Origin of the sequence: Streptomyces noursei ATCC 11455 (assembly GCF_001704275.1) — a bacterium.
Taxonomy (GTDB): Bacteria; Actinomycetota; Actinomycetes; order Streptomycetales; family Streptomycetaceae; genus Streptomyces; species Streptomyces noursei.
In genome coordinates this window covers 9,340,560-9,396,248 of sequence record NZ_CP011533.1, presented here as the reverse complement: position 1 = coordinate 9,396,248, position 55,689 = coordinate 9,340,560, and the positions used below count along the sequence as shown (strand labels likewise).

Annotated in this window: 53 protein-coding genes and 3 pseudogenes (1 of these 56 cut by a window edge); 29 read left to right on the top strand and 27 right to left on the bottom strand. The window is 69.6% G+C overall.

Going from position 1 to position 55,689, the window contains the following annotated elements; translation table 11 throughout:
* The first annotated feature begins 352 nt into the window (after window positions 1–352).
* The 4 genes and pseudogenes from ltrA (at window position 353) to SNOUR_RS40055 (ending at window position 5,951) form a co-directional block, all read left to right on the top strand.
* Window positions 353–1,618 (top strand): group II intron reverse transcriptase/maturase, encoded by a 1,266-nt coding sequence (ltrA, locus tag SNOUR_RS40070; protein WP_067357194.1) that lies wholly within the window; start codon window positions 353–355, stop codon window positions 1,616–1,618.
* Window positions 1,619–1,707: 89 nt separating this feature from the next.
* Window positions 1,708–2,616: pseudogene (locus tag SNOUR_RS40065) on the top strand (IS3 family transposase); the annotation flags it as partial.
* Between the two features lie 464 nt (window positions 2,617–3,080).
* Window positions 3,081–3,803 carry a dienelactone hydrolase family protein gene (locus SNOUR_RS40060; RefSeq protein ID WP_067359176.1) on the top strand — a complete coding sequence of 241 codons (723 nt, stop codon included), beginning with the start codon at window positions 3,081–3,083 and terminating at the stop codon, window positions 3,801–3,803.
* A 459-nt stretch (window positions 3,804–4,262) separates the two neighbouring features.
* Window positions 4,263–5,951 carry an ISAzo13 family transposase gene (locus SNOUR_RS40055; protein WP_067342866.1) on the top strand — a complete coding sequence of 563 codons (1,689 nt, stop codon included), beginning with the start codon at window positions 4,263–4,265 and terminating at the stop codon, window positions 5,949–5,951.
* On the opposite strand, the gene SNOUR_RS43910 is transcribed toward SNOUR_RS40055, so the two are convergent.
* The gene (locus SNOUR_RS43910) at window positions 5,932–6,096 is read right to left on the bottom strand and encodes a hypothetical protein (protein WP_312636249.1); all 165 of its coding nucleotides are present in this window, start codon (window positions 6,094–6,096) and stop codon (window positions 5,932–5,934) included. The genes SNOUR_RS40055 and SNOUR_RS43910 overlap by 20 nt on opposite strands.
* 394 nt (window positions 6,097–6,490) lie before the next feature.
* Here SNOUR_RS43910 and SNOUR_RS40050 point away from each other — a divergent pair, with 394 nt between their 5' ends.
* Both SNOUR_RS40050 and SNOUR_RS40045 read left to right on the top strand, forming a co-directional pair.
* Window positions 6,491–7,309 carry a CPBP family intramembrane glutamic endopeptidase gene (locus SNOUR_RS40050; protein WP_067357188.1) on the top strand — a complete coding sequence of 273 codons (819 nt, stop codon included), beginning with the start codon at window positions 6,491–6,493 and terminating at the stop codon, window positions 7,307–7,309.
* Window positions 7,310–8,438: 1,129 nt separating this feature from the next.
* Window positions 8,439–9,533: a PP2C family protein-serine/threonine phosphatase gene (locus tag SNOUR_RS40045; RefSeq protein ID WP_067357185.1), complete on the top strand. Its 1,095-nt coding sequence runs from the start codon at window positions 8,439–8,441 to the stop codon at window positions 9,531–9,533.
* A 196-nt stretch (window positions 9,534–9,729) separates the two neighbouring features.
* On the opposite strand, the gene SNOUR_RS40040 is transcribed toward SNOUR_RS40045, so the two are convergent.
* The 3 genes from SNOUR_RS40040 to SNOUR_RS40030 all read right to left on the bottom strand — a co-directional run bounded on the left by SNOUR_RS40040 (window position 9,730) and on the right by SNOUR_RS40030 (window position 12,530).
* Window positions 9,730–10,551, bottom strand: a complete 822-nt coding sequence (locus SNOUR_RS40040) for an SGNH/GDSL hydrolase family protein (RefSeq protein ID WP_067357183.1) — start codon at window positions 10,549–10,551, stop codon at window positions 9,730–9,732.
* Complete coding sequence (locus tag SNOUR_RS40035; protein ID WP_067357180.1) at window positions 10,538–11,107, bottom strand: PadR family transcriptional regulator; 570 nt, start codon at window positions 11,105–11,107, stop codon at window positions 10,538–10,540. The genes SNOUR_RS40040 and SNOUR_RS40035 overlap by 14 nt, the downstream gene beginning before the upstream one ends.
* A 352-nt stretch (window positions 11,108–11,459) precedes the next feature.
* A complete protein-coding gene (locus SNOUR_RS40030; protein ID WP_159426034.1) occupies window positions 11,460–12,530 on the bottom strand; it encodes a hydroxymethylglutaryl-coenzyme A reductase family protein in 1,071 nt (356 codons plus the stop codon).
* Window positions 12,531–13,046: 516 nt separating this feature from the next.
* Between SNOUR_RS40030 and SNOUR_RS40025 the strand changes: the two genes are divergently transcribed.
* Together SNOUR_RS40025 and SNOUR_RS40020 are read left to right on the top strand one after the other, a co-directional pair.
* The gene (locus SNOUR_RS40025; protein WP_067357178.1) at window positions 13,047–13,343 is read left to right on the top strand and encodes a DUF6317 family protein; all 297 of its coding nucleotides are present in this window, start codon (window positions 13,047–13,049) and stop codon (window positions 13,341–13,343) included.
* A gap of 159 nt (window positions 13,344–13,502) precedes the next feature.
* Window positions 13,503–14,078, top strand: a complete 576-nt coding sequence (locus SNOUR_RS40020; protein ID WP_067357176.1) for a hypothetical protein — start codon at window positions 13,503–13,505, stop codon at window positions 14,076–14,078.
* 61 nt (window positions 14,079–14,139) lie between these two features.
* Here SNOUR_RS40020 and SNOUR_RS46735 read toward each other — a convergent pair whose 3' ends face one another.
* Window positions 14,140–14,799, bottom strand: coding sequence for a beta-ketoacyl-[acyl-carrier-protein] synthase family protein (locus SNOUR_RS46735; RefSeq protein ID WP_067357173.1), 660 nt, complete (start codon window positions 14,797–14,799; stop codon window positions 14,140–14,142).
* Here SNOUR_RS46735 and SNOUR_RS48805 point away from each other — a divergent pair.
* The gene (locus SNOUR_RS48805) at window positions 14,764–16,140 is read left to right on the top strand and encodes an MFS transporter (protein ID WP_312635574.1); all 1,377 of its coding nucleotides are present in this window, start codon (window positions 14,764–14,766) and stop codon (window positions 16,138–16,140) included. The genes SNOUR_RS46735 and SNOUR_RS48805 overlap by 36 nt on opposite strands.
* Here the strand turns inward: SNOUR_RS48805 and SNOUR_RS40010 are convergent.
* Window positions 16,114–16,659 (bottom strand): DUF6882 domain-containing protein, encoded by a 546-nt coding sequence (locus tag SNOUR_RS40010; RefSeq protein ID WP_079143214.1) that lies wholly within the window; start codon window positions 16,657–16,659, stop codon window positions 16,114–16,116. The genes SNOUR_RS48805 and SNOUR_RS40010 overlap by 27 nt on opposite strands.
* Before the next feature lie 600 nt (window positions 16,660–17,259).
* On the bottom strand, window positions 17,260–17,640 hold the full coding sequence (locus SNOUR_RS48800) for a hypothetical protein (protein ID WP_159426033.1): 381 nt from the start codon (window positions 17,638–17,640) through the stop codon (window positions 17,260–17,262).
* On the opposite strand from SNOUR_RS48800, the gene SNOUR_RS48795 reads away from it, so the two are divergent.
* A complete protein-coding gene (locus SNOUR_RS48795) occupies window positions 17,633–18,238 on the top strand; it encodes a polysaccharide deacetylase family protein (RefSeq protein ID WP_079143212.1) in 606 nt (201 codons plus the stop codon). The two genes, SNOUR_RS48800 and SNOUR_RS48795, sit on opposite strands and share 8 nt — an antisense overlap.
* Window positions 18,239–18,330: 92 nt before the next feature.
* Here the strand turns inward: SNOUR_RS48795 and SNOUR_RS40000 are convergent, their stop codons facing one another.
* The 5 genes from SNOUR_RS40000 to SNOUR_RS39980 all read right to left on the bottom strand — a co-directional run bounded on the left by SNOUR_RS40000 (window position 18,331) and on the right by SNOUR_RS39980 (window position 22,560).
* Window positions 18,331–18,909, bottom strand: a complete 579-nt coding sequence (locus SNOUR_RS40000) for a flavoprotein (protein WP_067357168.1) — start codon at window positions 18,907–18,909, stop codon at window positions 18,331–18,333.
* Between the two features lie 175 nt (window positions 18,910–19,084).
* Window positions 19,085–20,284 carry an ABC transporter permease gene (locus tag SNOUR_RS39995; protein WP_067357165.1) on the bottom strand — a complete coding sequence of 400 codons (1,200 nt, stop codon included), beginning with the start codon at window positions 20,282–20,284 and terminating at the stop codon, window positions 19,085–19,087.
* A complete protein-coding gene (locus tag SNOUR_RS39990) occupies window positions 20,266–20,988 on the bottom strand; it encodes an ABC transporter ATP-binding protein (RefSeq protein ID WP_067357161.1) in 723 nt (240 codons plus the stop codon). The genes SNOUR_RS39995 and SNOUR_RS39990 overlap by 19 nt, the downstream gene beginning before the upstream one ends.
* Window positions 20,985–22,046, bottom strand: a complete 1,062-nt coding sequence (locus SNOUR_RS39985; RefSeq protein WP_079143211.1) for an efflux RND transporter periplasmic adaptor subunit — start codon at window positions 22,044–22,046, stop codon at window positions 20,985–20,987. Before SNOUR_RS39985 ends, SNOUR_RS39990 begins: the two co-directional genes overlap by 4 nt.
* 25 nt (window positions 22,047–22,071) lie before the next feature.
* A complete protein-coding gene (locus tag SNOUR_RS39980) occupies window positions 22,072–22,560 on the bottom strand; it encodes a hypothetical protein (RefSeq protein ID WP_159426031.1) in 489 nt (162 codons plus the stop codon).
* Window positions 22,561–22,685: 125 nt separating this feature from the next.
* Between SNOUR_RS39980 and SNOUR_RS39975 the strand changes: the two genes are divergently transcribed.
* The 5 genes from SNOUR_RS39975 to SNOUR_RS39955 all read left to right on the top strand — a co-directional run bounded on the left by SNOUR_RS39975 (window position 22,686) and on the right by SNOUR_RS39955 (window position 28,193).
* A complete protein-coding gene (locus tag SNOUR_RS39975) occupies window positions 22,686–23,351 on the top strand; it encodes a response regulator transcription factor (RefSeq protein WP_067357156.1) in 666 nt (221 codons plus the stop codon).
* Window positions 23,348–24,577: a sensor histidine kinase gene (locus tag SNOUR_RS39970; protein WP_079143209.1), complete on the top strand. Its 1,230-nt coding sequence runs from the start codon at window positions 23,348–23,350 to the stop codon at window positions 24,575–24,577. The genes SNOUR_RS39975 and SNOUR_RS39970 overlap by 4 nt, the downstream gene beginning before the upstream one ends.
* Complete coding sequence (locus SNOUR_RS39965) at window positions 24,574–25,248, top strand: maleylpyruvate isomerase mycothiol-dependent enzyme family protein (RefSeq protein ID WP_312635568.1); 675 nt, start codon at window positions 24,574–24,576, stop codon at window positions 25,246–25,248. The genes SNOUR_RS39970 and SNOUR_RS39965 overlap by 4 nt, the downstream gene beginning before the upstream one ends.
* A 319-nt stretch (window positions 25,249–25,567) precedes the next feature.
* Window positions 25,568–26,329: a pirin family protein gene (locus SNOUR_RS39960; protein WP_067357152.1), complete on the top strand. Its 762-nt coding sequence runs from the start codon at window positions 25,568–25,570 to the stop codon at window positions 26,327–26,329.
* Window positions 26,330–26,807: 478 nt separating this feature from the next.
* Entirely contained in the window at window positions 26,808–28,193 is a 1,386-nt protein-coding gene (locus tag SNOUR_RS39955; RefSeq protein ID WP_312635562.1) for a M14 family zinc carboxypeptidase, read from the top strand.
* Window positions 28,194–28,451: 258 nt separating this feature from the next.
* On the opposite strand, the gene SNOUR_RS39950 is transcribed toward SNOUR_RS39955, so the two are convergent.
* Window positions 28,452–29,216, bottom strand: a complete 765-nt coding sequence (locus SNOUR_RS39950) for a TetR/AcrR family transcriptional regulator (protein ID WP_067357148.1) — start codon at window positions 29,214–29,216, stop codon at window positions 28,452–28,454.
* 58 nt (window positions 29,217–29,274) lie between these two features.
* Here SNOUR_RS39950 and SNOUR_RS39945 point away from each other — a divergent pair, with 58 nt between their 5' ends.
* From SNOUR_RS39945 to SNOUR_RS39935, 3 genes are all read left to right on the top strand, one after another.
* Window positions 29,275–30,138 (top strand): SDR family NAD(P)-dependent oxidoreductase, encoded by an 864-nt coding sequence (locus tag SNOUR_RS39945; protein ID WP_067357145.1) that lies wholly within the window; start codon window positions 29,275–29,277, stop codon window positions 30,136–30,138.
* A 505-nt stretch (window positions 30,139–30,643) separates the two neighbouring features.
* Window positions 30,644–31,261: an META domain-containing protein gene (locus SNOUR_RS46725; RefSeq protein ID WP_159426030.1), complete on the top strand. Its 618-nt coding sequence runs from the start codon at window positions 30,644–30,646 to the stop codon at window positions 31,259–31,261.
* A 121-nt stretch (window positions 31,262–31,382) separates the two neighbouring features.
* Complete coding sequence (locus SNOUR_RS39935; protein ID WP_067357140.1) at window positions 31,383–32,342, top strand: alcohol dehydrogenase catalytic domain-containing protein; 960 nt, start codon at window positions 31,383–31,385, stop codon at window positions 32,340–32,342.
* A gap of 59 nt (window positions 32,343–32,401) precedes the next feature.
* Here the strand turns inward: SNOUR_RS39935 and SNOUR_RS39930 are convergent, their stop codons facing one another.
* The 4 genes from SNOUR_RS39930 to SNOUR_RS39915 form a co-directional block, all read right to left on the bottom strand.
* Entirely contained in the window at window positions 32,402–32,974 is a 573-nt protein-coding gene (locus SNOUR_RS39930; RefSeq protein ID WP_067357137.1) for a dihydrofolate reductase family protein, read from the bottom strand.
* 183 nt (window positions 32,975–33,157) lie between these two features.
* Window positions 33,158–33,898, bottom strand: a complete 741-nt coding sequence (locus SNOUR_RS39925) for an SRPBCC family protein (protein ID WP_067357135.1) — start codon at window positions 33,896–33,898, stop codon at window positions 33,158–33,160.
* Window positions 33,895–34,566, bottom strand: a complete 672-nt coding sequence (locus SNOUR_RS39920; protein WP_067357133.1) for an ArsR/SmtB family transcription factor — start codon at window positions 34,564–34,566, stop codon at window positions 33,895–33,897. Before SNOUR_RS39920 ends, SNOUR_RS39925 begins: the two co-directional genes overlap by 4 nt.
* 126 nt (window positions 34,567–34,692) lie before the next feature.
* Window positions 34,693–35,451: a class I SAM-dependent methyltransferase gene (locus SNOUR_RS39915; RefSeq protein ID WP_067357130.1), complete on the bottom strand. Its 759-nt coding sequence runs from the start codon at window positions 35,449–35,451 to the stop codon at window positions 34,693–34,695.
* Between the two features lie 85 nt (window positions 35,452–35,536).
* Between SNOUR_RS39915 and SNOUR_RS39910 the strand changes: the two genes are divergently transcribed.
* Window positions 35,537–36,118 (top strand): TetR/AcrR family transcriptional regulator, encoded by a 582-nt coding sequence (locus tag SNOUR_RS39910; protein WP_067357128.1) that lies wholly within the window; start codon window positions 35,537–35,539, stop codon window positions 36,116–36,118.
* 217 nt (window positions 36,119–36,335) lie between these two features.
* Here the strand turns inward: SNOUR_RS39910 and SNOUR_RS39905 are convergent, their stop codons facing one another.
* Window positions 36,336–36,914 carry a pyridoxal-phosphate dependent enzyme gene (locus SNOUR_RS39905; RefSeq protein WP_312635550.1) on the bottom strand — a complete coding sequence of 193 codons (579 nt, stop codon included), beginning with the start codon at window positions 36,912–36,914 and terminating at the stop codon, window positions 36,336–36,338.
* Between the two features lie 134 nt (window positions 36,915–37,048).
* Window positions 37,049–37,930, bottom strand: coding sequence for a S1 family peptidase (locus tag SNOUR_RS39900; RefSeq protein ID WP_067357125.1), 882 nt, complete (start codon window positions 37,928–37,930; stop codon window positions 37,049–37,051).
* A 710-nt stretch (window positions 37,931–38,640) separates the two neighbouring features.
* On the opposite strand from SNOUR_RS39900, the gene SNOUR_RS39890 reads away from it, so the two are divergent.
* Entirely contained in the window at window positions 38,641–38,862 is a 222-nt protein-coding gene (locus tag SNOUR_RS39890; protein WP_067357119.1) for a nitroreductase family protein, read from the top strand.
* A gap of 87 nt (window positions 38,863–38,949) precedes the next feature.
* A complete protein-coding gene (locus tag SNOUR_RS39885) occupies window positions 38,950–39,555 on the top strand; it encodes a hypothetical protein (RefSeq protein WP_312635548.1) in 606 nt (201 codons plus the stop codon).
* Between the two features lie 213 nt (window positions 39,556–39,768).
* Here SNOUR_RS39885 and SNOUR_RS39880 read toward each other — a convergent pair.
* Together SNOUR_RS39880 and SNOUR_RS49350 are read right to left on the bottom strand one after the other, a co-directional pair.
* A pseudogene (locus SNOUR_RS39880) lies at window positions 39,769–39,900 on the bottom strand (DNA-binding response regulator); the annotation flags it as partial.
* Window positions 39,901–40,006: 106 nt separating this feature from the next.
* Window positions 40,007–40,243 (bottom strand): annotated as a pseudogene (locus tag SNOUR_RS49350) (sensor histidine kinase); the annotation flags it as partial.
* Between SNOUR_RS49350 and SNOUR_RS46720 the strand changes: the two are divergent.
* Both SNOUR_RS46720 and aac(6') read left to right on the top strand, forming a co-directional pair.
* A complete protein-coding gene (locus SNOUR_RS46720; RefSeq protein ID WP_159426029.1) occupies window positions 40,242–40,502 on the top strand; it encodes a hypothetical protein in 261 nt (86 codons plus the stop codon). The pseudogene SNOUR_RS49350 and the gene SNOUR_RS46720 sit on opposite strands and share 2 nt — an antisense overlap.
* A gap of 179 nt (window positions 40,503–40,681) precedes the next feature.
* Entirely contained in the window at window positions 40,682–41,155 is a 474-nt protein-coding gene (gene aac(6'), locus SNOUR_RS39875; RefSeq protein WP_067357111.1) for an aminoglycoside 6'-N-acetyltransferase, read from the top strand.
* A 105-nt stretch (window positions 41,156–41,260) separates the two neighbouring features.
* Here the strand turns inward: aac(6') and SNOUR_RS39870 are convergent, their stop codons facing one another.
* The 6 genes from SNOUR_RS39870 to SNOUR_RS39845 all read right to left on the bottom strand — a co-directional run bounded on the left by SNOUR_RS39870 (window position 41,261) and on the right by SNOUR_RS39845 (window position 48,243).
* Window positions 41,261–42,166, bottom strand: coding sequence for an NADP-dependent oxidoreductase (locus tag SNOUR_RS39870; RefSeq protein ID WP_067357108.1), 906 nt, complete (start codon window positions 42,164–42,166; stop codon window positions 41,261–41,263).
* Window positions 42,167–42,338: 172 nt separating this feature from the next.
* Window positions 42,339–42,914, bottom strand: coding sequence for a DinB family protein (locus tag SNOUR_RS39865; protein ID WP_079143206.1), 576 nt, complete (start codon window positions 42,912–42,914; stop codon window positions 42,339–42,341).
* Between the two features lie 292 nt (window positions 42,915–43,206).
* A complete protein-coding gene (locus SNOUR_RS39860; protein ID WP_067357105.1) occupies window positions 43,207–44,226 on the bottom strand; it encodes a bacteriocin fulvocin C-related protein in 1,020 nt (339 codons plus the stop codon).
* 437 nt (window positions 44,227–44,663) lie between these two features.
* Window positions 44,664–45,527, bottom strand: a complete 864-nt coding sequence (locus tag SNOUR_RS39855; RefSeq protein WP_067357102.1) for a geranyl diphosphate 2-C-methyltransferase — start codon at window positions 45,525–45,527, stop codon at window positions 44,664–44,666.
* A 64-nt stretch (window positions 45,528–45,591) separates the two neighbouring features.
* Window positions 45,592–46,794, bottom strand: a complete 1,203-nt coding sequence (locus tag SNOUR_RS39850; RefSeq protein WP_067357099.1) for a family 2 encapsulin nanocompartment cargo protein terpene cyclase — start codon at window positions 46,792–46,794, stop codon at window positions 45,592–45,594.
* Window positions 46,795–46,824: 30 nt separating this feature from the next.
* A complete protein-coding gene (locus tag SNOUR_RS39845; protein WP_067357098.1) occupies window positions 46,825–48,243 on the bottom strand; it encodes a family 2B encapsulin nanocompartment shell protein in 1,419 nt (472 codons plus the stop codon).
* A 581-nt stretch (window positions 48,244–48,824) separates the two neighbouring features.
* Between SNOUR_RS39845 and SNOUR_RS39840 the strand changes: the two genes are divergently transcribed.
* From SNOUR_RS39840 to SNOUR_RS39815, 6 genes are all read left to right on the top strand, one after another.
* Entirely contained in the window at window positions 48,825–50,486 is a 1,662-nt protein-coding gene (locus tag SNOUR_RS39840) for a GMC oxidoreductase (RefSeq protein WP_079143204.1), read from the top strand.
* Between the two features lie 178 nt (window positions 50,487–50,664).
* Complete coding sequence (locus tag SNOUR_RS39835) at window positions 50,665–52,053, top strand: glycosyltransferase (RefSeq protein WP_067357095.1); 1,389 nt, start codon at window positions 50,665–50,667, stop codon at window positions 52,051–52,053.
* 56 nt (window positions 52,054–52,109) lie between these two features.
* Entirely contained in the window at window positions 52,110–53,165 is a 1,056-nt protein-coding gene (locus tag SNOUR_RS39830) for a DegT/DnrJ/EryC1/StrS family aminotransferase (protein WP_067357092.1), read from the top strand.
* Between the two features lie 28 nt (window positions 53,166–53,193).
* The gene (locus tag SNOUR_RS39825) at window positions 53,194–54,435 is read left to right on the top strand and encodes a cytochrome P450 (protein WP_079143203.1); all 1,242 of its coding nucleotides are present in this window, start codon (window positions 53,194–53,196) and stop codon (window positions 54,433–54,435) included.
* 86 nt (window positions 54,436–54,521) lie between these two features.
* Window positions 54,522–54,713: a ferredoxin gene (locus SNOUR_RS39820; RefSeq protein ID WP_067357089.1), complete on the top strand. Its 192-nt coding sequence runs from the start codon at window positions 54,522–54,524 to the stop codon at window positions 54,711–54,713.
* Window positions 54,714–54,779: 66 nt separating this feature from the next.
* Window positions 54,780–55,689: the 5' portion of a type I polyketide synthase gene (locus SNOUR_RS39815; protein WP_067357086.1), read on the top strand. Its footprint extends 4,340 nt past the window's final position; only the first 910 of its 5,250 coding nucleotides appear in the window; the start codon lies at window positions 54,780–54,782; its stop codon lies off the right edge, out of view.

Genomic DNA, 55,689 nt, shown 5'->3' with positions numbered 1-55,689 from the left:
AAACGAAAACAGACGACATCAAAACCGGGGTGTTCCCTGAACTTCGGGATGAGCCTGGTGGGAGCCCGCCTATTGGCCAGGTGGTGTCCGGCATGCAGGCGACGTGAGCCTGGTCTGCGGCTTCCGCATGGAACAGGAGAAGGCAAGCCCCGATACTGCCCGCCGTGCAGCGGCGGCGAGAGGGAGCGCCTCAAGCAGCGGACACTGCGAGGGGCTGAGTACCGATGCGGGGCGTGCTGGCGGACCGGCTCGTAGTAGTGGTGAAGCCCCTGTAATGGGGGTGGAGCGAAGGGGCCGGGTCGTTCGTGACTGTGTTGATCGCATCAACCGGGCGGTGTCCGGGAGGAGTTCGGTGGACCAGTTGAAGTCGCAGACCAAGCCGTTTGAGATCTCAAAGTGGGAAGTCAAGGAGGCATGGGAGGAAGTCAGAGCGAATAGGGGAGCACCGGGAGTGGACGGGCAGAGCATCGACGACTTCGAGAAGGACCTGAGGAACAACCTCTACAAAGTCTGGAACAGAATGTCGTCAGGCTCATACTTCCCACCTCCGGTGCGCGCGGTGGCGATTCCCAAGCCACAGGGAGGCGGCGAGAGAATGCTCGGAATTCCCGCCGTCGCCGATCGCGTGGCTCAGACCGTCGTGGCCCGGCATCTTATGCGGAGGGTGGAGCCGATTTTCCATCCCGACAGCTACGGATACCGGCCCGGACGGTCCGCCTTGGACGCGGTGGAAAAATGCCGGGAACGCTGTTGGAAACGGGACTGGGTGGTCGAGTTCGACATCGCCAAGTTCTTCGACAGCGTGCCCTGGGACCTACTGGTCAAGGCGGTGGAAGCGCACACTGACGCCGTCTGGGTGAACTTGTATGTGCGGAGGTGGCTCGCCGCCCCGCTCCAGATGCCCGACGGCTCTCTGCTGCAACGGGATCGCGGAACCCCACAAGGGGCTCCCGTGTCTCCCGTCCTGGCGAACCTGTTCCTGCACTACGCGCTCGACGCCTGGATGGCCCGGGAGTATCCGTCCGTCTGGTTCGAACGCTACGCGGACGATGCGGTACTGCACTGCGTCACCGAGCGCCAGGCCCGCCAGGTGCTGGCCGCGCTCACGGACAGGATGGCCGAGGTCGAGCTGCGCCTGCACCCGGCCAAGACCCGGATCGTGTACTGCCGGGACGGGAATCGCCAACACTCCTACGAGCACACGGCGTTCACGTTCCTGGGATACACCTTCCGCGCCAGGAGGAACCGGAGTCGGCACGGGAACCAGTTCCTGGCGTTTGACCCGGCGGTTAGCAAGGACGCTCTCAAGAAGATGGGCCGGGAAGTGCGGAGCTGGCATCTGCACACCCGCACCGATCTGACCTTTCAAGAGCTCGCCCGAAGGATCAACCCTGTCGTGGCGGGCTGGATCAACTACTACGGGCATTTCAGGCCCTGGGAGTTGACCTCCTTCGTGACACGCATCAACTCCTACCTGGTGCGTTGGATCCGCAAGAAGTACAAACGGCTCGCGGCAAAACGGAAGGCGCTAGCGAAAATGCAGGAGATCGCCCGGCGATACCCCGGCATGTTCGCGCACTGGCGCATCACTCCGACTGTGAGTGCCGTGCTGGTCTGACGATCAGGACGACAAGAGCGGAGTGACGAGAGATCGTCACGCTCCGTTCTGTGAGGGCCGGAGGGTGAAATCCCCTCCGGCTACTCGGCGACGCGCTGGTGAACCGCTTCCAGTTCGTTGCCGACCACCACCGCCGCTACGGCGTGAAGCGGCTGTGCACCATCCTCGGCATCGCCCGTTCCAGTTTCTACTACTGGCGTCGAACGGCCGCGGATCGGGCCGCCCGGGCGGCGGCCGACGCTCGCCTCGCCGTCCGGATACGGGCCGTGCACCGTGAGTCGGACGGCACCTATGGCGTCCCCAGGATCACCGCCGAGCTCCGCGAGGCGGGTGAGCGCGTCAACCACAAGCGGATCGCGCGGGTGATGCGCAGCATCGGCCTGGCAGGCGTGCGGCTGCGTCGCAGGCATCGCACCACTGTCGCGGACCCGGCCGCGGCGAAGGCCCCGGACCTCATCGGCCGCGACTTCACGGCAAGCGAGCCGAACACGAAGTACGTCGGCGACATTACCTATCTCCCGCTGGACGGCGGGAAGTTCCTGTATCTGGCCACTGTCATCGACCTCGCCTCACGCCGCCTGGCCGGCTGGGCGATCGCGGACCACATGCGCACCGACCTCGTCACCGACGCCCTGGCCGCCGCCGAACATACCCGCGGCAGCCTCGCCGGAGCGGTCATGCACACCGACCACGGCGCCCAGTACACCAGCCGAGCCTTCGCCGACGCCTGCCGCCAAGCCGGCGTCCGTCAGTCCATGAGCGCCATCGGCTCCAGCGCGGACAACGCGCTCGCCGAGTCCTTCAACGCAACGTTCAAACGCGAGACACTCCAGGGCCGCAGGACCTGGTCCAGTGAACGCGAAGCTCGCCTCGACGCGTTCCGCTGGCTCAACCGCTACAACACCCGACGCCGTCACTCCCGCCTCGGACAACGCAGCCCGATCGCCTACGAGACAGCCTCCGAAACAACATCAACTACGCCGACACCAGCCGCATAACCCGTGTCCAGGATTCAGGGTCAAGGCCCTTCATGGTCTCCCCCATGTGGTTGGTCACAGGAGGAGAGGGCGGGATGGTGCTGTCGGTTGTCTGGGTCCCCGAGCCGAGAGCACCTGCACGCGAGAGGGGAGGCGCCGGCGGCGCGTCGTGTTGGATGTCCGTGAGAAGCGACAGTGCCCCCGCGCGCCCGCTGCCGCAGGGCCTCGCCTCGGGAAGCCGTGGCGAGGCCCCAAGATGCTCTGCGTAGTGTTCCGACTGCGTGGCATCGGGCCACGGGGCCCGCGCAAAAACCGTTTGGCGGACCACGGCGACCGCTGCTACGTTTCCGGAGGCCGTGCGAGATGACGAGGAGGTGGTACCCGTGAACGTATTGACGTGGGTGCTCTCCTCCGGGGTCACGGTCGGGCGATAGGTCGTCCGGGAGCGCCGTTCAACAGCACTCCCGAAAGGCATGACCATGGCCATTCACTTCACTTCTGAACAGCGCCTCAACGGCGGCGGCGTCGAGCGCGAATTCACCCTCGGCGAGATCCCCGGCACCCTGTGGACGCCTGCGTCCGCCGCACCGGCCCCGCTGATCCTGATGGCCCACAACAACGGCCTGCCCAGGAAGCAATCCCGGCTGGTGGCCCGGGCCCGGCAAACCGCGGCGTACGGCTACACGGTGGCCACCATCGACGCCGCCGGTTGCGGTGACCGGCCCCGTTCCGCCGCCGACGAGCAGGCTCGCGCCGACCTCCGCCGGGCGATGCAGGCCGGCGAGCCGGTCGACGAGATCTTCGAGTCTCTGGTCGGCTCGCTGGTCGCAAGGGCGGTCCCGGAATGGCAGACCACCCTGAACGCCCTCCTTGCCCTGCCCGAGATCGACGGCCCGGTCGGGTACTCGGGGTGGACCGCCCTCGGCATCCGACTGGCGGTGGTCGAGCCGCGCATCGCGGCCGCCGGTCTCTTCGCCGGGGGTTACGTGCCCCACGCCCAGCGCGAGGAGGCCCGGCAGCTCACCCTTCCGCTGCTGTTCCTGCTGCAGTGGGACGACGAGGGGAACCCTCGACAGCGGGCCCTGGACCTGTTCGACGCCTTCGGAACCAAGGAGAAGACGCTGCACGCCAATATGGGCGGGCACACCGGTACCCCGTGGTTCGAGGTGGAAGACGGGGACCGGTTCTTCGGCCGGCACCTGAAGTAAGGCCGGACCGTCAGGCCGGCAGCAGACAGTAGGCGCTGTCGGCCAGGACGATGCTCGCCGAGGACAGGTCCCGGATCTCACTCCTCGGCTCTCTACATCGCGGGCCCTTGCCAACCCGGCAGGGGTCCGCGGTGGCGGTTGCCCGAAGCCGTGAGCTGTTCGTTTTCTGCAGAGCTTTCGAGTGTTGCCCAAACTTGTGTGCAGGTACTGTCGGTTCTCGGTGAACAAAGCCAGTTGACCTCGTCGCGGGCCGTGGGCGCCGTGCTGTTCCGGTCGCAAGCGGGCCTGACGCCCGGCACCCAAAGCTCGCGGGTGCGTTGATCGTCGAGGTGGTCTCGGCGTCATGGTGCTCGTCCGGGGCGTTCTCGTGCTTCGTCCGGTTTGCTCGCCCTGTAGTTCCCGTTAGGGCTTGCCGGGAAACAAGCCGTCGCTTCCGGCTTCGAGGCTCGTTGTTGTGGTATGGGGAGACCGGAGGGGATCGAAGCCGCACTGACCGCGAAGTTCGAGACGCTGTTCCCGCATCTCGACGAGCGTCAACGGCGGCTGGCTATAGGAGCAGAAGCACGGTCACTGGGACACGGCGGGATCAAGCTCGTCGCCCGCGCGGCCGGGGTCCGGGAGGGCACCGTTTCGCGCGGCGTGAGAGAACTTGAGTCCGGCCAGGCACCGTTGGGACGTGTCCGTCGGGAGGGCGGCGGGCGCAAGCGCGCGGTCGATCTCGATCAGGGGCTGCGGCCCGCGCTGCTGGCCCTGGTCGAGCCGGACATGCGTGGGGATCCGATGTCGCCGCTGCGCTGGACGGTGAAGTCGACCCGGCACCTGGCGGCCGAGCTGACGCGGCAGGGCCATCGGGTCTCGGCGGACACGGTTGCCGTGCTGCTGCGGGAGGAGGGCTTCAGCCTCCAGGGCAACGCCAAGACCATCGAGGGCGCCCAGCACCCGGACCGGGACGCACAGTTCCGCTACATCAACGAGCAGGCCAAACAGTTCCAGGCAGCCGGAGATCCGGTGGTCAGCGTGGACACGAAGAAGAAAGAGTTGGTGGGCAACTACAAGAACGCCGGCCGCCAGTGGTGTCGTGAAGGCGATCCGGTCCGGGTCCGTACCCATGACTTTCCCGACGCCGACCTGGGCAAGGCGATCCCATACGGGATCTACGACCTGGCCGCGGATGCTGGCTGGGTCAGCGTCGGCACCGACCACGACACCGCCGCCTTCGCCGTCCAGACGTTGCGCCGCTGGTGGCACGCGGTGGGCCGCGCCGCGTACCCGCGCTCAGGCCGCCTGCTGATCACTGCGGACGCGGGCGGCTCCAACGGCTATCGCACCCGTGCCTGGAAGGCCGAACTCGCCGCGCTGGCCCTGGAGACGGGCCTGGAGATCGCCGTGTGTCACTATCCTCCAGGCACATCAAAATGGAACAAAGTGGAACACCGGCTGTTCTCCCACATCACCATGAACTGGCGAGGCAAGCCCCTGACCAGCCACGAAGTCATCGTGAACAGCATCGCGGCGACCACCACCCGCACCGGCCTGACCATCCGCTCCGAACTCGACACCGCCACCTATGAAACCGGTGTCCGCATCGGCGACCGGCAGATGGCAGCCTTGCCGCTGGACCGTCATGCCTGGCACGGCGACTGGAACTACAGTCTCCGACCCGAGCCGTATGCCCAGGTCAGTGATGTCCCGGACCCGTTCGATCAGCCCAGTCCCGACCTTGCCTGGCTGTGCCACCCGGCCCTGACCGGACTGCCGCCCGCCGAGTGGGATGCGCTGATCTCCACACTCACCGCCCTCCATGAGGAGCAGCGGGAAACGCACCTGGACAAGCGGCGTGGCCACCGACCCCGCATCAAGGGTGGCCCCCTGACAGGCCGTCGTCCCATCCTCACCCTCGCCGACCGCCTACTGGCCGCCCTCCTCCACTACCGGCACGGGCTCCCGCAGGTCACCGTCGCCCGCCTCTTCACCGTCACACCCGAAACCATCAACCGGCGCATCCGCGACATCCGCCAGCTCCTCGACACCGCCGGATACACCGTTCATCCCGCCGACACCCGTCTCGCCGCCCTCGAAGACCTCCAGGCTTTCGCAGCGGCGGCAGGCATCACCTGCCCATCAGAGATCAAGACGGCGAGTTATTGATCGGCAAGCCCTTAGGGCCCGACGATGGCGCGCAGGGCGGCGAGGTGCGTCTGGTATGCCTGTCGCCCCTCGGGGTCAGGCATAGCCACACGCGTTGGCGGGTGTTGCGCACGGCCTTGCGCTGCTCGACGTAGCCAGCCTCCATCAGCACGGTGACATGCTTGCTCAACACCGACGTGGACACATCGAGTGGCAAACCAGCGTGGCCAGGGGGTGGCGGACAAGGCGGCGGTGGATGCCTGGACGCGTTCGAGTTCGGCCAGGGTGGCGCGGGCCTGCTCGGCGTGCCGCGCGTCGCCGCGGGGTGCGCGGCACGCCATGGGTTCGACCGGCCGCGGGGGTACCGCCGTGGGCGGTGCCGGCACCTGCGGGCCACCCCTGAGGCCGGGCCGGACCGGCCCTGACGGCGGGGCGGACCCTGACGCAACTCGCCGACCCATGCCATATCAGCGCCGCTTCCGCGCCACGCCAGTGCCACTTAGGTGCCACGTCAGTGCCATGTCAGCTCCATGTCAGCGGATCGGGCGATCGTCCCCTGCATGGAACCCACACGGAAGCCCATGTCCTCCACCACAGCAGGTGCCCGACCGAGTCGAATCGTCGAGCGGTTGCTGGCCGACCGTCACTCCCTGCCGCTGTCCATCGCGCTGCACCTTGCCCCCGGAGTGCTGATCGTCGCCGTCTACCTGTTCATCGCCGAACCACTGGTCAAGTCCATCGGCTATCCGCCGTTCCTGGGCTGGGCGGTCGCCATGCTCCTGGCTCTCGTGCCGTTCGAGCTCGGCCTACTGCTGTGGCTGGGGCGCCGGCGCAACGGCAGGTTCTCGCTGCGTGGCGTGGTGCACTACCTGGACAAGCCACTGCCGCGCCGGAAACTCGTCGCCCTCGTCATCCCCCTGATCCTTTGGTTCCTGGTGGTGTCGTCCGCGCTCACCCCCATGGACAACTTCTTCTACGAGTCGCTGTTTCGGTGGGTTCCCTTCGAGGGTGCGGGCGGTGGCATCACCGACGTCCTCTCCGGATACCCGCACTCGGTCATGGTCACCGCGCTGGCGGTGTGCATTCCGCTGACCGGGCTGTCCCTCCCGGTCATCGAGGAGCTCTACTTCCGCGGCTTTCTGATGGCCCGCCAGTCCCAACGGGGCCGATGGGCGCCGGTGGTCAGCACAGTCCTGTTCTCGCTATACCACCTGTGGACGCCGTGGGTGTTCCTGTCCAGGGTGGTCTTCTTTCTCCCGGGGCCCTGGTTCGCCTGGCGGAAGAAGGATCTGCGGGTGTCGATCGGCATGCACGCCGGCACGACGTTCCTCCTGCAGACCTTCGGCACCCTCGCCCTCCTGCTGAACCTCGTGCCGTGAGCCCCTGACCGGGCAGAGGGATGCCGTCCGCGGTCGACGACTTCGACGTCGAGCACGCCTTCCGCATGCAAAAGCAGAGGCCGGGCCGGACGAAGCCGCCACTGCGCAGCTCGGCCGCGGCGGGCGGCGGGCGGCGGGTTGTCCGCGGCCAGCCGTGTGCGGGAACCAGCGGACCGGACACTCAGTCAGGTGTCTTCGCGGTGGTCAGTTGGCGATGCCGACCGGGTGGACCTTGATCTTCTCGTCGTAGGGGCCGCACCACGGGCCTCGGCGGCCGCACCCGCGCCCGACTGGCCCCCGGGCTTGGAGGCGGCACCGTCCGAACCGGAGCAGGCCGTCAAGGAGAACGCGGCGGCCGCGGTCAGGGCCGCCGCGGCAACACGCAGGGTACGGCGACGAACAGTGCGGACAGTGGTGTTGGAGCTCATTCGGATTCCCCCCGGGGAAGTCATTGTCGGTCTCACCTGCGTACGACACCCACTCTGGCCAGGGCCACTATCACCAGGCTGACGCTCCACCAACACCCAGGCAACTGGCCGATCGGGGGAGCGCGGCGGTACCTGGTCCCGCCGGCGTTCGCCTTGGCCGGGGTGAGCCGCGCGGGCCCGTGCGACGGCCGGCTGGGCCGGGCGGCTGCCCGGCCAGGGACAGCGGGTGGCGATCCGCCTCCGGCGCGGCGGCTCAGTCGGTGGTCGTTCGGAGCCGCCGCGCCGCCACGCCGATGAGCCGTCAGCGCTTTGGCGCGGCAGTCGGCAACTGGCGACGGTCGGCAACTGGGCGAAGTCCTTCGTGTCGGCCGCCCCCTAACGGTCACTCGGAGGAGGGGCGGGGAAGGCGTGGGTAGCAGCCCATGCCCGGCAGCGGATCCCTGCGGTTCGACAGCTCCTACGACTCCTACGACCTGGCGTCCGCCAACTGGTGCTCAACGCCCTCGGCCCCACCCTCGCCACGCCGCGCCGCGCCGGTGCGCTGTGCACTCGGGCCGATTCCGTTCCGGCGCCCTGGCCGGTGAAGTCGCTGCCGGGGCCGGGGGCGTCGTGTCGCATTTCACCCGGGCCGGCCGATGACAGGCGGCCGACTCCGATCCGCCAGAGCGCTTTGTTCTCTTTGTGTAGATATTCTGTGGCGTGTGATCGAGTCTGGACGGCCGCGGCTCCTTCGACACGGCCGGTGGAAGCTTGTGCGGCTCTCGCCGGTCGTCCTGACCGTCGTCATCGCCAGCCTGGCATACACCACTCCCCCGGAAATGGCCTTCAGTCGCCTCCTGCCCGCGGCGCCGGCGCTCGCCGCCGCCATGTGGCCGGTGCTGCCCACCGTCCTGCTGGGGACGGTCTGCCTCTTTTTGATGATCGGCCTGAGCATCGTGTTCCCCGGCCTGGGGACGTGGTGGACGGCTGCGGGGATCATCGCGGTCACCGTGGCGGCCGCGTACGGAAGTCATGTCCGGCTCCAGCGGGAGCGGACCCTCTTTCAGGTGCGACTGGTCGCCGACGCGGCGCAGCAGGTGGTGCTGAGTCCGATGCCGCGCCGCTTCGGGAGCGTCGAGATCGATTCGCTGTATCTGGCGGCCGCGGCGGAGGCTCGTATCGGTGGGGACTTCTACGAGGTGGTCGACACGCGGTACGGGGTCAGGTTGCTCATCGGTGATGTACGGGGCAAGGGCCTGCCCGCGGTGGGGGCGGCCGCGGCGATCGTCAACTCCTTCCGGGAGGCGGCTTACGGCGAAGCCGACATGGTCAGCGTCGCGCGCCGGCTGGATGCCAGCAGCACCCGTTACAACGCCGCCTTTCCTCCCGAGGGGCCGATGGAACGCTTTGCCACCGCCCTTCTCGCCGAGATGCCGCACGGGGGCGGGCGTATCGAGATCCTCAACTGCGGACACCCCCCACCGTTGCTCCTGAACCGCGGGGAACTGCGTGCCCTCGAACCCACCACCCCCTCGCCGCTGCTCAACCTCGCGGGGCTGATCGGCGATCACTACACCATCGACACCTTCGACTTCTCCCCCGGTGACCTGCTGCTGCTCTACACCGACGGGGTCACCGAGGCCCGCGCCCGCGACGGCGAGTTCTTCCCGCTGGCGGCCTGGATGCGCCAACAGTCCCCGACGCCGCCCCGCGAGCTGCTCACGGCTCTCCACCGCGACCTCCTCCATTACTGCAGAGGACGCCTCGACGACGACATCGCCGCCCTCGCCGTGCGTCTGTGTGAGCCCAAGGAGTAGGTCCGGCCCAGGTCGTGGCCGCCTGACGCCTTCAAGCGGTGTGCCGGTCAGGGCACCAGTCAGTGCCCCGGCGAGGGGCGGGGGCGTGCCGGAGTTCTCGGAGCGGCTCGGGGCGAGTTGAATGCGGCTCCGCCGGGGGCGGGCGGTGCTCCAGGCTCCCTGCCGGCTGTATGCCTGGCCGGTCCAGGCAGTCCGCTCAGCTTGGTCCTTCGCCGTGGCGGGGGCTGGTGGGTGTCTGTACGGGAAGGAGGTGCGGGCGTTTGGCGGTGTGGCCCTCGCCGGTGGATCGGCCGCGCAGGCGTCTGCCCAGCCAGGGGCCGAGGAAGGTGGTGGCCCAGCGCAGTTCCTGCGCGGCCGCGCGCCATCCGACGGCTGCGGCCGTCTTCGCAGGTGGCAGGGGGTGAGTCCAGGAGTCGTCGCTGTTGGGCAGGGCCAGGGCATGGGCGACGGCGGCGGCTATCCGCCGGTGACCTTCGGGACTGGCGTGGAGCCGGTCCGGGCTCCACAGGCGGGGGTCGGTGACCACGGGGTGGTGTCCGGTCTCGGCGACGGTGACCCCGTGGCGACGGGCCGCCTGGCGGATGCGTTCGTTGAGGGCGGTGACGCGGGAGCTGAGCGGTCGGGCGAGCGGGGTGATGCGTGCGACGTCGGGGAAGGTGAGGGTGGCCACGCGGGCGCCGTGGGCGGTGAGTGCGGCGAACATCACCTCCAGGTGTTCGGCGACCTCGTCGGCGTCGAACCGCGGCCGCAGCAGGTCGTTGACCCCGGCCACCACGGTGGCCAGATCGGGGCGCAGGGCGAGGGCCGGGGTGAGCTGTTCGGCGCGCACCTGTCCGGCGAGTCGGCCGCGTACGGCCAGGTTGGCGTATTGCAGGGCGCAGTTGTGCCGTGCGAGCCGTTCGGCGAGTCGGTCGGCCCAGCCGCGCAGGCCGACCGTGTCGTCGCCGTCGCCCAGGCCCTCGGTCTGGCTGTCGCCCAGGGCGACGTAGCGGGCGTACGGCGGGTCAGTGCCTGACATGGGTCGCCTGCCTGTCCCGCAGGATCGCGATGGTGTGTTCGCACCAGTCGTGGTTGCCCTGCTCGAAAGCCAGGCCGCGCAGACACGTCAGGTAGGGGCCGATGCGTGTGCCGTGGCGCAGGAACTCCGCTTCGGTGCGCTCGCCGCGCATGGTGTGCAGCAGTCGGCCGAACAAGTCGGTCTTGGCCCGGGCGAAGGCGGCACGCTCGGTCAGCTGCGCGATCAGTGTCTCGGTGTCGACGTGGTCGGCTGCCTGCACCTTGACGGACAGGTCGTCGCGGATGAAGGAGGGTTTGGTGGCGGCGGCCGTGAAGCGCTCCAGTTCCGCCAGGCCGGCGTCGGTGACCCGGAACAGGCGTTTGTTGGGGCGCGTGTCCTGGACCACCTCGCGGCCCGTGATCAGGGCGTCCCTCTCCAGTCTGGTCAACTCGGCGTACAGCTGCTGTGGTTGGGCGTACCAGAAGTTCGCCACGCCCAGGTCGAACGACTTGGCCAGCTGGTACCCGCTCAGCTCCTCGTCGAGCAACGCCGCCAGGACGGCGTGGCGCAAGGCCATTGCCTCGCCTCCCTCTTGTTGCCCCTGCTTCCGCTTGCCCGTGGGGGACGCCGCTCATGATACTCATGAATATGAGTAATCAAGTGCTTGATTATGCTTCGCGGGGCGCTGTGGCGCGGGCATGCGTACGACCACGGCGGCTTTCGAGCGCGGTCGGGGCGGCGTGCACAGTGCACTGGGTGCGGTCGTGGCGGACCTTCGCCTCGACCACACCCGCGTGACCGCCCGGGAGAGGGCGTCGCTCGGCGGAGGGGACGTCGACTCCGACACGCGTGCGGCGGGCGCGAAGGAGGCTCGACGAAAGCGACACCGGCGGATCCGGCCTCACGTCACCGCAAGACGTGAAGCGAGATCACCGTGACGCCGCTCCGCTGCTGCTGACGGTGTTCTCGCGTTCCAGGTGGAGGTGCGCGCGCATGAGCTCGCCCGGGTTCGTCAGCGCCGCCAGGGTCGAGAGTTCGCCGCACAGCACCGTGGCGGCCGCGATGACGGCGAGTCGGCGTGCGTTCTCTCCTGGTTCGCGCTCGGCCCGGCAGCCGAGCCGTGTCAGGTTGGCCTCGACGAAGTCCAGCCCCTTGCCGTTGCCGACGGTGCCCACGATCAGGTTCGGCAATGTGCACGAGAAATACAGGTCGCCCTCCCGGTCTTCGGCCACGGTCACGCCTTGTGAGCCTTCGATGATGTTGGCGGCGTCCTGGCCGGTCGCCAGGTAGAAAGCGAGCAGCATGTTCGCGTAGTGGGAGTTCGCCGAGCGGATTCCGCCGGCGAGCAGCGTTCCGATCAGATTCTTGCGCACGTTCAGCTCGGCTATCTTTGCGGCCGTGGTGTGCAGCATGTCGGTGACCACGGAGCGCGGCACGAGCAGTTCGGTTACGACGTTCTTTCCACGGCCCAGGATTCCGTTGACTGCGGTCGCTTTCTTGTCGGTGCAGTAGTTACCGGAAATCGATCCATAGGAGACTCCTGGAATGTTGTCCAGGAGGTGACTCAAGAGCGCATCGGCCGCGAGCGTCGCCATGTTGTGGCCGGACGCGTCGCCGGTGGTGAACTCGAACCGGACGAACAACAAGTTGGCCGTGATCTCGTGCCGGATGCCGACCAGTTCGGCAAACCTGCTGCAGGTGCGCACGACCTTGGCCAGGTCCTCGAAGTGCGTGTCGAGCCAGCGCGTGGCCGCGTATGCGGTCGACGCGTCTTCGGCTTCGAGGAGCACCGAGCGGGTCATCCGTTCGTCGACGAGGGTGGCGACGATGCCGCGCTCGGTCTGTCGGGAGATTTTTGCGCCGCGGCCCACGGAGGGCCACAGCGGTGACTCGTAGGTGGCGAGCGGGACTTCGGTCTCGGTGGTTGCGATATTTCCCGAAATTCTCAGTGGCCCTACCCACCTCATGGGGACCCCGGCGATTTCGTGGATGTCGTTCATCCTGCACTTCCCGTCGTCTGGTGGGGTGCGAAGGAACCGGAACGTGTGCCCCATCGCGCACGTCTCGATCTCCGCGGTCGGTGTGAGGCAGCGTAGAAGGCCGTGGATCATCAGGGCGCACCGGACCGGGTCGGCAGGGCGACGTTGTCGAGCAGTTCGCGGGCGCCCTCGGTGCGGCGCGTTCGGTGCGGGTGGGTGCGGGTGGGTGCGGGTGGGTGTCGGCGTCAGGCGCCTGTTGTCCGCGGCCTGTTGGACCTCTGCATCCGGTGCCCGGTCGGACGGGCTCGTGCGTCCTGGGGCCGCCTGTGGGGTGCGCTGCGGCCTCCCGATCCGCAGGGTTCGGGGAGTGGGGCGTCTGCCCCGCGGCTCGCGTGGGTGTGCCGGTGAGGCTGGGGGTGGCGTGGGGCGTGTCCCGTGCTTGGTCCCGTCAATACCCAGGCGATGGTAAAGAACGGGGCAAGCGAAGATAATGTGCGAGGGCGGTCGTGCCGCAGCACAGACATCACCAGGGGGCGCATGGGCGGTTGTTTCAAGGTCGAGACGGACGGTCTTGGACGTCTGTTGAAGGATCTGCACGACAGCCAGGACAACATGCGCAAGGCACTGGGTGCGCTGAAGGACACCGGCCCGAAGTCGATGGGAGCGGAGGCGCTGGACAACGCCTGCGACGAGTTCCACGACAGCTGGGACAACGCGATCAAGAAGATCGCCGACGGCACCCAGGCCATCGAGGAGAAGCTCAAGCAGGTCAAGCAGAACTACGAGTCGCTGGAGCACGCGCTGCGGGACGCCTTCGCGAAGAACGCCGAGTAGGCGCTGAGCAGCGCGCACCCCGCCAAACCGCCCTTCTCTTCGACCTCCGATGCCGCCCCGGCTTTCCCGCACACACATGGGGATGTAGACGACCTTCTCGCCTGTTGAACTCCGCCATCGGCAAGGGCACCTGGAAACGACGCAACGAGGCAGGACGCCATGACACTGGTCTTCACCCGTCACCCCGACGCCAAGCGCTATGAACTGCGTCCCCGGGGTTCAGCCGCCGTCCACGTGCTTCGCGGCGCCCCCGACGGCCGCCCCCTCCCCCAGGGATACAAGCCGCGCTTCACCCTCGCCGCCGACCGTGCCGGCGCCTCGCCGCTGGCGGTGATCGCCCGCACGGGCGGCGGTCGCCTCGTCGTGCTCACACCGGACCACGAGCAGCTGGCCGAACTGCGGCTGCCACCGCGGAAGAAGCGGTGGCGTCCCGCATACGAGATCCTCCTGCCCGACGGCACCGTGCTGCGTGGGCGGGAAGGGACGGTGCCCTCGCTGCTCCTGTGTCTGGTGCTGTTGCCGTTGACCCTGCTGTACCTGGTTGCCCTGGCACTGTCCGACTCCCCCGCAGGCGCGGCCACCGCCCCGCTGCGGACGGCCTGGAAGCGGCCGGGCATGCCCTTGGGCCGGGCGGCTCTGACCGAGTCGGCCCGTGGTCGGTTCCGCGTCGGCGGTGATGGGCTCGACCATCGCGTGGCCTACGCGCAGGCGGTGGCGAAGTACGGGGAGCGCTGACCGGCTGCCGGCGGGGGCGGGCCGTCGTCAGTGGCCTGGATCCCGTGGAGGGGGCTTGGCTTCAGGGATGCGAAGCGGCGCCTGTGCGCAGGACGACCGAGGCGTTGTTTCCCCCGAAGCCGAAGCTGTCGACCGCCACCACCGTGACGGGTGGGGCGTGTTCCGATACCAGGGGCAGCCGTACCCGGTGGGTGACTTCGGGGGTGACCAGGCCCGCGGTGGGCGGGATGATGCCGGTGCGCAGGGCCTGGGACGCCGCCGCCGGGCCGACGGCGCCGGAGATGTGCAGCCGGTGTCCGATGGCGCCCTTGTGGGAGCTGACCGGCACGTCGCGCAACGACGCCTGTGCCGCGACCGCCTCGATGGCGCTCAGTTCCGCGGTGTCGCCCTGGGGGGTGCCGGTGGCGTGGGCGTGCACATGATCGAGGTGGTCCGCCCGGGCGTCCGACATGGCCTCGCGGAGGCAGTCGGCGACCGACGTCTCGTCCCAGGCGACGGACTTGGCCGCCGCGACGCGGGTGCCGCATCCGGCGACGACGAGGTCTGCCGCGAGCCCTCGGGCGCGGGCGCGCCGTGCGGACTCCGGTACCACGGCGCCGCCGCCCTCCCCGAGCGAGATGCCCGCGCACTCCTTGTCGAAGGGGCGGGCGGCGGCGCGTACCACGTCCATGCTGGCGTACTCGTAGTGGTTCGAGGCGGTGGCGCCCGCGACGACGGCCACGGGTTCTGCGCCCTCGCACGGTGCTCTCGGGCGCACGTGATCGCGAACGGCGCCGAGGCGCAGGCGTGTGTGAGGTGGACGGACCTGCCGGGTCGCAGTACGCCGACGGGGCCGGGGCCGAGGAACTCGCGCTCTTCGGCGTCGAGCGGGGTGGTGGGCTCGTCGGCCGGCAGGGGGGCCTGGCCGACCAGTACGAACAGGGCGTCGTGCGGGACCGCGGGAAGGCGTGCCGCGCGCAGGGCTTCGCCGACGGCGGCCGAGGCGTATGCCTGTTTGCGGGCGGCCGTCCCGGGGCGAACTGCGGCACCTCGCCGACCGGTTCGCCTCGGTGTTCTGGCTGGGCTGCGCAGCCTGCACAGGGGCCGCACTCGCACTCCTCACGAACTCCGGCGCCCCACACACCGCAACCAGCATCACGGCCGAGATCGGGGACACGGCCGGAACCGGAACCGGGGCCAGAGCCGGGGCCGGAGCACCGGGTGCGGCACAGAGCACCAACAACGACGGGGTCGGGAGCGGGGACGGTGGTGTGCGCCGGCCCGGCACGGCACGGATGCGGTTGCTGCCCCTGATGGTGGTCTCGGCAGTGACGTCCACCGGCGAAGCCGGCCTGCGGATGCTCCTCCTGCTCCGCCTGCAAGGCGACTTGGGACTCTCCCCAGCGAGATGGCCATGGTCTTCGCACCGGGTTTCGTCGTCTTCATCCTCCTGCCGCAACACGCTCATCGCGTCACCGACCGGCTGGGCCGCACCCCGGCCATGGTCGTCTCCTTCGCCGCCAGCGCGCTGTTCGCCATCGGACTGGGCCTTACAGCCACCCCCGTAATCATCGCTGTCCTATGGGCAGTGGCCGCCGCCTGCTTCGCCGCACAACTGCCCGCGGAACAAGCCACCGTCGCCGCCGACGACCGCGAACGCATCGGCCGCGGAATGGGACTCTACGAAAGCGCACGGCTCTGCGGCGTCGTCGCCGGACCCGGCCGGATGGGCGTGGCCTACCAAGAACTGGGATGGCTCGCCGCCTGCTCCCTGGCAGCCGGCGCCGCCACACTGGGAGCAATCACGGTGCCCTATGCAATCCGCACCCTGGCACTGCCCGAACAGACAAAGAGCGCCACGGGAACCACTGCCGCCGACACCGGAGCCCAACTCCCCAGCACGCCTGGCTGGTATGCAATATCCCGGACCCGACCCAGCCCGAGCCCAACCGGTCCCAGCGAGGGCCGACCGGGCCAGGCCAGGCATGGCACACCTCCCACAACAACCCCCAACCCCCAAGCACACCACCGGGTTCGTTGCTCCAGGCGGCAGTTGCTACTCGATATCGATCGTGAAGGTTGACGTGCTGCCGTCCTGGGCGACCAGCATGACCGGCCCGAACGTGATCATCACGACCGACGTGGCGCCGACGCCGCGATAGAAGCCCACCGCGTTGGTGATCCGGACAGACAGAGCCGCGAGCGTGCCTGCCATCTGCTCGTCGGCCTCGACCTGTTGAGCCGCAAGGGCATCGTGGCCGTGGGCGGCGGCCCAGTCACGAACGGTGCAGGCGTCTTGGCTCAGCTCGGGCAGGATGCTGTCGTTGGCCCATGCCCACTGCCAAGAGGACGCGGTAGGGCTCCAACTGCCGAGAATCTGCGCTTGTGCGGTAGCGGTCTTGTCGGGGAAGGTCCAGGTGATGGTCCCGGTTCGTTGATCGAGCCCCCACCGGTCCGCCGAACCGAGCCCCCAGGACATGTGCGCGCGGGCCAACTGGTCGATCATGTCCTCGCCCTGCAAGAGCAACGTGCTCAATCCCTCCGCATCGCGACCTTGCGTCGGGGCACTGTCCAGCTTGGCGTTTCGCTTGAAAAATCCCATTTCACGGATTCTGTCACGGCATGACTCGGCCGACCGCGCCGGCCCCGGATCGACCCCGGATCGGGCGCGAACTGATGCCGAAGCCGCCCGGCACGCCGAAGTTGAAGGCGTCCGGCACACCGAGACCGAAGGCGCCCGGCGCATTGACTGCCGGTCGGCGGACAGGCAGGGGCCGCGCCTCCGACCTGCGGCACCCGGTCGATCCGGTGGCGTCGGGCTTGCCCGGTGGCGTCGCCGAGTCGGGAGAGTCGGCGCGGCCAGGGGGCGCCGGAGCCAGCGCCAGCGCCCCCTCCCCCGCCCCGCACATGGCGGCCATCCCGAGGTTTCGGGAGGGGAGAGCATGCGGCGCATCACCGCAAACCCGAAGGGGACGCAGATCACACAGGGAGCCCCTGGGTTACAGCTCGGAATTCCTCTAACGTTATCGACATAACGCACAAAACGGACCAATCGCATCCGATTCATCACGCAAAGTGAGGGATCCAGGGAACCAGGAGTAGGTGCGTCGGCCGCCGGATCCACCGCCGCGGTCCGAGCCCACGAGGGCCACCACACGGCCCGCTCCCCCACTGCCTGCCGTGTGCGACACACCACTACCCGTCACCGCTGAACAGGCATACCCGCCGGGATGCCGTTGGAGGGACCTGCTGTGGCATTGACCAGCGCAAAGAAGGCGGCAGCCGCCGTTGCGGTAGCGCTCACCGGAGCCACCCTGGCCGCATACGGAACGCATACGGCACAGGCAACACATGCGGCACCGACGTCGTCGACAGCCGGGCCGACGTCCGCCTCAGCGTCCCGGACGCTCGTCGCCGCCGGCTCGGCCACCCCGCCCTCGTCGCACAGCGCTTCGCCCTCGGCACCGAACGCCACCACGCCGTCATCTTCATCTCCGGCCACCCCCTCCTCCCCGGCCACCACCTCGCCCAGTGGCCCGGCCAGCGCTCTCCCCGGTGCATCGAGCGGGTTCACCGTGAGCAACGCGCTCCAGTTCAAAACCCAGGACGGCGGCAAGTCGGTCGCGCTGACCTTCGACGACGGCCCGGACCCCCGCTGGACACCGCAGGTACTGGCGCTGCTGGCCCAGCACCACGCCAAGGCCACGTTCTGCCAGATAGGCCCGCACGCACAGCGCTACCCCTACCTCACCAAGTCGGTGGTCGCCGCCGGTCACCGACTGTGCGACCACTCCGTCCACCACAACGAGCAGCAGAGCAGCATGCCGTTGGACTACAACATCCACGAGATCGCCGACGCCCAACGGGAGATAGCCGACGCGGCCGGCCCCAACGCCAAACTCTGGTACTACCGAGCCCCTGGCGGCGACTTCAAACCCGTCATCCGCAACATCGCCGCGCAGCACGGACTCCGACCCATCGGCTGGAGCGACGACTCCAACGACTGGAAGCGACCGGGCGTCGCGAAAATCCTGGACAACATCAACCGGAACCTGCACCCGGGCTCGATCGTCCTGATGCACGACGGCGGCGGCAACCGCTCACAAACCGTCGCGGCACTCGCCCAACTGCTCGACCAACTGGACGCCCAGGGCTACACCTACACCTTCCCGGCCCGCTGAACACCAGCACCAGCAGAACTCGCACCACAGGCCCGCCCGCACCACGAGCGCCCCACGGCGTCGGGAATCGATCGACCGAAGGACGGCGGGAGTCACGCCCGTACCGGCATCTCCGAGGCGAGCAGTTCCAGTGCCTCCTCCCACCGGAAGCGATCCGCGCCCGCGCCGGCCTTCGGCGGGTGCGGTTCGTATGAGCCGATCAGGACGTCCATCTCACGCAAGCGCTGCAGGCTCTGGTGGTAGGCGGGGTGGGCGGCCTGGGCGGAGTTCAGGTAGGGCAGGACGGCGGTGGGGATGCCGAGGCCGTATGCCTCGCACAGGATGCCGACGGCCAAGGTGTCGGAGATACCGGCGGCCCATTTGTTGATCGTGTTGAAGGTGGCCGGGGCGACCGCGATGGCGTCGGCGGGCGGCAGCGGGCGCGGCTCGCCGGGTGTGCGCCAGGCCGAGCGGATCGGATAGCGGGTCTGGGCCTCGATGGCGGGCGCGTCGATGAAGCGAAGCCCCTGCGGGGTGGCGATGACGCCGACGTCCCAGTTCGCCTCGTGGGCGGCCGTGATCAGCTCGCCGACGTCGCCGGCGATGCCGGCCGCGCACACGACGACGTACAGGAAGGGTTTCTCAGGCTGCTGGAGTTGCCGTAGTTGCCGGTCGGGCTGCTGATCGCTCATGTGGGGACTCCCAACTGTCCGCTGATGTGGTGCAGTTCCGGCAGGGTACGGCGGCGGTCACGGGCGACCCTATCCGCGACCGGCTCGCGGACTACGGGCAGCGGCAGGAAGCCGTGCCCGGGGCTGTGCGGCGGCCTGCGCGCGGACAGTCCCGGGCTCGCAGCGGTCGGTGTACCTATCCTGCCTGGAGCGCGAGGGTCGGTGGGAGCCGGGCGGCGCGGACTGCCGGGTACAGTCCGGCCACCGAGCCGATGAGCAGGGTGGCGGCGAATCCACCGCCCACCGCCCATGGGGGGATCGCCCAGGGCATGCCGCCCGATGCGGCGAACACGTACGTGGCCGCGGCGCCCAGCACCACGCCGGCCAGGCCGCCGAGTCCGGACAGCAGCAGTGACTCGGTGACGAACTGGATGCGGATCTGGCCGCGGGTGGCGCCCAGGGAGCGGCGCAGGCCGATCTCGTGGCGGCGTTCCAACACCGAGATGATCATGGTGTTGGCCACGCCGACGCCGCCGACCAGCAGTGCCACACCGCCCAGTCCGAGCAGCAGGCTGTCGAATGCGCCCTCGGTGGCGGCCTTGGCCTGAAGGGTTGCGGACGGGTTGGAGATCTCGACGTTCTGCGGGTTCTGCGGGTCGGTGGCGCGTGCGAGCAGCTTGTGGACCGACTCGACGGAGGCGTCGGTGGAGCGTTCGTAGATCTGGGTGGGGTGGCCGTCGAAGTCCAGGTGGGTGCCGGCAGCCTGCCAGCCCACCAGTGCCGCCCGTTCGATCTCGGGTGCCAGGGGAAGCGGGTCGAGGATGCCGATGACCGTGAAGTACTGCTTGCCGATGAGGACTTGCTGGCCGGGCATGGTGATGCCCAGGCGTTCGGCGGCGACGCTGCCGAGCACCACCGAGGGGTAGCGTCCGTTCGCGTCGTTGAGCCAGGTGCCGGCACGGATCGTGCCGCGCAGAGCCTTCAGCAGGCTCTCGCCGGCGGCCTTCACGGACAGGCCGCCGGTGTCGCTCTCGGGGATCTTCTCGCTGCGCCGGACCGTCGATTTCACGTCACCGACCGCACCGACGTGTTCGACGCCGGGGATCCGGCCGATCATGCCGGGCGCGTCCTTGGGCAGTTTGGCCCTTTCACCGCTGAACATGTCCTGGCCGGGGGCCACCTTCAGCATGTTGGTTCCCAACGTGTCGAGTTGCCGGAGCAGTTGGGCCTTGCTGGAGGCGGAGATGCCGACCACCGCGATCATCGTGGCGATGCCGATGGCGATACCCAGTGCGGACAGCACGACCCGCATCGGCCGGGAGCGCAGCCCCGCCGAGCCGACGTGCACCACGTCGCGGGGGCCGAGGCGGGCGGGGGTCAGTCGGTCGCGTGGCACGGTACCTCGCCTCCTGCCGTCAGCGGCGCCCTCGTGCACGTGTCCTCGACGACCTGGCCGTCGCGGATGCGCACCTGGCGGGGAAGGGCGCCGGCGATCCCACCGTCGTGGGTGATCACCGCGATGGTGGCGCCGTCGCCGTTGAGGTCGTGCAGCAACCGCATGACGGCCTCGCCGGAGGCGGAGTCCAGGGCGCCGGTGGGCTCGTCGGCCAGCAGCAGATCCGGCTCCCCCACCACCGCCCTGGCGATGGCGACCCGCTGTCGCTGTCCGCCGGACAGTTCGTGCGGGCGGTGGTGCATCCGGTCCCCGAGCCCGACGCGTTCCAGGGCCGTGGCCGCGCGCTTGCGGCGCTCGGCCCGTGCCAGGCCGGAGTAGAGCAGGCCCTCGGCGACGTTGTCCCGTGCGCTCACCCCGGCCACGAGGTGGAAGGACTGGAAGACGAAGCCGATGTGCCGGGCCCGCAGTGCGGACAGCCGACGGTCGGACAGGGCCGCGACGTCGTGGCCGGCGATGGCGACGGTGCCGGCGGTCGGACGGTCCAGAGTGCCGACGATGTGCAGGAGGGTGGACTTGCCCGACCCGGACGGCCCGACGATCGCGAGCAGTTCCCCGCGTTCGATGTGCAGATCCACGCCGCGCAGCGCCGCGACCCCGCCCGGGTACTCCTTGGTGACCTGGTTCAGTTCGACGACGGTGGTCATGTGTGGGGCACTCCGACCTTCATGCCTTCCTTCAGGCCCGATCCGCTGATCTCGACCCTTCCCTGTCCGAACAGGCCGAGCTTGACGGGAATCTCGCGGGCCTTTCCGCCTTCCACGACCTGGACGCCGAAGCCGCCGGCGGGCAGCGCGAGCAGCGCGTTGACCGGGACGGTCAGCACCTTCTGGCGCGTCTCGCCCTTGAGCTCGACGGTGACCGGGGCCTGGTCGATGCCCTTGACCTGCGAAGGGTCGGCGAAGGTCACCCGCGCGGTGACCTTGGCGGACTGGTCCTGCCCGCCGCCTCCTTGGTCCTTCTGGTCCGAACTGGCGCTGCGGTCGACGGAGGCGACCTTCCCCTTGGCCTTGTCGCCCCCGGGGAGGGTGATCTCCACAGGGGTGCCGGGCTCGGCGAGCGCGGCATCGGCGACGTCGAGCTTGATCTGTACCTCGCGCTCGGCCCCGGTGACGGTCAGCACCGGGCGGCCGGGACCGGTCTGGTCGCCGGCGGCCGCCTCCTTCTTCTTGACCCGTAGCGAGCTCGGTGTGAAGGCGATCTGCTCCGGACCCGTCTGACCGGTCTGCTTCAGGCCGTGGGACTTCTGCCAGCGCTTGAGTGCCTCCGCGGTACCGGAGGTGAACTCGTCGTCCATGGTCAGGGCGGCTCCGAAGCCGAGGTCACGGAGGTTCTGCTTCAGCTGCCGGACGTCCGGCCCCTTGTCGCCGGCCTTCAGCTTCCGGTACATGGGCCGCTCGCCGTACAGCAGCCAGATCTTGTTGCCGTCGACCTCGTAGAGCGCCTCGTTCCGCCTGATCACAGCGCCGGTTTCGGGGAGCCATGTCACCGTGCCCTGCGCTCCCCCGTTGAGCTTGCGCTCCTTGGAGTAGCCGAGGGTTCCGTCCACCTGGGTGCGGCTGCTCAGGTCCTGCCGCTTGATCGTGTCGGTCTTCTGCGGCAGGCCGTCCGTGCGCCGCTCCCGGCCCTTGCCGTCGTCACCGCTCACCGAGGCTACGGCCACCCCGCCCACCAGCGCACTCGCCACGACCAGCGAGGCGATCACGTACCTTCTGGCCGGACGCCTACGCTCACTGCCCGTTGTCATTGCACGCCTTCTGGGCCTTTTCGAGCTTGTCCTTGCTCACGTCGGTGTCCCCGCGCATCGCGCTCAGCCTGCCGTCCTTGAGCTGTGGGTCCGGCATGTCGACACCGTGCTCACGCATGCACTTCGCGAACTTGACGGCCCGGTCGAGAGCCTTCTCCTGCTCTTCCTGAGTCATTTCCTTTCCGGCACCGGGCAGGTCCTTGCACGCGTCCATTGCCTTCTTGATGCTCTTGTCGTCCCCCTGGATGCCCATGGCCTGGCCTTCTTTGGGCTCGTCCACCTTCGCACCGTGTTCGCGCAGGCACTGACGGTATTTGTAGGCGTCGTCCGCCTTCGCGCCCTTTCCGGATACGTCCGAGTACTGCACACCGTTGTCCTTGCCGGAGCCCGCGCCGCCTCCGGTGCAGCTGACCGCGAGCAATGTCACTCCGGTGACGAGCGCCGCCGCCATACCGTGCCTGACGTTCACCATGGAATTCCTCCGTGTCCGAGAACGAGTGATCGACGGCACGGAGGTTGGCACACGCCCGCATTTCGTTTCTCTCAGCGAAGAGGTTTATGCCGACGAAATGCCGGTTTCAGGTATACGTGGATGTCATGCGTGTACTTGTCGTGGAGGACGAGGAATTCCTCGCGGAGATGATCGCCGAAGGGCTGCGGCGCGATGCCCTGGCCGTCGACGTCGCGCACGACGGTCGCACGGCGCTGGACCGCCTGCTCCTGGGCGACTACGACGTGCTCGTCCTCGACCGCGACCTGCCCGGCCTGCACGGCGACGAGGTGTGCCGCCAGGTCGTCGAGGCGCGCCTGCTGACACGCGTCCTGATGCTCACGGCCGCCGGCTCCGTCCGCGAGCGGGTCGAAGGGCTCGGCCTGGGCGCGGACGACTACCTCGCCAAGCCCTTCGCCTACGAGGAACTGCTCGCCCGCGTCCTGGCCCTGGGCCGCCGTGCCCGGCCCGCCCTGCCGCCGATCATCGAACGGTCGGGCATCACCTTGGACACGGCCCGCCGCCAGGCGTTCCGCGACGGCCGCTACCTCGCGCTGTCCCGCAAGGAGTTCGGGGTGCTGGAGGTGCTGATGCGCTCCGAGGGGGCCGTCGTCAGCGGCGACGACCTGATCGATCGGGTCTGGGAGGAGAACACCAGCTACCGCACCAACGCCGTCCGGGTCACCTTGAGCAAGCTCCGCGCCAAACTCGGCGAGCCCTCGGTCATCGACACCGTGCCCGGCCACGGCTACCGCATCGGCGGAGCCGCATGACCGGGCTTTCCGTGCCGCGTACCCGACGTATGCGGCTGCCCGGCGGCGAGCGGGCGCGGCTGACCGCGCTCTACGGCGGACTGCTGGTACTGGCCGGAGCCATGCTCATCGGCCTGATCAACTTCCTCGTGGCCCAAGGGCTGTACACCACGATCAGTACGGCGGTGGCGCGGCGTCCCGACGAGATTCCCGGGGGTGCCGCCCCTTCCCCCTACGCGTCCGCCGGCCTCGCCTCTCCAGGACCCGTTCCCGCCCAGGGCGACGCGGAGGCCGCCGAGGCCGTCAGGACGTTCACCCGGGCCGCCGAACAGGCCACCCAGAACGAGCTGTTGACCATTTCCCTGATCACCCTGGCCGTCTTCGCCGTGATCTCGGTGGCGCTGGCCTGGTGGATGGCCGGGCGGGTGCTGCGCCCCGTCGGAGTGATCACCCGCACCGCACAGCGGCTGTCCGGGGAGAACCTCCACGAGCGCATCGCGCTGGACGCCCCCGACGGTGAGTTGAAACGACTCGCCGACACCTTCGACGCCATGCTCGACCGTCTGGAACACCTCGTCGGCGCGCAGAAGCGGTTCGCCGCCAACGCCGCGCACGAGCTGCGCACCTCGCTGGCGGTGCAGCGGGCGGCGGCGGAGATCGGACTGGCCACCTCCGACCCGGAGGCCGTCGCACGCATCCGCCGCAAGCTCATCGAGGTCGCCGACAGCAGCGAACGGCTCGTCGAGGGCCTGCTGCTGCTCTCCGTCTCCGACCAGGGTCTGGATCACCACGAACCGGTCGCCCTCGACGAACTCGTCCGTTCCGTGACCGCCGAGCACACCGCGTCGCAGCAGGTCCGCGACCGCGGCATCACCGTCCGGACCGAGACCGCACCCGTGACCGTGCAGGGCGACCCGGTACTGCTGACGCATCTCGTGCACAACCTCGTCGGCAACGCCCTCCGCCACAACCACGACGGCGGCCACGTCACGGTCACCGCGCGCGACCGTACCTTGGAGGTCACCAACACCGGCCCCCAAGTGCCGCCGGAGACCGTCCCGTACCTCTTCGAGCCCTTCCGCCGCCTGGAGGAACGCCGGCACGCCCGCGGCGAGGGCGCCGGCCTGGGACTGTCCATCGTCGCCTCGATCGCCCGCGCCCACCGGGCCCTCATCGACGCCGGGGCCAATACGGACGGCGGACTGACCGTCCGGGTCGTCTTCCCCGCCCCCGACGGGGGTTCGTGAACGCCGCGGCACCGTTACCGGCCGGGCAGTGCCCGACGGGGATTCTCGGCGCCCTCGCACCCGGCGAGACGCTGGAGGCGTTCATCCACCGCATCAACCAGGAATGGGTGGATGCCCATGCGCGGGTGAGCCCGGCCGTGCTCGTCGACACCGTCGGCGTGATGGGCGGGCAGGTGGCCCGGTTCTTCGAGCGCACCGACCTCGATGCGCCGTCGCTGGGCGTGTCCTGGGCCGGCGTCGACCAGGCACCGATGTGGCTGGACAGCGCCCGGGACTTCACCGAGTTCTGGACCCACCGTCAGCAGATCCGCCATGCCGTCGGCCAGGACACCGACCCCGATCCGCGGCTCTTGTCCGTGGCCCTGGACACCTTCATGCGGGCCCTGCCCCACACCCTGCACGAGGTCGAAGCGCCGGTCGGCACGCAGATCCAGATGCGGGTCGACGGACCGGCCGGTGGCACCTGGACCGTCACGGCCACCGGGCCCCGCTGGTCACTGGCCGAGCCGCACGCCGCCCATCCCGCCGCCCTTGTCCGTCTGGACGCGGAGACCGCCTGGCGTCTGTGCACCCGCGGCATCCGGCCGGCCACGGCCCTCGCCCGGGCCCGCGTCGACGGCGAGCGTGACCTGGCTGAAGCCGCCTGCCGGATCGTGTCGATCGTCTACTGACCGCAGCCCCACCTCCTGGCTCCGCGTCCTGGTCGAACGTCCCGGCCCCACGTCCCGGTCCGGCCGTGGCATGCGCCGGTGCCGTCCGCCCGGCCGCGGTGCGCCCGGGCCGGCCACCTCGGGCGTCCCGACCAGCCCCGCAGAGCGGCTCCGCGCCTGGTCGTTGCCCCCTCTCGCCACCGTGGAATACCTTCACCCCCGCATTTTGTTTATGATTCAACCAAGCGTGAGAGGATCTCCCCTCGGGCCACCGACACCCGACCTCAGCCCCAGAACCGCAGGCCCGAGATCGCCTGCACCAGCCAGAAAGGACCGCACGATGGCTTCGACCCTCGACGTCCGTCGCGCCGGCGAGCGCTTCCACACCCGGGCCGGGTGGCTGGAGTCCCACCACTCCTTCTCGTTCTCCCACCACTGGAGCCCCGACAACACCCACTTCGGGCTGCTGCTGGTCTCCAATGACGACATCGTCGCGCCGGGTACCGGCTTCGACACCCATCCGCACCGGGACATGGAAATCGTCACCTGGGTGCTCGACGGCAATCTCGTCCACCAGGATTCCGAGGGCCACAACGGCGTGATCTACCCGGGCCTGGCTCAGCGGATGAGCGCCGGAACCGGCATCCTGCACAGCGAGAAGAACGACTCGTGGACCCTGACCGGCCAGCCCGAGCACCAGGACCCGGTCCACTTCATCCAGATGTGGGTGATCCCCGACGAGGCCGGTATCCGCCCGGGCTACGAGCAGCTCGACATCAACGACGAACTCGCCCGCGGGGGCTGGACCACCCTGGCCTCCGGCATGCCCCGGCACGCCGACCGGCGGGCGATCGGCATCCGCCAGAAGCACGCCGCCCTGCACGTCAGCCGGATGCGCCCCGGTGAGACGCTCCAGATCGTCACCGCCCCGTTCGCGCACCTCTTCGTCGCCCGGGGCAGCGTCGAGCTGGAAGGTGCCGGGCCGTTGGCCACGGGAGACGCGGGACGCGTCACGCGCGCCGAAGGCCAGCGGATCACCGCCGGCCCGGAGGGCGCGGAGGTCCTGATGTGGGAGATGAGCACCGCCGTCTCGATGCGATGAGTGAGCGGTCGCGGTGAGAGCCGCGAGGTGGGTGGGCGGTCGAGGTGAGTGACGACGCGCAGGACGGCCGGGCCGGGCCCGGCCGTCCACCATGCCACCACACGGCCCCAGGAACTCCCCGCCGCGGGTTCTGCCACGGGTTCCGCCGCGGGTTCTGAGGGGCGTTCGCGAGGGAGGGCGTCGCGGGACGCCGGGTTCGCGCGCATCGGCGCATCGCGGGCGGCCGCTGCCGAACTCCCGGGCAGGTTCGATGACTTCGGCCTCAAGGATGTCCGGGAATTCCCCTTCTCCACAGGGCAGGTGCAGGGCATCATGCCTCCGATTGGCCCAATGGCATCAGCCAAGGCGACCGGAGTGCCCCATGGTCCGGCTTTCCGGGAGCCGGCGCGGGCGAGGCGTGCGCGAAAGCCGCGTCCCGTCCGCATGCCGATGCCCCTCACCCCCCACGGAAGGCCATGTCATGCCCCGGAAAGCCCTCGTGACCACGGCTGCGGCAGCGATGGTCCTGGCTCTCACGGCCCTGTCCCCGATGTCCCCGTCAGCCCTCGCCCGGGCGCCGCAGAAGACCCACGCGTCCGGCGAACGCACCGTGGTCGTCTACCGTGTCCCCACCCACGACCGGCGGGACGCGCAGAAGCTGATCTCCTCCGGATACGACCTGATCGAGCGGCGTCAGGGAGACGACCTGTTCGTCATGGGCGACCCGTCGACGGCGAGTGGGCTGCGCCGGCTCGGCTTCTCTCCGACGGCCGTCGAGACGATGCACAAGCCGCTTGCCCACCAGCCGCGCGCGGCCCGCGCGAGCGGCGGCGTCGACGACACCTACGACGGCGGCTACCACACCGTCGACGCGCACTACGCCCACCTCGACCAAGTCGCCGCGCAGCACCCGGACATGGCCAAGGTCGTCACCTACGGGAAGTCCTGGCTCAAACAGAACGGGCGTGGCGGTCGCGACCTCAAGGCCATCTGCATCACCAAGATGAAGCAGGGCGACTGCCAGCTCGACCCCCAGGCGCCCAAGCCGCGTTTCTTCCTGATGAGCCAGATCCATGCACGGGAACTCACCACGGGCGAGGTGTCCTGGCGCTGGATCGACACCCTGACCAACGACTACGGCAAGGACCCCGACATCACTGCGCTGATGGACTCCACCGAGATGTGGGTGGTCCCGATCACCAACCCGGACGGCGTCGACATCGTCGCCCAGGGCGGGGACAACCCCATCCTCCAGCGCAAGAACGCCGATGACTCCAAAGGCGGCAGTTGCGGCGTGAACGGCCAGGTCGGCGTGGACCTCAACCGCAACGCGGGCACCCACTGGGGCGGCGAGGGCACCTCCACCGAGCCGTGCAGCGAGATCTACCTCGGCCCCGCCGCCGACTCCGAACCGGAGAACACCGCGCTGGAGGGCCTGTTCCGCCAGCTGTACCCGGCCGTGCGCACGGGCACCGGCGACAGTGACCCGGCGCCGGCGACCGCCAAGGGCCTGATGATCAGCCTGCACAGCGACGCGAGCATGGTCCTGCTCCCCTGGGAGGCCGACCACACCATCCACACCGGCAACGACGCCGCGCTGCGCGCGCTCGCCGGACACCTCGGTTCGCTCACCGGGTACCAGTCAGGGCAGGCCGGCGAGATCCTCTACGACGCGTCCGGAGGCACCGACGACTGGACGTACGACAAACTGGGACTGGCCAGTCTCACCATCGAGATAGGTGACAGTGACGGACGCGGCTGCTCCGGCTTCACCCCGTCGTTCTCCTGCCAGGACAGCTACTTCTGGCCGAAGTTGAAGCCCGCTCTGATCTACGCGGCGAAGCAGGCCGCGGCGCCGTACCGGGCAACGGCCGAGAACCACTGACAAGCGCATACCGGTTCGGGAGTGCGACGCCACCGGCACCGTGTGCCGTGCGCGCGCTCCCGCCCGGCATCGACGCAGGCGAGGATCCCGCCGCGCTCCCGCCCCCTGATGACGACCAGCTCGCCGGTGAACGGCACGTCCACACCCCAGCCGGGCCAGCCTTTGACGTGGCGGCGCCTCCGGCGCCCCCGGGCGATACGAGAAGGCGAGGTTCGGGTGGGGATGCCGTGCGTCGAGGGCCTGCCGTCCGAGGGCTTCTCAGTCCCTGCCCAACTCGGTCGTCGGTGACGGCTCTTGGACGGCGACCTCGGCATCGCCGCCGGCGCGGTAGCCGAGGAGCAGTGCGCTCAGGATGTCGGTCAACCGGGGGGCGACGTCGACGACGGCGTGGGCGAGATCCGGGTCGGACTCGTAGAGGCGGCGCAGTTCGGTTCCCGGGGCGGCCATCTGCCACAGCGCTCCGGCCATCGCCGTGGCCGTGGCGACGACGTTGCCGGCCTGCGCCGGGCTCAGCACGGCCACCCGGCGCAGTTCCTCACTCACGGCCCCGAACTCGGCGAGGGCGGTCAGTTTGAAGGAGCGGACGTTGTCCAGGGAGACGTTGCGTTCCAGGTTCATGGGCGTGTGGGCGAGCAGGTCGCAGAACAGCGGCCGCGCCACCAGCGACTCGGCCAACAGGCCGGCGATCGCGTGCCGGCCAGGCGCCTGGTCCGGGCCGCTCGGAGCCTCAGCGGGCTGGTTGTCGTCCGTGGCGGGCGCGGCGTCGGCGAGCTGTTCACGCACCGCCCGCGACCACTCCTCCCACCCGGCGGCGGCCAGGCGGAGGTAGATCTCCTCCCGGGTCTCGAAGTAGCGGAGCATCGCCGACTTGTGCATGCCGACCTCCGCGGCGATGTCGGTCAACGTCACCGATCGGATGCCGTTCGCCGTGGCCAGTCGGGCCGCCGCGTCGAGGATCGCGGCCTCGCGGGCGCGCTTGGCTTCGGGGCTCCGGGCGCGTGTGGGCTGACTGCGGCTGACCATGAGGACATCCTAACGCAACCGGGTTGCACTATTAACGCAACCATGTTTTGCTATCTCCATGGCAACCCAGACGTGGTTCATCACCGGTTCGTCCCGCGGCTTCGGCCGCTCCCTCGCGGTCGCCGCGCTGGAAGCGGGCGACCAGGTCGTCGCCACCGCGCGCAGGCCGGAACACCTCGCCGACCTGGTCGAGCGGTTCGGCGACAAGGTCCTCCCGGTCGCGCTCGACGTGACCGACGCCGCCGCGGCCGCGGCCGCGCTCGACACCGCCCGCGACCGCTTCGGCCGCATCGACGTGATCGTCAACAACGCCGGCCATGCGAACGTCGCCCCGGTCGAGACCGCTCCGGAGGACGACTTCCGCCGCCAGTTCGAGACGAACTTCTGGGGCGTGTACAACGTCTCCAAGGCGGCACTTCCGCTGCTCAAGGCACAGGGCGGCGGCATCGTCGTCCAGTTCTCCTCCGTCGGTGGCCGGGTGGGCGGCAGCCCCGGCCTGGGCTCCTACCAGGCGGCCAAGTTCGCCATCGACGGCCTCACCCGCGTACTCGCCACCGAGACCGCGCCGTTCGACATCCGCTATCTGGTCGTCGAACCCAGCGGCTTCGCCACGGACTGGGCCGGCTCCTCCATGGACGTCCAGCACGTCCCGCCGGAGTACCAGGCGACCGTCGGCGCCTTCACCGACCGGGCCCACGGCAGCCGAATCGCCGGCGACCCGGACCGCGCCGCCGGAATCCTGGTGCGCGTGGTCAAGCGCGAGCACCTCCCCAGTCACCTGCTCCTGGGCACGAACGCGGCCCGGATGGCGCTCGACCACTCGCGGCGGCAGATCGCCGAGGCCGAAGCCTGGCAGGCCGTCTCCCTCTCCGCCGACTTCGGCGCGGAGTACCCGGTCGAACTCCCGGCGGACGCCAAGTAGGTCGGCGGTCGGCCGAACCGGCAGAGGGGACGGCCAGGAACGCGCCCGGCCAACGGGCAATGAGTTCGGTCGAAGCCCGCCGGATGGGCCGCAGGCGCGACTGATCCGGAACCAGGCAGGACGATCTTGCGTCTCCCCTCTCATGCCTTTGCCTCGAAGAGCCTTCCTCGCAACCGTCGCCGCCGGTGCGGCGGCGCTCCTCGCGCTTTCCGCGTGCGAGGGTGCGCCGTCCGCTCGCAGCCGGCAGGACGGCGACGTGTCGGCCGGCGCGTCGACCACCCCGTCGCCGGCGAAGCCGCGGCCGGCGGGTGCCGGGGGGCTGCTGTCCGGAGGCGTCTGGGCGATTCAGGCTCTCTTGACCGACGGCCATGAGGAGACCCTGCCGAGCCAGGCCAGGGGGTGGATCGCCCTTCACGACGACGGCACGGCGTCGGGCAGTTACGGGTGCACGCCCTTCCACACGCAAGCCGAAGTGACGGCGACACACCTCACGTTGGGCAAGGAGATGACTCCCCTGCCCGCCCCCTCCCTCTCTCCCGCCCCACCATCGGACGGTCCGGGCCCGTGCCACCCGGAGGACATCGCCGCCGATCCGGCACTGGCGGACTTCGAGAAGAAGGTGAAAGCCGCCTTCAGCGGAGAGCTCTCGCTTTCCACGAAGCACACCCCCGGCTACGCCCGCGAACTGCACGTGAAGAACCAACAGGGCCACGACATCCGGCTCGCACAGGCACGGCGCGCGGACTTCTTCCAGATCAGGTGGCAGCTCGTCGACACCACCTTCTACGACGAGCACGGCCCGGAATTCACCGCCGGCGACCAGATGTACTTCGACTTCCACGACAACGGCCGGGTGAGCGGCAGACTCGGCTGCAACGACTTCACCGCCGAAGCCACGTTCACCGGAACCCACCTCTCCTTCGACGACGCGGAACTGACGACGCAGCACACCTGCGGCGACAAGGTCATGAAAGAAGAGGCGAGTGTCCTTGCGACCCTCAAGAAGTCACTGAACTACTCGTACTGGGCGGAGCCGGAAACTCTCAGCATGTCCCTCAACGAGGACTTGGCGTTTCCCGCGAGAGAACACGGGTTCAGCTTGCGCGGGATACCGCGCCGGTAAGAGAGGACTCGCACCGGCGGCAAGGCTCCGGTCGGGAGCGGCATCGCCCCGATTCTCCGCTGGGACAGCCCGGGGCATGCCTCCTGCTGGCGCGCCGGACCGGGAGAGTAGATTCGCCGACATGCGAGCAGTGGTGATCGACGGTAAAGGTGCGTTCCGGCTCGAACAGCGCGCGGATCCGGTGGTCGGGCCCGGCCTGGTGACCGTGCGGGTCCACGCCGCGGGGCTCAACGCGGCCGACCTTCAGCAGGCCCGGGGTGACTATCCGGCACCACCAGGCTGGCCGGCCGACATCCCCGGGCTGGAAATCGCCGGTGAGGTCGAGCAGGTCGGTGCGGGGGTCACGGGAGTCAGCGTCGGCGACCGGGTCATGGCGCTCGTGGGCGGCGGTGGCCACGCCGAGCGGATCGCGGTGCCCGCCGACGTGCTGCTGCCGGTACCTGCGGGGTTGTCCTGGCAGGAGGCGGCAGGTTTCCCGGAGGCGTTCAGCACCGCATGGGACGCGCTGGTGGTCCAGGCCGGGGTGCACGCAGGGGATCGGGTTCTGGTCACCGGGGCCGCGGGCGGCGTCGGCACCGCCATGGTGCAGGTGGCCGCCGCTTCCGGCGCCCATGTCGTGGCGAGTGCGCGCCGGGCCGAACTACACGGCCGGTTGAAGGAACTTGCCCCCGCCGGCAGCAACGTAGAGGCGGTGCTTCCCGGTCAGGAGGGCGGACGGGCGCCGTATGACGTCGTCGTCGAACTGGTCGGCGGGGAGGACTGCTTGCGGCGGGTCGAGTTGTTGCGCACTCGGGGGAAGGTCCTCGTCGTGGGGGTCCAGGGCGGGGCGGTGGCGCCCTTGCGGATGTTCGATCTGATGCTTGCGCGCGCCCAGCTGATCGGCACCACCATCCGAGGCCGCTCCCCCGCGGAGAAGGCGCTCCTCGCGGCCACGGTGCGCACCCACGTCGTCCCGCTGCTGGCCGAGGGCCGGCTGCGGGTGCCTGTCGACGCGGCCTTCCCGTTGGACCGTTGCTCCGACGCCTACGCCCGGTTGGCCGGTCCGGGGAAGTTCGGCAAGGTCGTCATGCTGCCCTGGTGACTCCCTCACCTGCCGGCTTCGGTCGCGTCGCCGAAGTGCAGCGCGTCCGCCGGCGCCGGTCAGCGGACGACGTCGAGGACCTGCTTCTGCAGGCCGTTGCCGTAGACCTCGTGCTCGACGAGCTTCAGCTTCTGGGTGTCCTTGTCCGTGGTGCTGAACAGGCGCTTTCCGGCGCCGAGCAGCAGGGGGTAGACGAGCAGGTGGTAGCGGTCGATCAGGCCCGCGTCGGAGAGGCCGTGGTTCAGGGTGGCGCTGCCGTGGACGATGATCGGGCCGCCCTCGGTCTCCTTGAGGGCGGCGACCTCGTCGAGCGAGCGGAGGATGGTGGTCCGGCCCCAGTTCGCCACCAGGTCCTGGTCGGTGAGGGTGGTGGAGACGACGTACTTCGGCATCGTCCTGTAGTGCGCGAACTCCTCCATGTCCGGCCAGACGGGGCTGAACGCCTCGTAACTGGTTCGGCCCATCAGCATCGCGGTGGCTTCCTGCTGCTCCCGCCCCTTGATCTCGAACGCTTCGGGGACGAACTCGATGTCCTTGAAGGTCCAGCCGGAGTTGCGGTAGTCGGGCTCGCCGCCCGGGGCCTCGACGACGCCGTCGAGCGAGATGAAGGCGGTACTGATCAGGGTGCGCATGGGTGACTCCGTGCTCTCTCGTGTGCGGTGTCCGGTGCTCGGGATGCGCTCGGGCATGACGGGCCGAAGCGTGCGGCGGTACGGGGCGGGGGAGCCGCCGCCGGGGCGACGGTTCCTGCGGCGGCTCGCGTGACGGGGTTCGCCCGGAGCTTGTCCGGGCGGGCGCGTCGTGTGCTGTGGGGGTCAGGCGAGAAGCCCGGTCAGCCACTTCTGCCAGGCGGTCTCGGCGCCGTCCGGGTCGGCGCCGAACAGGTGGTGGAACATCAACACCGGCCCGCCGGTGCCGTGGTGGAAGGTGTAGAGCCCGTCGTCGGTCCGGATCGCGAAGCGTTCGTGGTCCGCCCAGACCACCTCGCCGTTCAGCGGCGGCAGGCCCGCCGGCTGCGCGTGCACCGGCGTGCCCGCGGACATCGAGGCCGGCAGCGACAGGGCGCGGGTGAGTGCCGCCGTCACCTCTCGTGGTGACCGCTCCTGCGGCATGGCCAGGGCGAAGACGGGGACGGCGGTGCGGCCGGGGAAGTGCGTCAGGTACTCGCGCAGGGTGTGGAGGTGGAAGGGCCAGCCGCGGCGCAGCGCGTCGTACTCGTCCTCCCAGTCGTCGCCCAGCAGCCCGCTGTGGACGACGCGCAGCACGGTACTGCCCTGGTCCCGACCCTCGATGAGGTACTCGAAGGCCATGAACCGGCCGTCCTCGCCGGTGCCCGTGCGGGTGGCGAACCGCGTACCGGGTTCGTAGGCGGTGACCACCGCCTCCTCCCGGTGGCCGCCGGTGTCCATGGCGGCGGTGCCGCCCTCGCGCGGCTCCACCTCGTTGCGGCCCATGAACCAGGAGTCGATCCCGGGTCCGGTCGCGATGGCGTCCCAGACCTGCTGCGGGCTCGCCGGCAGGGTCGACTCCAGCTCGATCTCGAACGGGTGCGTCATGGTCGGTGGTCCTGTCCTGCTCCGGATTCCGTTGCGGCTGCCCCCCGGTGCTGTTGCGGATCGGTCCGCTCGTCCCTGTCGGTGAGCGGCGTTGCGGGGATCTGGTGGAGGCCGACGACGACCCGGTGGCTGCGGCCCCCGGGGGCGGACTCGTCGTGGTAGCGGCCGACGAGGGTCGTCACGGCCCGGGTCAGCTCGTCCGCGAAGGCTGTCCGGTCGGCCGCGGAGGCGAACCGCACCTCGGCGTCGACGGCGAAGGTGGCGACCCGCTTGCGGGCCCGGGCGGCGCCGGTCAGCAGCGCTCCGACCTCCTGCACCAGCCGGGCTCCCAGTGCCAGCAGCCAGCGGGCGGAAAGCTGGTCCGGCGACCGCGCCGGATCGGGGCTGACGGCGGCCAGGGCGCTGGGGGAAATCACATAGGAGGCGGCGGTGGCGCGGTAGATCCGCTCGGTGACATTGCCCTTGCGGCGTTCCTCGGCCAGTTCGACCAGCCCGTGCCGCGCCAGCTCCTTGACGTGGTAGTTGACCTTCTGCCGGGGCAGTCCGAGGCGGCCGGCCAGCATGGCGGCCGAGCCGGGCTCGGACAGGGCGGCGAGGATCCGGGACCGTATCGGGTCCAGGGACGCCTCGGCCGCCGCGGGTTCTTCGATCACAGCGACTTCCAGCACCGCTCCAGGCTGCATCCGACAAATATTTTTGTCAAGGAAGGAAGAATTGTCGGCGCGGGAGAGCAGCGACGCAGGGGGCTCCCTCGGGTGCACCGAGAAAGCCCCCCTGAGCCCGGCTGCGGTCGATCACGTCAGTTCAGCGGTGATCTGCCAGAACGGCAGCAGGACCCTTCCGTTCTCGTCGACGGTCACGAGGTCGCCCTGCTCCGGGTCGCCCGGGACGGCAGGCGCCAACTTCTGCCATTCCTGCTGGGTCAAGCCGGTGGCGTAGTGGCGGGGCTCCATGCGTCGGATCGTCCAGTCGTCGCGGAGAGCCTCGCGCAGGCTGCGCTCGTCGGTGGCGGCCGGCATCTGCAGATGAGCGGCCAACTCGCCACGGAAGCACAGGACATGAAGCGTGGCGCCGGGGGCACAGACCCGACGCAGTCCGGCCAGGTACGCCCGCCGCTGGTCGGCGTCCAGGCAGTGCAGCATGGCACTGTCGACGACAGTACGGAAGCCACCAGGGACGCCGCTGGCGTGCAGTTCCGTCGCGTCGGCCACCATGAAGGTCACCGGGCTGCCGGCGGCGACGGCCTTGGCCCGGCAGCGCTCGATCGCGGAGGGGGCGGCGTCGAAGGCGGTCACCTCATGGCCGCGGCCGGCCAGGAACAAGGCGTTGTCCCCGAGGCCGCAGCCGCATTCCAGAACCGGCCCGGTGATTTCGCCCGCCGCCTCCAGCTCGACGACCAGCGGCTGGGGGGCGTCCAGTTGCCACGGGATCACGTCCGTCCGGTGGTCCTCGTCCGTCCCGAAGGCGACCTCGCGCCCCTGGTACATCGCCTCGAAGTCCAATGCCGGCTCCTGGCCGTCTTGGCGGTCATGCGCGGTGCGCAGATCGGTCATTCAACCCTCACCTCTTCTAGTAGACGAGGTTGTTCACTAAAGCGAGTGTAGGCAGAAGGGAACGCCAGCGTCTACTGTCGAACCCATGGCAGAGAGTGCGACGCCCGGCCGCCGCCGGGGTACGGAACTGGAACACGCGATATACGTCGCGACGCTCGACGAGCTGGCCGCGAACGGCTATGGCCGTCTCACCATGGACGGCATCGCCGCCCGTGCCGGCACGGGCAAGGCCGCGCTCTACCGGCGCTGGACCGGCAAGCAGCCCCTGGTTCTGGACGCCCTGCACTACGCCCTGCCCCCGCTGCCCGAACCGAACCCGGAGCACTCCACCCGGGACAACCTCGCCGGCGCGCTGGGCGCCTTCAACGACGTACTGTCGGGCAGAACCCTCATCCCGGGCATCGAGTTCATCGTCGACATGCTGCACGAGCCGGAACTGCGTGCCATGTTCGCCGAAAGGATCATCGCGCCACGCCTGGAGCGCATCGAAGCCATCCTGCGCGCGGGCGTGCACAGCGGCGAGTTCGGCCCCGAGATCGTCCACCCGCTGGCCGCCCGCACCGGTCCCGCGCTGATACTGCAGAGCTTCCTGCTCACCGGCGAGCCACCGAGCCCCCGGGAGATCGACCTCATCATCGACACCGTGCTCCGCCATACGGCCATGTGACGGGGTGGCGGTGCATGCTCCCTCCTGTTGGACGGGAGCGGCGCGGCCGTGGGGCCGACGGTGTGGCCGAGCCGCTGGTGCCCGCGCGCGACGAGGGCGAGGAGGACGACGAGAACCTCACCGAGGCCGTCGCCAACCGGTCCAGCCACGCCGAAAGTGAAGTACGGGTCGGCCAGGCCCAGATGACGGCATGTTGTCGGTGGCCGGTGACCTCGACTCAGGAAGCGATTCGGTCGGCCTCCTGCGCGCCGCCGCCCGGGAGGTCGTCGCCGATCTGCTCGCGCAGCCACTCGTCGTCGTACACCTTGCTCAGGTAGTTGCGGCCGGAATCCGGGATCACCACGACCATCAGGTCGTCGGGGCCGAGCCCGGCGGCGAACCGGAGCGCGGCGGCCACCGCGGTCCCCGCGGATGCGCCCACCAACAGCCCCTCCTCACAGGCCAGTCGGCGGGCGGTCAGCAGCGAGTCGAGGTCGTCGATCCGCTCGAAGCGATCCACCACATCGGTGTGGAACGACTCCGGCCAGGAGTCGTCCACCGTTTCAGGGTGACGGAACAGGCCGATGCTCTCCACCGCGTACGCGGTGCCTGGCCCGCCCGAGCAGACGGATGCTTCCGGGTCCGCGCCGATCACCTGGACCCGGCCGCCGCTCACCTCCTTGAGGTAGCCGCCCGTGCCGCTGATCGTGCCGCCGGTGCCGACACCCGCCACCAGATGTGTGATGCGGCCCTCGGTCTGTCGCCACAGCTCCGGGCCGGGACTGGCCGCAGGCGCCACCCACCATGAAGCCGGCATGCGGCTTTGGAGCGCTGACCAGGTCCGCCCCTCCCCCGCCCCCACGGCCAGGTCCCGTGCACGCGATGCATGCACGGGACCTGGTTCCGCACTGCCCGCGTCCGTCGACAGCGGGTTCCGTCAGCAGCTGTCCGTCAGTGGCGGAGGCCCGACGGCTTGGGCAGGGTGCAGCCCGCGGCGTTCAGGTCGAGCTTGTTGCCGGTGCCGAAGCACTTGGGGATGCCGTAGGTCTCCTGCGCGTAGCCGATGCCGTTGTGGACGGTGACGTTGCCGTTCTCGTCCACCTCGCACGGGTTGTTGACGGTGCAGCGCTCACCGTTCTCGTTGATGGTGTTGTTGATGGCGGTGACCTTGCCGGTGGAGTTGTCGATCACCGGCGACCCGGAGGTGCCACCGATCACATTGCACTCCCGGGTGTAGCGGACCGAATCCTTCCAGGTCCAGTCGCCCTCCTTCAGCGTGGGCGCGAACCCGTCGATGCTGCAGGTGTAGGTCTTCTTCCAGTAGCCGGAGACGACGCTGATCCCGGCCCCCTTGGCGGGGTGGTCGGTGGACAGCTCCAGCGGCTTGATCCCGTACTTCTGCTCGATCTGCGCGTAGGTCGAGCCGGTCTCGTAGAGCGTCACGTCGGTGTCGGTCATGGTCGCGTAGACGACCTTGGTGGCCTGGATCGAGCCCAGGTCGCCGGCCGACTTGTCCAGGACGGTGAAGCCGCGACTGGAAGGTTGGTCGACTATCACCTGGCCCGCGGTGGGCATCCCACTCTCCAGGCAGTGGCCGTTGGTCATCACCAGCGCCGGGTCGTCCGGCTGCGAGGTGGGCATCTTGACGATCGATCCGGAACAGTCGTCCAGCGCCACCGTGCCCGCGAAGTCGACGGCCTGGGCCCGCGGCGGCTTGGGCTTGTGGTGCGCGGCGGCGCCGACCGGGACCGCGCCCGCCGGGGCAGCAGCGGTCACCAACGCGGCGGCTCCCAGCACGGCGGTGGCCAGGGTGCCGACGAGAGGTCGATACATGTGGGGGTCCTCTCAGCTCTGTGTCCGGAGTTCCACGGCGTCGGTCGCCCTCCGCCACTCCGGATTTGTCACGCGCATTCTGTGCTGGAGTGCGCTCCAGGGCAATGGGCTTCCGAGAACAGTGGAAAATTGACCGGAGATCACAAAGGTACGCTGCCCCAGCGGAGTTCGGAGGTGCGTACTGAACAGCCATGAGCTTTCCGGTCGTGCGTACTGCCTTCAGGAGCGCTGGCCTGCGCCCGCTCGACGGCTTGCTTCCTGTCCACAACTGCGGTGTCTCACAGCTCTCTTGTCCGTGGTCGTGCCGATGGGTTGCGGCGATGAGGTGACGGGCGGTGGTGGACGACGAGTTCGGTCAACATGGAACCCAACCACACACGGAGAAGGATCCGCCGGTCGGCGATGTGCTGGACGCCAATTTGGGTCCGGCAGAGCGTGTTTGAGGAGAACCTCCGCTGCCGCCCGTGCGTGCCGGCCGTAGTCCGCATCGCCCAGCACCATGGCGCGGCTGGCCGCCCCGTCGGCGAGGGTGACCAGTTGTTCGGCGAGTGCGACGGGTTGGCGGCAGCCCATGTCCGTCACGAGGGCGGCGACCAACTGCACCATCCGCAGTTTCTGTTCGCGGGCGCAGGAGTGGACCGCGCTCTTTGGGTCGGGGAACTCCGCGGCGGCGGCGGCCAGAATGCGCTCCCGCCCGCGAGGTCCTGGCGATGACCGCTTACGGCCTGGACAGCTGCCCGCAGGGGCTGCTGAGCTTCTACGCCGACACCGTCCGCGCCGAACTCGGCGTCACCGGAGGCAAGTTGCTCGTGGGAATCTCCTTCGGCTATGCCGACGAGGCCGCGCCGGTGAACCGGGTCACGACCGGGCGGGCCACGCTCGCGGCAACCACGGCATTCCATGACCGGGCCGTTTCTTTCGGGGCAGGGTGAGGAAGCCGATCGAGGTGGCGAGCTGCGGTCCTCTCCGTCTGCTCATCTGGGGGCGCGGTCTAGAGTGATCCGATGGACGTTGGGGCTGTGCTGATCGCGGTGGCTGGTGTAGCGGGCACGCTAGGGGGTGCGTTGCTCACCCAGCGGGGTGCCGACCGGGCCAAGAGGCGTGAGTTGGAGATGACCCAGGCCATTCAAGCGGCTCGTGACAACCGTGAACTCCGGCGGAGCTGCTACTCGGAACTGCACCGGGATGCACGGCAGTTCGCCACGGCGCTCAGCCGTCACCTGTACGTCATGCGGGACCGCACACCCGGGGACGAGGACATTCGGGCGCTGGAAGAAACCAAGGACACCTACCGCGACCGGTGGTCCGAGGCCCTGATGATCGCGCCCGACGCCGTGATTGCCCCGGCTCACGAGCTGAACGAGACACTGACCCGGGTCCATGGACAGGTCAAACGACTGGAGCAGGGCAATCCCCGGCCGGGCGAGAGCCTGCGGTCAGCCGCTGACGCGCAACATGCGCTGTGGTCCTTGATAGACACCATGAGAGAGGCCATGCGGCGTGATCTGGGCGTCGCTGGGGAGGCTGGTGGCGAACCCGCGCGTCGGTCCCAGTCACCCTCTGCCGGCGACTCCACGGCCTTGATCAGCGACTTCATGGAAACGCGTGAGGGTCCCAACTCCTAGACCAGGACTGTCCCTTTGCTCAGCGCGCGGACCAGGTGACGAAGACCTCGCCCGGGGCCTGCGGAGCTTGCCGGGCTTCGAGGGCGCGGGCGAGGCGACGGACGTCGGCCTCTCCGGGGCGGCGCATGCGGGGCACAGCGCCCGGCGCGTCTGTGCGGAGGCCGCGGTTCAGTTCACGAGGCGCCCGGGGACGACCAGTCCGGTCTCGTAGGCGGCGATCAGGGTGCGGGTGGCTGAGGGGGCGAGCAGCGAGTCGCCCGCCGCGACCACGCGGACGGCGTGCACGAGGTCGTCCCGCCGCACGTCCTTGAGCAGGAAGCCGCTCACGCCCGCGTACAGGGCGTCGAAGAGGTGGTCGTCCTGCCCCCAGGCCGTGCCCGCCGGACGGCAGGTTCTTCCCCGCGCCGCGGCCGTCATCGTCGACGCGTATGTCCAGTCCATCGTCGCACCAGCGCAGCCGCACCTCGGCACGGTTCGCGCCGGCGTGCTTGACGACGTTCGTCAGTGCCTCCCGCACGATCCGATACACCGCGGCACCGCAGTCGGCAGACACCGACCGTGGCCCGCCCTCAACGGTGCTCACCACCTCCAGACCGGCTCCTGCAACCTGCCGGGCGAGTGCGGGCAGGTCGTGGATGGTCGGCTGCGGGGCGCGCGGATCGTCCTTGTCGTTGCGGACGGCCAGCATGCGTCGCAACTGGTCCAGGGCGTCGCGGCCGGTGCCGGCGATCGCGCCGAACGCGGCCGCGGCGCGGGAACGGTGCGAGTCCGACGCACAGCAACAGGCCCACGTCCGGCAGCGCGTCCAGTCCCAGGAGGGAAACCGGCACGGCGAACACCACCGCCACCGCCCGCCATACGGGAACGGCCCGGACCAGCGCGAGTTGGCAGAACATGACGAGCAGGCCGAGGTAGAGCAGCACGGACGAGGAGTGGCGCGGCGGTGAAGACGATGGTTTTGGTCATGGCGTGATCCTCGCCGCGGAAGTCCCCCTGGACATCGCCGACGTGACCCATCTCCTCCTCCCCCGGAGGAGGGAGCAGAGGGGCTCGGGCGGCAGGCCGAGCCAGGACGCTCCCCGCCCTTCGGGAAGGGGAACGAACAGTTCCCAGGGATAATGGAGGCATGGAGCTGCGCGGGGACGACGTCGTACTGCGGCCGGTGGGATACGGCGAGGGTGAGGTTCTCGACAGGATCGTGCGAGAGCCGGAAGTCGCGGCGTGGTGGTCGCCCCCGGAAGACTTTGAGGGCATGCTCGCCATCGTCTTCGAGGGCGAGGTCATCGGAGCGGTGCAGTTCGAGGAAGAGACCGACCCCGAGTTCCGCCGCGCCGGCATCGACATCTTCCTGACCGCACGACATCACGGGAAGGGGCTGGGCGCCGACGCGGTGCGCACACTGGCCAGGTGGCTGGTGCGGGAACGCGGTCATCACCGGCTGACCATCGATCCCGCGGCGGCCAACACCGCAGCGATCCGCAGTTACGGCAAGGTCGGGTTCAAGCCGGTGGGGATCATGCGAGCATACGGGCGCGACCACCGGACCGGGCTCTGGCAGGACGCACTGTTGATGGACTTGCTCGCCGAGGAGCTGACCTGACCGGTCGGCTGCCCTCCCCCTCGCCGCCATCCTCATCCATCCGGGCTCGGCGAGGGTTCGGGGAGCGTCAGGCCCGGTGCGGGTGCCGGAGGGCCATGGGCGTGGTCAGAAGGTCAGGGCGATCCTGCCGGACAAGTTGCCCTGGAGGAAGCGCTGGTGGGCGGCTCGGATGTCCTGAAGGCCGTAGGTGGAGTGCAACCGCAATCGCAACGAGCCGTCGTCGACGAGCTTGGTCAGTGCGCTCAGCCCTGCGCCGTCCTCGTGCACTTGGTTGACGGTGGTACGCACTCCTCGTGCGGACAGGTCAGGGACCGGACCGGCCTGGGTGGCGATCGAGGCGTACCGGCCGCCGTCCTTCACCGCCTCGGTCAGGAAGGCCCCGAAGGTGTCGAAGACCGCGTCGTAACCGCGGTCCTGAAACGCGTCGGGGTCGGTGGCGACAACGCCCGCGCCGTGGTCGCGGGCGAAGGTCACCTGTGTGTCACGGGAGACCAGAGCATCGACCTCGACGCCTCGTGCGCGGGCCATCTGGAGTGCACACCCGCCGACCGCACCGGCGGCGCCGGCAATCAGCAGCCGCTCTCCGGCAGACACCGCAAGCCAGTTCAGGGTCTGCCAGGCCGTCAGTCCGGGGAGCGGCAGAGTCGCGGCCTCGACCAGACTGACCGCCTGCGGCGCGGCGGCGACTGCCGTTGCGGGCAGTGTGACCAGGTCGGCCCAGGTGCCCCGTCCGGAGCTGAGCTGATGTGACATGGCGATGACGCGTTCGCCGGGGCGTAGCGCGCTGTCTCCCCCGTCGACCACGACGCCGGCCAGGTCCCAGCCGAGCGTCATCGGCAGCGGGGGCGTCCCTTCGCCGATGGCTCCCTCCCGCGTCTTGTCGTCGACGGGATTGATACTGGTCGCGATGGTCCGGATCAGCACCTCTCCGGGGCCCGGCTCAGGTCGGGGAGCCTCGACGAGGTTGAGAACGTCGGGGGTGCCGAATCGATCGATCTGTATGGCGCGCACGGAGAGCCCTTCACACGACTGTTGCTGGTGTGTCGTGCAACCCTCGTGCTGATGTGGGGATTCCCTCCACTCGGCACGACCGGCCGATCAGTGCGGTGGAGGGTGCCCCTCCAGATGGGTGCGCTGTGGAGCGGACGCGACGCGGACGGGACGGCCGGTCGGCCGCTCGGGGTCACACCCCGACCGCTCCGTCGATCCGTTCGCGGATCAGGTCGGCGTGTCCGTTGTGGCGGGCGTACTCCTCGATCATGTGGATGAGTACCCAGCGCAGGGAGACCGTGCCCCGCCAGGGGTCCTGACCCTCGATGTCGAGATGCGGGGCCTCGGCGACGCATGCCTCCGCGAAAGCGACCTCGGCGTGCCAGACCGCCCAGGACTCTTCGACGGCCTCGGGTCCCGCGCCGTCGAAGTCGCCCTCGGGGACGTCCGTGGAGGAGAAGCGCAGCTCGACGTCGTGGCCGCCGAGCACGGCTCGGAACCAGCGGCGTTCCACGTCGGCGAGGTGTCGGACGAGGCCGAGGAGGGAGAGCGAGGAGGGGGGCACGGAGCGCAGTGCCAACTCCGGTCCCAGCCCGGAGCACTTCAGCTTCAGGGTGGCGCGTTGGGCGTCCAGCATGGCCACCAGCATGCTTCGCTCGTCGCCGGTCGCGGGGCCGCTGAATCGGCGCTCGCTGCTGGTGCCTGTGTCTGTGCCGGTGCTGGTGCCATTGCCGGTGAACAGTTCGATCCGGCGGTCGGGAATCTTCATGCTCGTATGGTGTGCTCCGAGTGGCCGTCCTCGGAACCCCGTGGGCCAGGTGATTCGGTGGGGCAGGAGGACCCTCTGAGTACGGGTCCTGGTGCGCGGGTGGTGCTCCGCACCGCATCCGGAGGACCCTCGCTGCCCTTTCAACTGCCCGGCGCAGGTGCCGACAACGTCCCGGGACGACACGCCTGGCTGCCGTGTCCGAGAACTGCCGGCGTCCGTGGTGCGCGGGCCGGCATGGGCGCCGATCCGCCGTGGGACAGGGGCGCTGGGCGATCGTGCCGTTCCGGGTCGGTCACTTGGTGCAGGTTCCGTTGCACTGGTACAGGCCGAGGAAGCCACAGCCCGAGGTCACGCCGCAGAAGCAGCAGTTGCAGTGCGGGCCCTCCCATACGGTGCACCACACCGACGTGGTGCTGCAGTTGCAGGTGTCCTGGATGCCGGCGGCCGTCCGGCTCCGGCCGCTGTGTGCCTGGGTGGCGCCGGCGGGGCCGAGCGTGACCAGCAGCGCCGCGCTGTCCGCTACGCCGAACGTCTCCTTCGCCGCTGCCTCCACCGCCGAGATGCGGCGTTGGAGTGCCGAGCCCTTGGTCGGCTCACCGGCCGCGAACGTGGCCTCGGAGCCTGCCAGGGCGAGTGCGTCCTGAACGACGCGGCTCTGCTGCGCGGTCAGGCACGGATGGGCGGCCCGGAACGTCGCCAGGTGCTCGGTCCACACCCGGCTGCGCTCCGTCGGGGACAACTCCACCAGCACCGCCTGCCGCACCGCGGAGGGAAGTGGGGCGATGTCGGCGTAGGTGCGCGGCAAGGTGTCGCGGTGCGCGGCGACCCAGGCTCGGGCTTCGGTGTCTGCCGAGCGCGCGAATGCCGGTGTCTGTCCGGCGACGGTGATGCCGACCGCTGTGCTGACGCCGCCCGCGAGCAGCAGGAACCGCTTGCGGCTCACACCGGCGCTGGCCTGCTGTACGGCGGGGTCCGCGACCGGAACTTTCCGCCCGGTGCGGGCCGTGTGACGCAGCTCGCCCAGCGCCACCAGCACGCGACCGGTCGCCCGCAGCCCCAGCCGACGCACCAGTGGCGGAGCCATCCGCGGGCCGGTCCAGGCGCGGGCCGAGCCGCCGGTCACCCGCAGCAGGGTCGGCGCCCACACGGGGTCGGGGCCCATGGCTTCCGCGCGCCACCGTCGTACCGCTGCGTCGGTCAGCGGCATCACCTCCAGCTTGCCCCGGCTGGCCCCGGCAACGGCGGACGAGACCGCCGAACAGGTGCCGCAGGAGGAGTCGAACGTCAGGATCCATCGTGTCGTGGTCGACATGTGCTGCCCTCTCGTCGGTGAGGGTGGGGAGCAGCTGCCGGGATCGCCGAACTGGCAGGCGCCTCGCGGGTGTCGCCCTGCGCCGGCAGGGCGCGGCCTTTCCTGGGAAGGGCCACAACAGCACGAGGTCACTGACGGGGGGAAGACGGCAGCCGCTTTCGGACAGCAGTGACTGTGGTGCGTAACGGCAGCCGACGACAGGGGAAGTTCGGACATTTTCTCCTATACATGCAGGCATCCATGCGGGAGTGACGTATGGGGCGATTGATCGCTTCGGGGCGTCATGCGCACTCACTGCGCGGGTGCACCCGGTGCCGAGGCGTGCCGCACCGCCCGCCCCGGCACCGGGTGGCTGGCCGGGTGTCCTTGGGCAGGCGGTCTCCGCTGGTCAGACCCCGGACATCCAGCCGGACAGGGTCGGACGCCGTCAGAAGCGGTCAGACGCGGTCGGCGGCGATGAGGAGGTAGTGGAAGCTGCCTTCGCGGTATGCGGTCAGGAACGGGTCTTCGACGCCGGTGGCGAGGGAGGACTCGGCGCGCAGCTCCCAGTACGGGATCGTGGCCGACGTGAGGTCGACGACGTTGATGGGGACGAGGCCGTTGGCTGCCATCGCCTTGAAGTAGGCGCTGCGGGGATGGATGTTGCAGGTGTAGTGCTCGTCGATCCGGCTCACCGCCTTGGAGCGGCCGCCGGTCACGTCGTTGTAGCAGCCCGTGATGACGACGTAGCGACCGCCGAAGGCCAGTTGGCGCGCGTGCTCGGAGAAGAGCTGGAACAGGTCCACGTACATGGTGGACTCGTTGTTCCAGATGCCCTGGAAGGCTCCGGTCGGGAAGCCGGTGTCCAGCATGTTGCGGAAGTGGTAACGCACCTTGTCGTCCACGCCCCGCTTGTGGGCCTGGCCGTTGGCGAAGTCGACCTGGGCCTGGGAGATGGACACACCGTCGACCTGGCAGCCGAAGCGCGCGTTGGCCATGATGCTGCTGCCGCCCCGTCCGCATCCGGCGTCGAGGAGGCGGTGCTCGGGGGCGATCGGGCCGAGGTGGTCGAGGAGGGTGTCCGCCTGTGCCGATTCCAGTCGGTGCAGTTCCTCGATGATGCGTGCGTCGCGGGTGTCCTCGGGGCCTTCCAGGACGGAGGGGTCGTAGTCGCCGAGCCCGTAGTGGTGGTGGTACAGGCCGTCGACGTCGCCCAGGCTCAGGTTGACCGGGTCCTTCTCGTTGTTCCAGTAGTCCGCAACGGACTGCTGGTAGGCCGTGCGCAGCACCGGGGCCGCGGGAGAGAGAGGGGCGGTGGTCATGGGGAGGCTCCTTGACTGCATGTGGAAGGACCGCGTGGGTGGCAACGAAAGGGGGAGGTCGGGCTCAGGCGTCGTGATAGCGGAGGCTTCCGCTGTGCCATTCACGGTTGCCGCCGAGCCAGGCCCATACGCCCGCGAGGAAGTGGCGCAGCTGCGGCGATCCGGTGAGGACGAGGGCCGCGGCCTCCGCCTCGAAGGTGCGGACCAGTTCGTCGTGGATCTCCACGCTGCGTTCGACCGCCTCGCGCGGCGAGCACCGCTCCTCGGCGGCGATCACGCTGGGCAGGTTGAACTCCACGCCCGAGGAGTGGTCCTCCTTCGCCATCGAGTACAGGTCGTTGACGAGCGTGCTGGCCGTGGCGGCCGTCGTCACGGCGCGGCGGACCCGCGGGTCGGCATACTCGGCGGCCGCCACCGAGTAGCCGCCGACCACGTCGACCAGCGCGATGCAGGGCAGGAAGCTGTTGATCTGACGGTGCGCCAGATATTCGTGGACGGTGGGCATATGGTCGCGGGAGCGCCAGGAACCCTCCTGTCCGTACCCCACGAAGAGGACCGCGACCTCATGGCGGAGCCGGGCCACCTGGGAGGGGTCCGCGTACCTGGCCAGGTCGCGCAGCCCCGAGCGCAGGGCGACCCGGACGGGGTCGTCGGCCATGTCCCGTTCCCATGCGGGTGCGTAGCCGGCCGGGAGGTGGGCGGGGTCGAGGGCCGCGTAGGCGGGGCCGAGGTGCGAGCCGAGCAGTTCGGTCCGCGAGCCCATGGTCTCGTCGTCGCAGTAGTAGTCGTCCGTGGCCCACTCCGCCAGCGCACATTTGGCCGCGGCCAGCAGGCGGTCCGGGTCGTCGCTGTCGGGGTGGGCCAGCATCATCAGGCGCCCGAAGTCGGCCGCGCGTACGCGTGCGAGGCGTCCGGCGTAGAGGCCGACCTCCTCCGCCCAGTCGACCAGCCGGTCGTTGACCTCCCGGCCGAGCGCCTGGTCGTCCCGTATCGCGGGCGGACAGTACAGCTCGGGGACGCCGGTGCCCTGTCCGCCCGTCGTGTCCGGTGGCGCGCCGGTCGCCCGCCTGGCCGTGATGCGGGCCGCGGAGGTGCCGATCCCGGTCGGTCCGGTGGGCACGGCGGTGCGCGCCTGGTGGCGGACGGTTCCCGGCAGCGTCTTCGGTGCGGGCGGGCGGATTCCCCGGCTGTGGGTGAGGAGGGTGGCCGCGAGTCGCGCCACATGGTGGCGGGCCAGGGGTGCGGCCATCCGGGACAGCTGTGACACCGGTTCTGCTCTCCGTTCGCGCCGTCTACGTCAGGACGGGGTGTGGAAGACCTCGACGTTCTCCAGGACGCCCAGCGCGTCGGGCACGAGAACGGCCGCCGAGTAGTAGGTGCTGACCAGGTAGGAGATCAGGGCCTGGTCGTTGATGCCCATGAACCGCACGTTGAGGCCCGGCTCGTACTCGTCGGGGATGCCTGTCTGGCGCAGGCCGACCACCCCTTCCTCGGCCTCCCCCAGGCGCATCGCGAGGATGGCGGAGGTGCCCGCGTCCGAGACGGGGATCTTGCCGCAGGGAAGGATCGGCACGCCGCGCCAGGCGGGCACCGGGTGGCCGGCGACATCGGCGCTGTCGAACGCCAGGCCCCGCTTGTTGCATTCGCGGCCGAGGGCGGCGATGGCACGCGGGTGCGCGAAGAACGCCCTGGTCCCGCGCCGCATGCTCAGCAGTTCGTCCATGTCGTCCGGTGTGGGCGGGCCGGAGTGGGTGGAGATGCGCTGGTTGTAGTCGGCGTTGTGCAGCAGTCCGAACTCGGGGTTGTTGACCAGCTCGGACTCCTGGCGTTCGCGCAGGGCCTCGATGGTCAGCCGCAGCTGCTGCTCGACCTGGTCCATCGGGTCGTTGTAGAGGTCGGCGACCCGGGTGTGCACCCGCAGAATCGTCTGGGCCACGCTCAGCTCGTACTCGCGGGGCTGGAGTTCGTAGTCGACGAAGGTCCCCGGGATCACCGGCTCACCGGTGTGGCCGGCGGCGAGGGCGATGTTCGCCTCGCCCTTCTTGTTCTGCGGGCGCCCCTTCTCGGCCTCGCGCTGCCGGACGTGGGCCCGCAACCGGTCGTCGCGGTCGGCCACTTCCTCGTAGGCGGCCCGAGGCAGGGCCAGCACCGTGCACGCCGTCATCGCACGCGCCGTGAAGTCCCACTCCCCCGGCTCCTCGGCCACCGCATGTCCGCCGAAGAAGCCGCCGTCGGACAGCACACCGCGGCGGGTCTGCTCGCCGTAGTTTCCGGTGCCGACCTTCTCCACCTTGCCGTGCACGATCAGATAGACGTGGTCGACGGCCCCGCCCTGTTCGGCGATGACCTGGCCGGGTCCGTACTGCTGCCGGCGGCACCGGTCGGCGAGCGCCCGCAGCGTCATGTCGTCCTCGAACCCGCGCAGCAGCGGGAGTTCCCCGAGCTCCGCCGGGACGACCCGGACCGCGCTCCCCTCCTGGACGAAGGTGACCCGGCCGTCGCCGACCTCGTAGACCAGGCGTCGGTTGACCCGGTACGCGCCGCCCTTGACCTCCACCCACGGCAGCATGCGCAGCAGCCAGCGCGAGCTGGTGCCCTGCATCTGCGGGACGGTCTTGGTGGTGGTCGCCAGGTTCCGCGCAGCGGCGATCCCGAGGCTGAGCTGTGCCCGGCCGGTCGGCTGCTCGGGCTGCTGCGGGTCCACTGCGATCGACATCCTGGTCCCTTCCATGGGGGCGCACGCATCAAGAAGGAGCCCTCGGAATCACCCGATCGGGCGACGAGAAGCTCCTGTTCCGCAAGTGAACCAGCGGGTAGTGATGTTGGTCGAAACCACCGGCGACACAGAGATCCTTTTGCGCCACCCATCTGCCGCGCGTCGCGCGGTCCATCGCGGTGCAGCACACGGAAATCCGCGGCTCAAGGTGTCCGCTATGCTGCGCTAACTCATCCTTTGATCAAGCCGATACGCGCGCGAAGGCGAGTGGTTCGGCGCCACGAAGCTCGCCGTCGAGGTGGCTGATAATGCGCGATCGAGCGCTCGTCGACCGTGCCTGATTCTCGGCTCCGGGAGCCGGCGCGCGGGGTGCCTGCGACCTGGCGGCGCTCTGGAAGGGCGGCGCATTCTAGTCGGCCAACGGCCGTCGAATCTCTGCCATTTCCCGCAGTCTTTCGCGCTCAGGATGGTGGCGCGCGGCGGCTCGGGCTGCTGGACGGCCCGCGATCCCCCTCGGGACGGCCCCCGCGGATCAGCCCTGCGGGGAAAATTCCTGTCGGCGAAGGCCAGGTACCCTCAACGTGTTCGAGAACCAGCAGAACCAGCATCTGTCACGGCGTCGTCTGCTCGGGCTGGCGGCCCTCGGTGGCGCCGCCGTCGCCGGCATGACCACGATTTCCGCCGCCCCGCGTGCCACGGCCGCCGACAAGCAGGGCCCGCGCGCCGACAGCGGCTCGTTCGTCCCGGCCGTGGTGATCGGTACGGGGTACGGCGCCGCGGTGTCCGCACTGCGGCTCGGCGAGGCCGGGGTCCCGACGCTGATGCTCGAAATGGGCCAGCTGTGGAACAAGCCGGCGGAGGACGGCAACGTCTTCTGTGGCATGCTCACGCCGGACCGCCGCTCCAGCTGGTTCAAGTCGCGCACCGAGGCGCCGCTCGGCTCGTTCCTGTGGCTGGACGTGATCAACCGGAACATCGACCCGTACGCGGGCGTGCTGGACAAGGTGCACTTCGACGAGATGTCGGTGTACGTGGGGCGCGGCGTCGGCGGCGGCTCGCTGGTCAACGGCGGCATGGCGGTCGTGCCGAAGCGCGCGTACTTCGAGGAAGTGCTGCCGCAGGTGGACGCGGCGCAGATGTACGAGCGGTACTTCCCGCGCGCCAACGCCGCGCTCAAGGTGAACCACATCGACCCGGCCTGGTTCGAGGAGACCGAGTGGTACAAGTTCGCGCGGGTCTCGCGCGAACAGGCGGGCAAGGCGGGCCTGAGCACCACCTTCGTCCCCAACGTCTACGACTTCGACCACATGAAGCGCGAGGCGGCCGGTACGGCGCCCAAGTCCGCGCTGGCGGGCGAGGTCATCTACGGCAACAACCACGGCAAGCAGAGCTTGGACAAGACCTACCTGGCGGCCGCCCTCGGCACCGGGAAGGTCACCATCGAGACCCTGCACCGGGTCACCGCGATCCGGGAGCAGGCGGACGGCAGTTACGTGCTGTCCGTGGACCAGAGCGACGCCAACGGCACGGTCATCGCCCACAAGGAGATCGCCTGCCGCCACCTGTTCCTCGGCGCCGGCAGCCTCGGTTCGACCGAGCTGCTGGTGCGGGCCCGGGACACCGGCGCGCTGCCCCGCCTCAACGCGGAGGTCGGGGAGGGTTGGGGTCCCAACGGCAACATCATGACCGGACGGGCCAACCACGTGTGGAACCCCACAGGTGCCCACCAGTCGTCGATCCCCGCCCTGGGGATCGACGACTGGGACAACCCCACCGCCCCGGTCTTCGCGGAGATCGCGCCGATGCCGGCCGGTCTGGAGACCTGGGTCAGCCTCTACCTTGCGATCACCAAGAACCCCGAACGCGGCAAGTTCGTCTACGACAAGGCCACCGACCGGGCGGTGCTGCGCTGGACGCGGGCCCAGAACGCGCCCGCGGTCGAGGCCGCGAAGTCGCTGTTCGACCGGATCAACAAGGCCAACACGACGATGTACCGCTACGACCTGTTCGGGCCGCAGCTGAAGAACTTCGCCGACGACTTCTGCTACCACCCGCTCGGCGGCTGCGTGCTGGGCAAGGCCACCGACGGGTACGGCCGGGTCGCGGGCTACCACAACCTCTACGTCACCGACGGCGCGCTCATTCCGGGCTCGATCGGGGTGAACCCCTTCGTGACGATCACGGCGCTGGCCGAGCGGAACATCGAGCGGATCATCGCCGAGGACGTCAAGGCCGCGTCCTAGCCGGCGGCGGTCCACGGCACCGGTCGGCTGCGGACGCCGAGGGCCGCACCCTCCTTTTTCCCCGCCCGGGTCTACGGATTTTCCGGTGGCTCGCGTGAGATCAAAGGAGGGTGCGGCCAGCCGATCCGCGCAGGGGCTCGCTCACCGAACCCCCTTTGTCCTCGCTGAAAGGGAATCCATGGACTCCGCCCGACGGCCGATCCTTTTCGTCAGTCTTCCGGAGAGTGGGCTGGCAAATCCGTTGCTCGTGCTCGCCGAGGAACTCTCCCGTCGGAACGTGCCGGATCTGTGGTTCGCCACCGACGAGCCGCGGCGCGAGGACGTGAAGGGGATATCGGTGGGCTCCCCGGTGGAATTCGCCTCGCTGGGGGAGGTCGTCAGCGAACTGTCGGCGGTGACCTGGAACGACGAGGTCTACCGGGAAGTCACCCAGTCGTCGCGGTTCAAGGCACATCGTGCGGTGATCAGGCATTCGTTCGTGCCGGTGGCGTCGGACGCGAAGTTCCAGAAGCTCGCGGCGATCGTCGACGAGGTACAGCCGGCGTTGATGGTCATCGACAGCATCAGTGGATTCGCCATCGAACTCGCCATCGCCCGGAAGATTCCGTTCGTGTTGAGCGTGCCGTTCTCACCGAGCAACGTGCTGACGGCGTTCACGCCGTTCGGGAAGGGCTACACGCCGTGGGACTTCCCCGTTCCGCACACCGGATTTCCGCGTCGCATGACGCTGACCCAGCAGATCAGCAACCAGTTGTTCAAGTGGCGGACGCTGGCGATGTTCCTCTCACCGAAGATGAGCAAGGTGCTGGCTCAGGACACCCAGCGGCGCAAGGCACGCGGGCTGCCGCCGTTGAGCCCGATGGCCCGGATCGAGAACGCCCAGCTGGTGCTGTGCAATTCGATCGCCGAATTGGACTATCCGGTGCGGCTGCCACGGCAGATGAAATTGGTCGGAGCGATGGTTCCGCCGCTGCCGGAGGCTCCGGACGACGAGGAACTGTCGGGCTGGTTGGACGCGCAGTCCTCGGTGGTCTACGCGGGATTCGGCACGATCACCCGGCTGACGCGCCAACAGGTCAGTGCGATGGTGGAGGTGGCCCGGCGCCTCGACGGACGGCATCAGGTGTTGTGGAAACTGCCGTCGGGACAGCAGCACCTGTTGCCTCCCGAGGAGACCCTGCCGGGGAATCTGCGCATCGAGAGCTGGGTCCCGTCGCAGCTGGACGTGCTCGCGCACCCGAACGTGAAGGTGTTCTTCACGCATGCCGGCGGCAATGGCTACAACGAGGGCATGTACTTCGGGAAGCCGCTGGTGGTCCGGCCCTTGTGGGTGGACTGCTACGACCAGGCGGTGCGCGGCCAGGACTTCGGGATCAGCCTGACCCTCGACCGCCCGCGGGACATGGACGTCAACGACGTGGTCGACAAGTTGACCCGGGTGTTGGAGACCCCCTCCTTCCGCAGGAACGCGGAACGGCTGGGGGCGCTGCAGCGGGCGGCGGGCGGGCGGGCGACCGCCGCCGATCTGCTCCTCGGGCTGCCGGCCCTCGCCGGGGGCCCGCAGTGAACGCGCTCGTGAGCGCGTGTGGGACGTGTGGAATTTCGAGGAGGATGAGGTAGCGGATGTCGTTCAAATACCCGGTGTCCCGGCCCGCGTTGACCGGGCGGGAGCTGGAGTACCTGACCGCCACGGTCGAGGACGGGTGGATATCGTCGCAGGGGCCCGTGGTCCGGCGTTTCGAGCGGGCCTTCGCCGATTACAACGCGACCGCGCACGGCGTGGCCTGTTCGTCCGGAACGACCGCACTGACGTTGGCGCTCCGTGCGCTGGGCGTCGGGCCGGGCGACGAGGTGATCGTTCCCGAATTCACGATGGTGGCCTCCGCGTGGGCGGTGACGTACACCGGCGCGACGCCGGTCTTCGTCGACTGCGGGGACGACCTCAACATCGACGTCTCGCGCATCGAAGAGAAGATCACGTCGCGGACGAAGGTCATCATGCCCGTCCACATCTACGGGCGGCGCTGTGACATGGACGCGATCATGGACCTCGCGTTCCAGTACAACCTGAAGGTCGTGGAGGACAGCGCCGAGGCGCACGGCGTCCGGCCGACCGGGGACATCGCCTGCTTCTCGCTCTTCGCCAACAAGATCATCACTGCCGGCGAGGGGGGCATCTGCCTCACCGACGACCCCAAGCTGGCGGACCAGATGGCGCACTTGCGGGCCATGGCGTTCACCAAGGACCACAGCTTCCTGCACAAGAAGGTGGCCTACAACTTCCGCATGACGGCCATGCAGGCCGCCGTCGCGCTCGCCCAGGTCGAGCGGCTCGACGACATCCTGGAGACCCGGCGCGGGATCGAGCGGCGCTACGACGAGGGGCTCGCCGACGTCCCCGGCATCACGCTGATGCCGCCGCGGGACGTGTTGTGGATGTACGACCTGCGGGCCGAGCGGCGCGAGGAGCTGCGCGAATTCCTCGCCGGTGAGTCGATCGAGACCCGGCTCTTCTTCAAGCCGATGAGCCGGCAGCCGATGTACTTCCATCCCGACTGGCCCTCGCTCAAGGCGCACACGTTCGCCGAGGACGGGCTCTACCTGCCCACGCACACCGAACTCACGCCCGCCGACCAGGACTTCGTGATCGACCGGATCCGTGCGTTCTACAGTGCCTGACGGCCCGTTCGAGAGGGAATACCGACCCATGACGCACACAGGCCCGGCCGCGCCGCGAACCTGCCCGGTCTCGACACCGGCGGTTCCGGCCGTGGACGCGACGGATCCGCTGGTGGTCGACTTTCCGCAGCGCCAGCCCGGCGTGCCGTTCCCGCCGCCCGACTACGCCGACTACCGCGGCCGGCAGGGGCTGGTCCTCTCGCACCTGCCCGACGGCAAGCGGGTGTGGCTGGTCACCCGCCACGAGGACGTCCGTGCCGTACTGACCAGCCCCAAGATCAGTTCCAACCCCGAGCACGAGGGATTCCCCAACGTCGGGGAGACCGTGGGAGTGCCCAAGCAGGATCAGGTCCCAGGCTGGTTCGTGGGGATGGACTCCCCCGAGCACGACCGGTTCCGCAAGGCGCTGATCCCGGAGTTCACCGTGCGGCGGGTGCGCGCGATGCGGCCGGCCATCGAACGGACGGTGGAGGCGCGCCTGGACGAGATGCTGGCCGCCGGCAACACCGCCGACCTCGTCGCCGACTACGCGCTGCCGATTCCCTCCCTGGTGATCTCCTCGCTGCTCGGGGTGCCGGCCGCGGACCGGGAGTTCTTCGAGTCCAGGACCCGCGTCCTGGTCTCCCTCCGCAACTCCACCGAAGAGCAGCGCTGGGCGGCCGGCAAGGACCTGCTGCGCTACATCGGCCGCCTGATCTCCATCAAGGAGAAGTGGCCCGGCGACGACCTGGTGAGCCGGCTGCTGGCCAACGGCGCCATCGCCCCCCACGAGCTGTCGGGGGTGCTGATGCTGCTGCTCATCGCCGGCCACGAGACCACGGCCAACAACATCGCGCTCGGCGTGGTCACGTTGCTGACGAACCCCCAGTGGATCCATGACGAGCGGGCCGTGGAGGAGACGCTGCGCTTCCACTCCGTCGCCGACCTGGTGTCCCTGCGGGTCGCGGTCGAGGACGTGGAGATCGCCGGCCAGGTCATCAGGGCGGGCGAGGGCATCGTGCCGCTGGTCGCCGCGGCCAACCACGACGACAGCGTCTTCGAATGCCCGCACAAGTTCGACCCCTCCCGGTCCGCCCGCAGCCACGTGGCCTTCGGCTACGGCGTGCACCAGTGCCTGGGGCAGAACCTGGTGCGAGTGGAGATGGAGGTCGCCTACCGGAAGCTCTTCGAGCGCATCCCCGACCTCCAACTCGCCGTGCCGATCGACGGGTTGGGCATCAAGTACGACAGCGTGCTCCACGGGCTCCACGAGCTTCCGGTCCGCTGGTAGCGCCCGGCCCGGCCGCCCGGTGGCGCGTGCGCCCGGCCACCGGGCGGCCCACCTTCACCGCAGGAGAGACCAGGAGAGTCATCGACATGCGTATCACCGTTGCCCCCGACCGCTGTGTGGGGGCGGGCCAGTGCGTGCTCAACGCGCCCGCGCTCTTCGACCAGGACGACGACGGACTCGTCACCCTCCTCACCGATCCCACCGCCGACCAGGAGTCCGCGGCCCGAGTGGCGAGTGGCCTGTGCCCGTCCCGGGCGATCACCGTGCACGAGGGCTGAGGCCCGCCCCGGGCGGAGCCCGGCGTTGTCCCCACCCATGACGAGAGTGTTTGAGATCCGGGAGTGATGGTGCCCGTCCACACAGATGACTACGTGATCCAGCCGCCCACCGACGCGGCGGAGGCACGGGACGCCCGGACGCTGTCCGAGGTGTTCGAAACCGCCGTGGCATCCGCTCCCGATTCCGTGGCCGTCATCGACGGGAACCGCTCGTGGACGTGGGCGCAGTGGCGGGCGGGCGTCGACGCGCTGGCCCGCGGGCTGCAGGAGTCCGGGGTGGTGCCCGGCGACGTGGTGGCGGTGCAGCTCCCGAACTGCTGGGAACTCCAGACCCTGCACCTGGCCGTCGCGGCCGTCGGTGCGGTGCTGTTGCCCGTCCACCAGGGCACACCGGCCGCGGAGGTCCATGTGCTGCTGGCCCGGGCGGAACCCGCCCTGTTCGTCCTGTCAGCCGCGGAGGGCGAGCGCCTGGCGGCGGTCCCCGCGCTGCTGGAAGGTGTGCCGTCGTTGCGCGGCGTGCTGACGGCCGGCGGGGCGGCGGGAGGCGAGAAGTCCGGGTTCGCGTCGCTGGACGGGCTGCTGGCGGCCTGGACGGACAGCCGGCCCCGGCCGGTGGACGTCACCCCCGACCTGCCGCTGGTCCTGATCCCCTCGTCCGGCACGGTCTCCGCGCGGCCCAAGCTCTGTGTGCACAGCCACGACGGTCTGCTGTCGAACACCGCGGCCGTCGTCGCCGAGGACGCCGACGCCTTTGCCGGTACGGTCCTCACGGCCTGCCCGATGACCCATCTGTTCGGCCTCCAGGCCATGCACGCGGCGCTGCTCGCGGGCTGCGGGCAGGTGCTGCTCACCGGGTGGGACGTGGAGCGCTTCCTGGAACTGTCGCGGGAGCACGCGCCCCGCGTCGTCTTCGCCGTGCCCGCGCAACTGCAGGATGTCCTCGCGCGACTCGCCAGGACGGGCGAGCCGACGGGCT

What these genes read in the sequence shown, in the direction of transcription:
- SNOUR_RS39925 (WP_067357135.1), bottom strand. Translation starts at nt 33,898, where the DNA reads ATGACGCACCCGTTCGAGATCGAGCTGGAGTCGACCCTGCCGGCGAGC.
- SNOUR_RS46720 (WP_159426029.1), top strand. Translation starts at nt 40,242, where the DNA reads ATGCGTCGCAACTGGTCCAGGGCGTCGCGGCCGGTGCCGGCGATCGCG.
- SNOUR_RS39935 (WP_067357140.1), top strand. Translation starts at nt 31,383, where the DNA reads ATGCGAGCAGTGGTGATCGACGGTAAAGGTGCGTTCCGGCTCGAACAG.
- SNOUR_RS39970 (WP_079143209.1), top strand. Translation starts at nt 23,348, where the DNA reads ATGACCGGGCTTTCCGTGCCGCGTACCCGACGTATGCGGCTGCCCGGC.
- SNOUR_RS40010 (WP_079143214.1), bottom strand. Translation starts at nt 16,659, where the DNA reads ATGGGATTTTTCAAGCGAAACGCCAAGCTGGACAGTGCCCCGACGCAA.
- SNOUR_RS40000 (WP_067357168.1), bottom strand. Translation starts at nt 18,909, where the DNA reads ATGAGCGATCAGCAGCCCGACCGGCAACTACGGCAACTCCAGCAGCCT.
- SNOUR_RS39835 (WP_067357095.1), top strand. Translation starts at nt 50,665, where the DNA reads ATGGACTCCGCCCGACGGCCGATCCTTTTCGTCAGTCTTCCGGAGAGT.
- SNOUR_RS39945 (WP_067357145.1), top strand. Translation starts at nt 29,275, where the DNA reads ATGGCAACCCAGACGTGGTTCATCACCGGTTCGTCCCGCGGCTTCGGC.
- SNOUR_RS39860 (WP_067357105.1), bottom strand. Translation starts at nt 44,226, where the DNA reads ATGTCGACCACGACACGATGGATCCTGACGTTCGACTCCTCCTGCGGC.
- SNOUR_RS39830 (WP_067357092.1), top strand. Translation starts at nt 52,110, where the DNA reads ATGTCGTTCAAATACCCGGTGTCCCGGCCCGCGTTGACCGGGCGGGAG.
- SNOUR_RS43910 (WP_312636249.1), bottom strand. Translation starts at nt 6,096, where the DNA reads ATGGAGGCTGGCTACGTCGAGCAGCGCAAGGCCGTGCGCAACACCCGC.
- SNOUR_RS39900 (WP_067357125.1), bottom strand. Translation starts at nt 37,930, where the DNA reads ATGTATCGACCTCTCGTCGGCACCCTGGCCACCGCCGTGCTGGGAGCC.
- SNOUR_RS39960 (WP_067357152.1), top strand. Translation starts at nt 25,568, where the DNA reads ATGGCTTCGACCCTCGACGTCCGTCGCGCCGGCGAGCGCTTCCACACC.
- SNOUR_RS39990 (WP_067357161.1), bottom strand. Translation starts at nt 20,988, where the DNA reads ATGACCACCGTCGTCGAACTGAACCAGGTCACCAAGGAGTACCCGGGC.
- SNOUR_RS39930 (WP_067357137.1), bottom strand. Translation starts at nt 32,974, where the DNA reads ATGCGCACCCTGATCAGTACCGCCTTCATCTCGCTCGACGGCGTCGTC.
- SNOUR_RS39890 (WP_067357119.1), top strand. Translation starts at nt 38,641, where the DNA reads ATGACCGCTTACGGCCTGGACAGCTGCCCGCAGGGGCTGCTGAGCTTC.
- SNOUR_RS40020 (WP_067357176.1), top strand. Translation starts at nt 13,503, where the DNA reads ATGACACTGGTCTTCACCCGTCACCCCGACGCCAAGCGCTATGAACTG.
- SNOUR_RS46725 (WP_159426030.1), top strand. Translation starts at nt 30,644, where the DNA reads ATGACTCCCCTGCCCGCCCCCTCCCTCTCTCCCGCCCCACCATCGGAC.
- SNOUR_RS39980 (WP_159426031.1), bottom strand. Translation starts at nt 22,560, where the DNA reads ATGGTGAACGTCAGGCACGGTATGGCGGCGGCGCTCGTCACCGGAGTG.
- SNOUR_RS40025 (WP_067357178.1), top strand. Translation starts at nt 13,047, where the DNA reads ATGGGCGGTTGTTTCAAGGTCGAGACGGACGGTCTTGGACGTCTGTTG.
- SNOUR_RS40035 (WP_067357180.1), bottom strand. Translation starts at nt 11,107, where the DNA reads ATGGCCTTGCGCCACGCCGTCCTGGCGGCGTTGCTCGACGAGGAGCTG.
- SNOUR_RS40050 (WP_067357188.1), top strand. Translation starts at nt 6,491, where the DNA reads ATGGAACCCACACGGAAGCCCATGTCCTCCACCACAGCAGGTGCCCGA.
- SNOUR_RS39975 (WP_067357156.1), top strand. Translation starts at nt 22,686, where the DNA reads ATGCGTGTACTTGTCGTGGAGGACGAGGAATTCCTCGCGGAGATGATC.
- SNOUR_RS40055 (WP_067342866.1), top strand. Translation starts at nt 4,263, where the DNA reads ATGGGGAGACCGGAGGGGATCGAAGCCGCACTGACCGCGAAGTTCGAG.
- SNOUR_RS39865 (WP_079143206.1), bottom strand. Translation starts at nt 42,914, where the DNA reads ATGAAGATTCCCGACCGCCGGATCGAACTGTTCACCGGCAATGGCACC.
- SNOUR_RS39845 (WP_067357098.1), bottom strand. Translation starts at nt 48,243, where the DNA reads ATGTCGATCGCAGTGGACCCGCAGCAGCCCGAGCAGCCGACCGGCCGG.
- SNOUR_RS40040 (WP_067357183.1), bottom strand. Translation starts at nt 10,551, where the DNA reads ATGTCAGGCACTGACCCGCCGTACGCCCGCTACGTCGCCCTGGGCGAC.
- SNOUR_RS39905 (WP_312635550.1), bottom strand. Translation starts at nt 36,914, where the DNA reads ATGCCGGCTTCATGGTGGGTGGCGCCTGCGGCCAGTCCCGGCCCGGAG.
- SNOUR_RS39820 (WP_067357089.1), top strand. Translation starts at nt 54,522, where the DNA reads ATGCGTATCACCGTTGCCCCCGACCGCTGTGTGGGGGCGGGCCAGTGC.
- SNOUR_RS39915 (WP_067357130.1), bottom strand. Translation starts at nt 35,451, where the DNA reads ATGACCGATCTGCGCACCGCGCATGACCGCCAAGACGGCCAGGAGCCG.
- SNOUR_RS39910 (WP_067357128.1), top strand. Translation starts at nt 35,537, where the DNA reads ATGGCAGAGAGTGCGACGCCCGGCCGCCGCCGGGGTACGGAACTGGAA.
- SNOUR_RS39950 (WP_067357148.1), bottom strand. Translation starts at nt 29,216, where the DNA reads ATGGTCAGCCGCAGTCAGCCCACACGCGCCCGGAGCCCCGAAGCCAAG.
- SNOUR_RS39855 (WP_067357102.1), bottom strand. Translation starts at nt 45,527, where the DNA reads ATGACCACCGCCCCTCTCTCTCCCGCGGCCCCGGTGCTGCGCACGGCC.
- SNOUR_RS39825 (WP_079143203.1), top strand. Translation starts at nt 53,194, where the DNA reads ATGACGCACACAGGCCCGGCCGCGCCGCGAACCTGCCCGGTCTCGACA.
- SNOUR_RS40030 (WP_159426034.1), bottom strand. Translation starts at nt 12,530, where the DNA reads ATGAACGACATCCACGAAATCGCCGGGGTCCCCATGAGGTGGGTAGGG.